This is a genomic window from Rhizobium sp. WCS2018Hpa-16, assembly GCF_031843705.1.
GTDB classification, from domain to species: Bacteria; Pseudomonadota; Alphaproteobacteria; order Rhizobiales; family Rhizobiaceae; genus Agrobacterium; species Agrobacterium tumefaciens_C.
Map to the genome: position 1 here is coordinate 56,597 of NZ_JAVTIX010000011.1, position 52,640 is coordinate 109,236.

The window sequence follows — 52,640 nt, forward strand, 5'->3', positions numbered from 1 at the left end:
TTCTTCAGCAAGGCGTCAATAGTATCAACGCCATGTTGGACGCCGCATTGAAATTCAATGCAAGGAACGGCCTATTAACCTTTGTGACGAATTTTGTAGTCCCGCAAAGACACTTGTCATCTTCAATCTACAATCAGAACACCCACCATGATGTCACGACCATCATTAGCGAACTAAACGCCTATCTCGCGCACCGGGTGCGGGACCTGAGAAACGTCTACCTGGTCGATATCGAAATGATTGCTTCATCAGTAGGAAAGCGTTTTTTCCTTGATGACAATATCGGCTTCTCTACGCACGGGTCTGTTTTCCACCCTGCCTGGGAGAAGGAAGAAAACGAAGCGTATTGGACTGCGCCTATGCCCGGTAGAATGGACGTTGTCCCATCCGTAGGAGAAACGTACCCGAGCAATGCGGGAGACTTCTACGATGCAGTTCTTAGGCAGATCGAAGCCATCTTCCGCACCGTGAACCAGATTGACCAGGTCAAGATGGTGATCTTTGATTTGGATAACACCCTATGGCGCGGTCAACTCGTAGAGCATTACCAAAACGGGCTTCAATGGCCGACATCAGATGGCTGGCCACTGGGTGTTTGGGAAGCCGTACAGCACTTGAAATCCAGAGGTATAATCCTAGCGATTTGCTCCAAGAACGATCATCAGCATGTTGTTGATGGCTGGTCGAAGGCAGTCAACACTTCGTGGATCAGTTTGGATGACTTCCCTATCCAACGGATCAATTGGGAGCCTAAGTCTGCAAATATCGAGAGCATCATGCGCGATGCGAGTCTAACCCCAAAGAGCGTTCTCTTTGTCGATGACAATCCTGTAGAGAGAGCGTCTGTACAAGCCGCGTTCCCAGGCATTCGAACGATTGGATCTGATCCTTTCGTCATCCGCAGGCTGCTTATGTGGTCACCCGAGTTGCAGGTCGCCAAACTCTCAAAAGAGTCAGAGGATCGTGCAACTGCGATACTTGGACAGATTGATCGAGAAAAATCCAAGACCAGCCTCTCCCGAGAGGACTTTCTCCAGAGCTTGGATAGCGTGCTCACATTCGATTTTATTCGGAGCCCCAGCGATACGCAGTTCGACAGAAGCTTAGAACTTCTTAATAAAACCAATCAGTTCAACACGACCGGAAAGCGTTGGACCTTTCAGGATATCTCGGAATATCTTGATGGCGGCGGGCTGATCGCAACGTTTTCAGTCAATGACAGGTTTGTTTCTTATGGACTTGTGGGCGTCATGCTAATCAAAGATGGCAACTTTGATCAGTTCGCAATGAGCTGTCGAGTGCTCGGAATGGGTATTGAAGTAGGGGCCATCCATTATGTTATGCAGAATTTAGGATGGATGTTCCACACGAAGAAGTTCACGGCAGATTTCAAGTTAACGAGCGCCAATTCCGTGTGCAAAGACTTCTACCAGAGAGCTGGATTTGCCGTTTCCGGCGACGGATTGAAAGCCACATACGGTCCAACCAACCCACGAGAAGCGTACAGCCACCTTACCTTCGACGACCGAGGTATCTATGGGAATACGCCTATCCGGGAAGAAGAATTCCTTCCCGGATAATTGCCATTAAACCCTATTCAGGCTTTTGAACTGGCGCTCATCTGCTCCGATAATATCCCCCATCATCAACCCAATCTGGCGAAGTTGTTCGCGTCCTGGGTGGTTGAGCAGGTTTATGCTGCCCAAGTTCATCCACGACAGGCCGCTGCATCCGTGGTGCCAGAGATCAAGGTTGGCGCCAGAGACAATCGCGGGATCGGTTGGGTAGTTTGTCAACAGTGGCGGGGAACCTAAACCTATGACAACCGGGTACTGACCATCAAGTCGGATCATGTCCACATAAGCAGCGCCGGTATACAACGCCGCATTGACGCACTGCTTATGTGTTCCCAGCCAGCCCTCGCCGCCGATGGATGATTGTGAGAACGCGTCTGCGCCGCCCGGATATCCGACCTGTGGAGGAGGTACGACGATGACTGCGGCTCCACCGTTTGCATAGAAGTAACCAATGATGCCCGACAAATTGGAAAACGTGTACGGCTGCCCGATTTCGTTCGTTCCAAACTCAATGACAAGCAAGGCGTTGCTCGCGAGAGCAAGCATGGCGTTCAGTCTGTCAGGGTAAAGCCCTCCCATGATGCCGCTAGTCTGAAGGTTGTCAGACCGAGAGCCTGGGACACCCATGTTGAGATAGGTGAGGTTGACGCCATACGCATCATCAAGCGCCTTCTTCAGATACCAGTTCCAGCCAAGGTGCTGATGCTTGGCGGTGCCTAGAGGGCCATCGAAGAGCGGAATAGTCGCTGCGGTATCGTTAGGCATACGCCCCGTCAGTTCGGGCTTGGTCGTAGTCTGAAAATAGCCCGCGGCGCTTTTTACGACATCACGATCCACATTTGGCAGCACTTGGTTGCTGCCCATGCCGCCGCCTTGAGCGGTGATGGAGGTTCCATAGCCGATGATCGGGCCGGCGGTGCCTTTACGGACCAGGCCAAGATATTTTGCGATGCTGGCACGATTGTATTGCGTCAGATCGGCATACTCGCCCGGACGAGAGATCATAGCCCGCTTGCGGTAGCGATAGCGGGGGATGATATCTGCACGCGGAGAGCCATCTGGGTTAACGTAGATGTAGACGCGCCAAATTTCGGAGAACCCGGCAGGCGTGACCGGCAGGTATTCCTCTGGGTCGGCGATCCGATCTGTTCCCTTGACCATTCCGTAGCCGGAAGACGGTAATGGCGTGGGGCCATAGAGAATATCGTAACGGTGCTTCCACCCGGTATAGGCAACGGTAACAGCGACATCAGCGATATTCTTAAGACCGTAGATCAAGCCGGTGTTGGGTTTGATATCCCAATCGACACCTTTCACGAGCACCACACTATCGGAGTTTCGGGTGACGGTTACTGCGGTCACGTATTGATACTGCAGCCTTTCAGCGGTGGCGAAGTTCGAATTGTTGATCGCCCCATTATAGAGGCCCGCATATTTCAGCGTTTTAGCTTCGCTCATCGCGGCGGAAGTGGGCGCATCGAATGTGATGGTTTGCGTGTCAATGAGAATATCACCGCCATAGCTGGCAGCCGTCACCTTCGGAAACACAACGGAAAAGCTTGCCTGCTTCGGCACCAGTGCACTTTGAGGCCTGAATTGTGTTTCGGTCGGACGATAGGCGCTGACAGGGGCAGTTGCCTTCTGCACTGCCAGAACAGAATCTACTATGCTAGCAAGTCTGTCGCCGACCGTTGCTGATCCTGAACGAGCCGCCAGTACTTCGAGGGCAACTGTTGTGAGCGTGTAGTTAGACAGCTTTACCCAACCTGAACCGTAGCGAAGATATGTGCCATTGTTTGCAGGCGCGGGGTCGCTGATCACCTCGGCTATCTGCTGCACAGGGTAGCTGCTGGCATTTAGATCTAGGTTTACTTTTGTGTCGAACCCTACCCGGCCACCCGACTGCAGCGCGGACAACGCTAAGAAATTATCTGCAACTGTTTTTTCCAAAGCAGCAAGGTCTTCTTGTGGAGCTTTGGTGGCGACGTTGTTTTCTAGAGAATCGGTCCAATCACGGATTTCCCTTTTGCTGGTTTTGTTTTTCCCGCTCGAGGGGATACCGTCGGACACGAAATCGCGCCAGACGTAACGGCCTGTAGGTGTCATGAAAATCTCCATGCAGGCACACCCCGGGAACGCAGGGGCGCACTGAATTGTGATGTATCGGCTAAGCCGTCAGGTGATGATGAAAGCTCCTACAGCCACCGCAGGTGCAGCGCGGCCGGAAGCATTAATGGCCAGAAGCCAGCCGTAATAGGTGCCGGCAGAAAGCCCGAGAACCATTCGGTTATCGACGGCACTTGGTGGCCCGTATTCCGTTGCGACCAGAGTTGACGCATTGATATTGTTCGTCGTGCCAACGCGGATCTGACAGGCGTAATAGTTCGCAGAATTAGGCGCGGTCCATTCGAACATCGTCTTCCCCACGCCCTCAGTCACAGTCGCACCTGTCACGGCACCTGGTGCGACCGGGTCAGCCGTCGCCGTGGCGATCTGATATCCCGTCCAAACCGAAGGCGTTCCACCGCCCCAGGCACGAAGCCTGAAACGGTATTGAGCGCCGTCTACAAGATAGACCGACTTTACCTGCGTTTCTCCGGCCTTCGAAAGAACGGATTGCGCAGGCTGGGCTAAAGACGTGAGTTCCCATTCAAACTCATAGGTCAGCACCTCGGAAACAAGCGACCAAGTTGCCTTCGCGAAAGCTGCCGTCGCTCCACCAGAAACCACTTCCGTCTGGATGGTGGCGACAAAGTCTGTTGGCACAGGAACGCCGGCGGGATTGACCTTGTCAACCGTCGCCGGCGGCGCGCCTTCTTCCACGGCGGCAACAAAACTCCAAAGTGTGGAAGGTATGATGATGCCAGAAAACTCCACCGTCAGATTTCTCAAGGAAATCTTTGGCGTGGCCGTAATCTCCACAATCGACTCTTCCATCTTCGGTGGCAGATGCACCCGCACCGAGCGATGGTAAGGAACCTCTTCCGCCGACTCATAATGCGCAAGCACCGAAACCCTTGGTGCGTTGGCGCGAATGAGCGCGATCTTTTGCAGACGCTGGCAATGATTGTGCCTTTGGATGGCAGCGTTATCGACAGTCTTGGTACGCTCGCTGTCGTCATCCGCCTGATACGGATTGCCGAATATCGCCGCATCTTGCGTGACATAATCGGCTGCGGTGTCAACGTAGCGGCCACGCACTGCCAACACTGTAGAAGAGTCACGCTCATTGGCATCGAAGTTCACGCTGATGATGTCATCGCGCGTCAGGCGGATCGTTGGCTCAACAAAATGGCCTGCATGGACCCCGACGAGGCCATCCGGCCGCTCGAACACGACGAGCTCTGCCGCCTGGTCAATAATGCGGCCAACCTCAGTCACTTCATTGTTGGCACGAAACCAGAAGCCGCCGTGATAGCGCGGTTCCGTTCCCCCGGCCCTGTTGGTCACATCCTCGTCGCAAACATTCGCGGCGTTGATCCAATCCGGCAGATACATATCGTCAATCGCCAGCTTGCCGCCCACAGGATGGGTCAGGTGCCACAGCCGCATCAGGGCAAGGTTCTCGGCATAATCCCATGTGGCAGGCTGATTTGGGATGTGCTGGTTGGCCTTGCGGGGATCAAAAAGAAAAGCGCCCTCGATAACGGCCGAGTGTTCTGGCATGCTATTCGGAAAGACGCGCATATGCTCCTTCTGATCGACAGTAAATACCTGCATCATTATGGTCGCCAACCCATCACCCCGGTGATCGTTGGTCCAAATCGCAGGGAAAGCGTCTCGGATATGGGTGTAGACGGTTTCAGCGTTGAGACCGAGCCGTGTCCTAATCCTGACAACGCCAGCCATCGAAGTGCTGGTTGCGACGCCGTCCGCATTTAGATCTGGCTTCTTGTCGTGTAGGTAGTGCTGCACAAACCGATTGATTCTGTGCGCTGCGAGTGCGGTCGAATGATAAGCAACGCCGCCCGCCTCCTCCAAAAATATGTAGTCTCCACCTTTTTTCACACGTCCAAGAACATAGGAAAGCGGCGGCACATTCTGTTTGATATTGTAACTGCCATCCTCCGGCTTCGGCACCTTTGGCTTGGGGTTCAGATAGCTCTGAAGGGCAGAATATCCGAATGCAAGACCAGCGGCGGCAAGAGCATAGGTGCCGAGGTAAAGCAGGTTCGCGCCAAGAACACTCGTCGCCAATGACGATATGATGATCGCAGTGAGCTCAAGAACACCAGGCAAATCAAATACTCCAAATCGCCAGAGGCGCGGCCGTCATGGGGCCAATGCTGTGGATGAAGCGGACATTCCAGCGCATACCGTCAAAGATAGCGCCGTACTGATGATCGATGTTGGCCTGGCTGCCGATGACGCCAATTGCGCCACATACAGGCTGCTGGAGCCGCTTGGCCCTTATCAACCCGGCACAACGCTCAACAACCGGCACCACGCCACCGGCGGCGCGGATGATGGCGCGGAAGCCATCGTCGCAATCATATGTCCCGCGCAGATGCGGAGCCGGGTCAGGATGCCCCAACCACAAGGCCCAGGATGCCAGAAACAGACAACAATCGACCTCACCCGGCTTCCAAGGCTGCTGGCCATGGGCCCGGAAAAACTCTCGCAGCGTTTCTTGCATGGTTCACCAGTTTGGCCAGGTAATTGTCTTGTCGCGGTAGAGCGGAACGCGCTCTGCGATTCTGTCAGGCGGGGCTCCCGGATTTAAAATGGCGGAAGCCGCCCTGCGGTCGACGTCAGAGAGAACCGCGCCGCTTGTCAGCGTGCGCATCGTAAAGCGGTTGACGATCTCGATTGTGATATTCGAGCGGATCTCGTCGCCGCTGACGCCATCCCCCCACACAAGATTGTCGATCTTGCCGGTAAACATGATTTTGGGATCACCAAACGGCTGTTCCCGGTCATCGCATTTCTGGATCATGATCCGGAAGCGGGATCCCTTGATCGTCTTCGCCTTGTAGTCCGCATAGATCGAGTTGGAAGTTTTCTCGTCGAGCGCGTTAAGGACCAGCGAAAGCGTGTAGGCCTCGGCATTGATCGCCATTTCGATCGAGGCCAGGGCCTCGTCGGTCAGGACGCAGGAGCGATAGACCTTTCCGGCACTGTCAAGAAGCGGCCCACCAGAGCCGTCCCACATGCGAAGCGGGCCAGATGGGAGATCCACCTGGCACAAAACGCGCAAAACTTTTAACGCCATCAGACCAACCCCAATGCCAGCTTGTTCCAGTAGTCATTCGCCTCGAGGAAGGCGACAGATCGGCGCTCGAATGGCACGGGATCGACACCTGCACCCATCTGATCGTCAGAGGCCAGATGGCAAAGACATGTCGGTCGATCGAATTCGAGATCCGCACCGTCAGGGATCGGAGCCCGCACGGTTGGCGAAATCGGGACCGTCCAGACATCGTCATCGATGTCGATCACCGGGCCGGTCTCATAAAGAGCGTGCTGGTATGAAAACCGGACACCGACGAGATTTTCTTCGGCCTGAATAATCCTCAGCCGGATCACCGTCGCGCCGATCGCCGTGACGCCGACCGATTGAACGACAATGGCTCCTTGGCTGTAGAGTGTGTCGTCCGAAAACGGCGTGTCATCGTCATGCGGCACGAAGGCAAGAGGCTCAAATTCCCCCGAGGCGTAAGGCGCAACATCTTGGCTCCAGGCCGGGACGGCAATCAATCCCGCACGTCCACCCAGCGCGTTGCGAATGGCAAGCCATGTCCGGCGCTGCGCAGGATCGTTGACGGGAATATCCGACAGCTCGATAGACCAGAAGCCGAGGTCGGTTCTGATTGATGGCTCCAATCCACCGAGAGATCGCCCGCCCGATCGGGAGAATGGCACAATGTTCGGGTAGCAGGCCAAAGGCGTCAGCACATCTTGTGGCCAGACCAGAACATCAGCCATTCCGATAATCTCCTCCGCTGCGCGTTGCGTTGTATTGTGCGACAGCAGCTGGTGCCATGCGGTTGGCCTGCCCTACCGCGCCGGACTGGATGCCCGGTGTTGCCTGCTGAATGCTGCTATCAACATAAGGCTGAATGCTGCCATTCTTTGGATCGACGCCAACAATGACGCGAGCCACGCCCCCGTTACCCGCTGCAAGCGTTTGGCCGGGTTTGGTTATATCGACACGCTCATTTGGTGACTTGCGGAACGCAACAAGTTGGCTATCAATTCCGCCGGCACCGCCGGGCAGTATCGTGCCGCCTCTCGCAAAGCCGAACAGCTTTCCGAAACCGCCAAGCAGGCTACTTAGAAAGCCGCCGCCAGAGGATCCTCCGCCAAGCATGCTGTTTGCCGAGAACAGAGCATCTACGAGCTGGGTTTGGATCTTGTCGATGATCTTATTGAGGACATTCATCGCGGCATTGCCGAACGACTTCCAGATACTCTCACCATTCTCAAGGCCCTGCCGGAAATCTGACAGAAAGCCGTTTGTGGCATCCTTGGCAAAATCCAACGCCTCTCGCATTTTCTCGGTCGCTATCTCGATCGAAGCCATGGCTTGAGCCAGACCAGAGATTTCCGTTTTTTGCGCCGCCGATATGGCGATCCCACGTTGCTGAGCCTGGTTGAGCAGGTCGGTTTCATACCGAAGTGCGGCAGCAGCCTCTTCAGACATCCCAACAGCTTGCTGCTCTGCTTTCAGCGTTGCTATGCGTCGATTAGCCTTATCGATGATGTCCGAGTACTTCTCAGCCTCTGACTTGCCTTTCTTGCTTCCACCGTCACCAGCGCCAGCCGCGAGCTCTTTGTTGACGTTGCCCATCGCGCTGCCAAAATTCACAGCGGCCGGCGTAGCGCCCTCGAATGCCTTACCAAGCTGACCGATGTAATCTTTGTTGAGCGCAGCGCTTACGGCCTCATTGCGCTTGTCGACCGCTCCTGAGAGCGCCTCAGAGAATGGGTTTGCAATCTCGTCGATTGCTCTGCCACCTGTGTTCACGGCCTCGACATCGACGCCAGGAATATAATTGATCGCAGAGATCAGATCGTTGACGGCCATCTTCGCGCCGTTCACCATCTCGTTGACGACCTTGATCACAAGGTTTGCCGCACCGATGACCGCCGACCCGATGATGCTCGGGAAATTCTGCCAAACAAATTTAATGTCTTCGAAGGCCGCTACGAACGATCCGATGACGAGATTTGCCGCATCCTTGGCTATCTGGACAACATCCACACCGATCGCCTGCTGGATCTCGTCGCGGAAATGATAGGCAGCAACCACCGCAGCGGCCATGCCTATGGCAAGTGCACCCAGCGGATTGGCGGCAATCGCCACGGTCAAGAACTGAATTGCACCGACAAGGCCGGTACCGATCGCGATGATAAGACTTCCGACAGTAGACAGGATTGCCGGCGCGAACATGAGAGCCAAGGCTCCGCCTGCGACAGCTGAGTATTCGGCAACAGTCGGCAAAAACTGGATAAGATCGCGCAGTGACTGTGAGAAGCTATTCAACCCTGCACCGATCACCACAAGAGCCGGGGCGAGCGCCGCGACACCTGCCAGTGCAACATCACTAATCGCCTGACCAACATTGCGCATGGACTGGTTGAAGAACCTGAGTTTATTGCCAGTCTCCTCAGAAATCACCGACGCGCCTTCACCAAACTTACGGAAACCTTCCCCGCCCTTCGCCAGAAGCGGGATGAGCGCGGTGGCGTCAGACGCGAGCGCCTCCATGTAAAAGGTCATCTGCTGTTGATTCGCGCCCGCCTTTTTGAGGCTGTCGTAATACAGTTGCAACGCCTGTGGACCGGAGAGGTTCTTGAACGCCTCAGCCGTCAGACCGACCTTGGGAGCAATATTCTCAAAGAAATCCTTCATCGGGCCGCCGCCCGTCTGATTGAAATCGCCGATCTTGTCGTTCACATCCTTGAAGATGTCCGCAAGCTTGTCGCCCTCAATACCTACGGAGCGAGCCGCAAAAGCCAGGCGCTGGAAATCCTCGAACGTAGTGTTCGATATCTGTGCACGCTTGGCAATGTCGTCAACAGCGCCAAGCGTGCTGGTAAGAGCAACGGCCAACCCTGAAAGTGCACCAGCGGCAGCAGCTGCCGCCGCCACGAAGGCAGTCTTGATCGCGGCCCCGAACTTGTTCGACGAAGCCTGAGCGCGTTTAACGCCGTTCTCAAACTCGGCAGTATTTAGACCGAGATTGACGCGAAGAGCGCCGATAACAGCATTTGCCATTGTGACTACCCACTTTTCTTGTGTCGAGACCCCAACCAGGCGCGTGTGACAGCTTCGATTTGGTCGGGAGACATTCGGCGACCCGTTGGCGCTTTTGGTTCGCCAATCAGATTTTCGAGTTTGGTGAACTTGCTGGATTTCTCAGGCGCGTACGCTGTCAAATAGGCTGTATGCCAAGCGAGAGAGAGATACTCGTCACGCTCCCGCTTTCGGGCGTTCGATACGCCCTCGATGATCAGGCTGACTTCGTAGAGCGTCAGATCCCAGAACAACTCGTAAGGCTGACCCGCCTCAATCCATGTCGATACAAGCGACGGCCAGTCTATCCAGCCGTCGCTTTCCTGGGGCGGCTTTCACCGCCCTTCGCCGCTTTGGGCTGCATCAGCTGAAACGCCTTACCGAGATGGATGCCGGCACCATCGTGACCGATCTCGTCGATAATATCATCACAGACTTCGATCGTGATATCGGGATGATGACGGGTCAGTGCCGCATGAAACACTTGCGTCAGAAGAGTGATAGACGCGCTATTTTCATTCGACAGCTCACGCCCGATCTGGGGAAACGTCTTGCCGGTTTTGTTCTCGACGTGGCGAACAGCGCCGTTGCCAAGCTTCAGGGTCCACTCTTTGTCGAGGGCTTTGAAGCTGACCTCACCTTTGATGTCGTTTGCCATTATGCCGCTGTGCCCCACGTTTCAGCGCCTGATACCGCTACGGTGATCGTGGCTGTCATGCGATCGTCGATCGGGATCGCCTTCGAGAAGCCGATAATGCTGGCCTCGTAAGTGACACTCACGCGGGGCGCAGCACCAGGAAAGGTGATTCTGTGATTGACGTTTTCGCCGGACTCAAAGAGCTCTCGAAGCATAACGTCCGTGTCACTACCCGGCACCCAGTTGATCTCGAACGACGCTTCGCCATTGTCGATGAGGCCGGAGATGTATTCACGCCGGCGGTTGGGGCTCTGCATATGCGTGGCGTCCACGCGGTCAGCAGTCGCTTCGCCTGGTGTGACATTGATGACTTCGGCCACCTCGACGAATGCAGGAACCTGAAGGGTCTTGTCCCAGATTTCATAGATGGTGCCGTAGCCTATGCGGGCGTCGGTCATTGGCTTTCTCCATAATGGATGATGATGTCGATCGATATGCGGAACAAAGTGCTGACCTCACCTGCGTCCGCAGCAGGCAGATCCCTTTCGCTCTCGACAAATATCCCTTGGATTTTGCCAGAGCTGTAACCGGAAAGAGTGGCGTTGATGGAGCGCGCCACCGCCGTGGCCTCGGTGTATTTATCCGCGTACACGTCAATCTGCACCCGGATCGCCGTGAGCCCGGTGGCACCCTGCATATGATAGGATGGCGCGGACGAAGCGCGTTGTAACAGTACATATGGACGGGCCGCTTTCTGAGGAGCACGCACCCAATAGCGCCGCCCGCCGGCTATAGATGCCAGCAAGCCCGTCAGAAGCTCTTCCATCCTGTCATGACCTATTTCTTGCGAGACAAGCGTCGTGCAGCTTTCTCAATGTGGAACCACAGCGAATTCGATATCCGCGTCAAGGTCGGGACTTTTTCGGCATCCCATGCCGGTCGCATGAAAGGCTGCGCACCATGCCGCTCGTTCCCGAACTCCTGTTGAACGCCAGCAGGATTGTTCGTGCCAACGAACATCTCTTGAAAGCTCGGTGACACGTCTTCCCGATGGAGAGATCTCTGACGGGAATTAAGACGTGTCGAAACATCGATGCTTTCATAAAGATGGTATTCGTCGCGGGGCGCGAGCTGACGTGCTGCACGCGCCATCGGTTCCGCAGCGTCTTTCAGAACATCCCGCGCAACCTTTTTCCCGACAGACCGTGGAAGCGACGAAAGCGCGCGATCCAGATCCTGCAAGCCGTCAATAGTCACCCTGGTTTTTGACATCAATCCGCGTCCATAATGGCGGTTATTTCCAGAAAACGGCGGCGGCCTGCATCAACTTCTTTGATGCCCTGAATATTCCAAAGTCTGCCGTCGTGCTGAATGCGATCTGTCGGTATGACATCCCGCGTGATCTCACTGGAGCGAACGACGAAGCGGCTCATCAGCGTTGATCCGACTTGCCCGGCACCAACCTTCTCACCATCGCTGGCATCACGTCTTCGAGCCCAAACTGTGACCAGATCAGTCCAAGTCTCAATCGGTTCGTTAAGTTCGTTGCTTGTCTCTGCTGCGCGCTGAAATGTGATGCGACGATCAAGGTCACCAGCCTCCATCATCAGACCCTCAGCCACCGGTAGGGATCCACCAGCATGGAGCTCGAACTCGGGAGCGCCAATGAGCCTGTACGGTTCTCATACATGGCGGCTACGTACATCAGAGCCGCAACCTTGAACACGGCTTCCTTGCCAACGGGCACAAGAGATAAATTGCAGTACTGAAGAACGGCGCTTTCAGCAGCGCTCATGTAGGCTTCGATAAGAGCGTCGTCGTCCGGGACATCAACGCGAAGATGCTGTTTCACCTCATCAAGAGTGTACAGCGGCCCTGTCGTAAGAACGACGACGTCTCCCATGATGTTTGCCTACTCTCTGGTTTTTTGGTTCTGTTCTACAGCCTCACGACCCGTCAAAGTCGGATCATTGAAGTCGATACGGTTTTGCGTTTCCGACGTGCCTTTGCGCGGATCCGCATCCACCGCGATGTGCGATGGATCGACGTCCGGTACCGACTGGATGGGCACGCCTGAAGGTGCAAATTCGGAAGCCGCTGCAATCCCAGCCGCACTGTCCTCGCCGGTTGCCACCGCAGGTTTTGCAGCCTCAGTCTTCACCATTGTGGCCTTGCCAGTCTTGACCGTGGTGGCCTTGCCCGTGGTCGTCTTTGTCATAGCCATTTCGCTATCCTCTGTTGAAGTCAGGGTGAAAGCGGCGGATCAATCCGCCGCCTCTCGTTGCGCTTATGGGTTCACTGCGATCTTGAGCGCGCGCATGGGTTCGGGGTTATAAACACCGCCACCAACACGTTTCGTGGTGTAGAAATGCACGAACGGCTTGTTCGTGAACGGGTCACGCAGCACACGGATGCCGACGCGATCGACGACCAGGTAGGTTGCTTCCATATCGCCATAGAGCGCCGCGATATTGTTGGCCGCGACATTCGGCATGTCCGGGATCTCAACAATCGACTCACCTGCAAGCGTTGCTGGCTGACCTGCCGCAAAGGAAGGTTGCCACAGGTAGTTTCCCTGTCCGTCCTTCAGCTTACGCATGGAAGCCTGCGCCAGGCGGCCGGTGTAGAGCTTGGCATTCTGACGGTAGACAGCAGGCACCGAATAGAAGAGATCGATGAAAGCGTCCGAGGCAATGCCAGCGGCAGCACCACTGTTGATGACCTCGATCGCACCCCACGGATGACGAGCCGCGTTAGCCGCGCCGGTGACGTAAGTCAGAATGCCATGCGGTTTGTTGACGCCGTCGCCAGACAGAAACGCAATACCTTCCTGTCGTGCAAACTCGGTATCGACTTCAGCCCCCAGCCATTCTTCCAGGTTGATCGCGGAGTCATCGAGGAGCTGCTGCGAGATCGCAGGATTGGCGTAGATTTCGCCAAGCGGGAAATCCAGCTGTCCGATCTGCGGTGTCGAGGTTGCAGGCCGCGACGCTGTCTCACCAACCCAGCCCGAACCGACAGCGCGATCGGTAAAGAGCTTCTTGAACCCTGCACCCGTGATCGAGATCACACGTGCATTGGCACGGATAGGCGACACCAGCTTGAGCTTGCCTGTGATGGTCCGGTCCCACTCGACAGGAGCCAGATAGCCACCATCTTCGGCGACACCCTTCGTCATGGCGGACTTGACGTCACCCTTGCGCATGTGGGCCTTGAAGGCATCGACATATTCAGGGTCGGCAGGAATGTCGCCGATCACACCGGTACCAATCTCAGCGGCCGCAAGCTTGGCATTCAGATCGTCAAGCGCCTTTTGAAAGTTCGCCTGAAGATCGCCAACAGCAGTGTTGATCCGCTCCACCTTTTCCGTGGTGACGATATCATCTGACTTAGCCTTCAGCTTCTCGTCGTTGGACTTCTTGAAGTCCTCAAAAGCCGCCTTCAGCTCCGTCAACATCGCCTTCGGATCGGATGAATCCGCGCGCGGGGTTGCATGGACGGCGCGTGGCATCGGCGCAAGCGCCGTCGAGGCCGCAAACGCAGCCTGAGAAATATGCTTCATTATAATCTCCTAAGAACGAAGCGTGGATAAGAGTCCGATCAGGTCGGACCAGTCATCGCCAGCGCCGGGCGTGGCTTCAGTGGCAGCGCCAGGCGTGCCCTTGATCTTGTTAATGCGGGCGCGCGCATCGGAGCGCGTCATTCCCGCTGACACGAGCGAAATTTCTGTCGCTCGCAATTCGTTGATGGATCTGTCGTTCGCCTTCGCATCCTCGTCGACAGTCATGCTGTCCGATGTAAGAAGGCTGTCAGCAAAACCACGGCTGATGGCTTGTGATCCGGACATGTACGTCTCCGCATCCATCCATTTCGCTATCTCTTTCGCGTCTTGCCCGGATCGGGCGGCATAGAGATCCACCATGGCCTGATCGAACGGCTCGAGCCATTCGCTCGTCTCACGCATGTCGTGCCTGTTACCGACAGCAACGACCCAGCAATTGTGGATCATGATGAACGATGCGGCACCGATCTCAATGGTATCGCCTGCCATGGCGATTATGGATGCTGCCGACGCGGCCATGCCCATGATCTTGACAGTGATCGGCTGCGAATGTTCGCGAAGAACGTTGTAAACAGCGATCCCCTCAAACATGTCGCCGCCTGGGCTGTTGATTTGCACCTCAACCGGGCGCGGTCCGATCGCTCGCAGCTGCGCTGCGATCCTCTTGGCTGTCACCCCGCCACCAGACCAGTAATCTTCACCAATGGCTTCAAACATTGTGATGACGTTGTCGCCCTGATCGACAGCGCGAACGCCAGCAGATTCAGAAGCCCATTTATCAAACACGCTTGGCTTTGTCAGAGCGGACACATCTCGGTTGGCAGGAACTGGCAATGCGCCTGGACGAGCCTTGGCAAAGACCTGTAGCGAATGCTCATGTGTCATTTTCACGGGTCTCCTTTGGGACAGCGGCACTGGCTGTGCCCTTGCTGACCGTGTTTCCGTCAGGTGTTTCAGGATAGTCCGAGAGATCGCGGACTTCGTTCTGCGAAAGCCAGCCAGGCGCGCCACCGGTGCCAAGGGCTTTTGCGAAGAAGTCAGCCTGGTCTTTCATCGATCCGCGCAGTAGTGCACCCGGATTGAATTTTGCGGAGTAGCGATCCCGCTCACTCTCCTCCAGGAGGCTTCGTTCCGCCGCCTGTTGCCAGCTCTCGAACCAAGGCCCCAGCGCATATTGGACGAAGAAGCGACCAAGCGCCTCGATGCCAGAACCCCAGCTGGTCTCATCAACCATGAGAAGCGGTCTAGGAACGCCGGTCACGCGGGCAATTTCCTCGACCTGCATCTTCCGGGCTTCAATAAGCTGCGAGTCTTTGGCGTTGGTGGCACGGGTGCTGTATTTCATGCCCTCTTCAAGAATGAGGTTCTTACCTGCATTCTCAGCGCCCTCTTTTTCCGCGAGAGACGCTTGCAGTCTGTCGAAAGCAGTGTCCGATAGTTTTCCGGGATGCTCCAGCGCACCGCCGACCATGGAACCGTTCTTGAAAATACGAGCCGCTGCAAGTTCGGCAGACAGTGCAATCCCGATCGCGTCCCTCGCCTGCTTCACCAGCGATATGCCGTTGATGCCGTCGATCGACACGCCACGCAGGTGGAAGATCTCGTCGCCAGCATAGAGTTTATGCCCGCCAGTCTTGGGTTGGTACCGATAGCTGACCGACCAGTCTGCGTTCTGGATCGGCGTCACTCTTTCCGGGTCCAGCGGTATGAGACGTGACACAGCGCGCCGGCCCGTTTTCAGGTTTGGACCTCTGATAATCAGGGCGTAGGCGTTCCCATGGGCCAAGGCCCGCAACTGCATCAACACCCGAAAATCGAATGCGGTCTGCCAGTTGTTGGGCTGTCGATGGAGCACCCTGTAAAGCGGGTGATCTGTCGCCTTCTCTTTGGTGTCGTCGTCGATAAGCTGAAACGGCAGCATTCCGATCGCATTCGAGATCAGGCTAAAAGCCCGAAACAGCGCAGTGTTGCGCATTGCCGTTTCGACGGTGACGGTCGCACCAGATCCAGATTCATGGCCGGTGCGCAGGAATTCCAAAAGGCGCGGATCATCCAGCGAATAAGTGACGTAACCGGTCCCACCAGAATCCGCTCTTGGCTGTGATGTCTGCACGTCCGATGCGGTAGAACCGAACCACTTGCTGAATAAACCCACGTCAAACCATCCTTATGCCGCGAGTTTCATAAACCGACGGACCATTTGCCTCCGGGTTTCTGCCCATCAGCTCGCCAGCGTTGAAGGCCGCGACCAAGGGATCGATCTTGGAGCTGGCCGTTTTCTTGTCGATGTAGATGTTGCTGCCGCGCTGTTCTGCGCTCGCGTTCTGGACGCACCAGGTCAGAAGGCCGGAGCCGCACTGCTTCATGGTGCCGTCAGCAAGCTTGCGTTCAATCCCGAAGATCGAACCGGACAGCTTGTATCCTTGCGAAACCGCCTTCACCATCGGATCGACGATTGCGTATCCGGCGAGTTCTTCCAGCAAAGCTGTCACGCCGTTAGGATCAAGCCCGATCGCGCCAACCTCCGGCAGCTTTCCGGCGTCACGTAGACTGGCAATGATGGCCGCTGCTTCCTCAACATCCTGAGTGACGCGCTTGCAGATGACCAGATCGCCATCGCGCTCGAAGTCATTCAGCTTCTCAACGATTTCAGGGTGCCGCTTGAGAACGGAAGGTTGAGCCCATGCCTTTGCCCACAGCAACCAGTGGCGTGTGAGTTTGTGACGCCCGATTGCTGCCAATCCCCAAAGGTCGAGAAGTCCGCCGACGTCGCCACCCACGACAATCACGTCGCACTCGTCGATCAGATACTGAAGCGTGATGCGCTTGTCGGCAGCGGCCTCCCAGTAGTCAGCGCCGATCCACCGATCGGAATGCAAGGCGAGGCCGATTTCCACGTTCAAGTGCTGGCTTGCCCAGCGCCGCTCTTCCTCTTCACCCTTCTTCTGGGCTGTTTGCCATTCCTCAATCAGACGATCCAGCGTGATGGAAAGCCCGAGGTTTGGCAGGACCATGTGCCAGTTAGCAGGATCCTTCCAAGGCTTCTTCGCGCTGGTCTGCATCTCTTCCGGAAATTCGTAGAGAACCGGAAGCGTGCTGCCGTCTACAATAGTGCCATCCCGGACACCCCGCGCATATTGCAGTTCAGACTTGAACACGCCCGAGGGCGGCTCGTCGCTTTGCGTGGTGATGATGATCAGGAACGATTCTTTGTTCGGGATCAAACCACCACTGATCTGCCCGAGAACACGCGAGGCGTAGGAGTAAGAAGACATCACGTGGAGCTCGTCGAGCAAGACGCCGGCAGGCTTCGATCCCGTCAGCACCTTCATGTCGAACGTCTTGATCCGCAGCTTCGCCTTGTTGAGGCGATCGACAATCGTCTTCTTGTGCTCGATCGCATGAAAACGCTTGGCGAGATATGGATCCGCTTCGATCATGCCGGCAGCTTGCTGATAAGCCGTGTCGGCAACGTCCTGTGTCGGCCCAATCAACAAAAACTCGGCGCGTGGCCGCTTGTTCATCAACAGCGCCGTGACCATGATGCCCGCGCCGCCTGTCGTCTTGGAATTCTTCTTCGGCACCAGGCCAAAGACGTTGCGCACATGCCGCTCGCCATTCTCGTCGATCGAGCCGAAGATTGCCCGGACGATATCGCGGAACCAGTCACCGGCAGCGTCCGCCATGTAAGGCTGGTCTGGTACGTCTGGCAGCCGAAGATTATCAAAAATGCCAACCGCTCTATTGCCCTCATCGAGATCCAGCGGAAGGTCCGGAACGATCGGGCGACCGTCCCGTAGGCGCTCCGCCCAGTCAGGGCATGAGAAATTCCAGTCGGCCTTTATTGCAGAAGCGTAGCCCATGGAGTGCCTTCATGCGCCGTATGGGCGTCTCTGTCGGCGGCCTCCTTCTTGCCGAGCTTTTCATCCGGTGTTTTCTCCGGAGATCTCGGTATCGGCACAGCAGGCGCACCCTTTTCAATGATGTCGAAGATGCGCGAAATCGCGACCGAGTTGCCGGACTTCATTTTCTTGAGCGTGACTTCCAGCGCCATGCCCTCGATCTGGTCAGCGCCGTCTTGGAGCTCTCGGGAAAAATTCTTTCGCAATGTCTTCGCATCGCATCCGAGATACCCGGCAATCCTGTCTTGCGTCCAACCAGCCGCACGGAGTAGGCACACAAGCTCTTGATTTTCCTTGTTCTTTCCGAACGAAGGCCTACCGCGTCGATCTTTGATGGGCTCAATCGGTTTGCCGAACAGATCGTGTTCGACATCCTTTCCGGAAAAATCGTCAGACACGGTAAAAAAAATCTCCGAATGAGGGGGACGCGGGTGCGGGAGGAAGTAGCCTTCCAGACTTTTGAGCCGCCCCCCTTTGGGTCATGCCTGCCCTGCCGATCGGGTAAGGATGGTTTCGATCATGTAATCCGAACAATACGGCATCACAGGATCACCATCTTGGAATTCAAGCTCACCGCGACGCTCGATCTCAGCTAGCCCTCTATCAGCCAAGTACTGACCTATCGTCATGATCTTGACGATCTCATCGGAAGGCAGATCTTCAACAACCAAACCACAAGCAAGAGACTTCGCTACCTGTTCAAGCTCATCCTTCGTCATCTCGATTGCATCCATCGCTTCACCAACGGCCTCGCGACCGCTCCTCTCGTTGCTTCAGTGTGTCGTGGCATGGCTTGCACAGCGTCTGCAGGTTCGTCTCATCGAAGAACAGTACCTCGTCACCCTTGTGAGGTTTGACGTGGTCGCAGATGAGTTTCGATGGGTGACCGAAGATCTTTCCGCATCCCGCCATCTGGCACGTGAACAGATCACGCGTGAATGTCTGGATGCGCAGACGCTTCCATCTGACCAGCTGGTACCACTTGCGCCATGGCTCTGCTGTCTGACGATGCTTGTTGCGGTCCTGCTCATCACCAGGCGCTGGACCCAAGCGAGGTGGCAACGTGCCGAGCGTCGGCTTGAGTGTCGTAAGTCTGGCCATATATCTAGAAAGCAAAAAGGCGACCGCTAGGCCGCCTCATCATTCCGTCAATCATAGCTGTAGCACTGGCCCTGAATCGGCGTCTCGCTTTGGAGACTGTCAGGGTTGGGACGTGCCGGTAAGCAGCTCTGGGTTTCCCCAATCGCTGATGATCAAGTCATCAACTCAAAAGCCCACACATGGGATCCACGTTTATCCAGTGCCGAATAGCTCTCACAATTTTTCGATCTGCGCAATATCCAATTCGACCGGCGTCGCACGTCCAAAGATACTGACTTCGACACTGATGCGAAACTTCTCAACAGCGTCGATCTTTGTCACGGTACCAGGGAACGACGCGAACGGTCCGTCTGTTACTTTCACATGCTCACCCACCATGAATGCAACGGAAGAAACGGGCCGCTGATTATAGTTGCCTTCTTCCGCCATGCTTTTGAATTTGCTAACAGACTCATCTTTAGCCCACCATGGGCCGACAGCGCCACCGATGATGCCGATGACGCCATCAACACGAAGCAAACCAGCGATCGCATGAGGGATATTGAGGCATCTAACCAGCACGTAACCACGCATCACAGCCGCCTCAGGAACTAGGCGTTGACGGCCTCGTCTGACCACTTTGTACGGTGCGCGCTTAGCTACAAGCACATCAACATCAGCGTTCACCAATATCTTTTCCACAGCCATTTCTCTGCCCGACATGACCTGAAGGCAAAACCATCTGGGTTTCATGTCTGGCTCGTCGGCGATGATTCGCTGAGTGACCCGCATTGAGGCCATGGATAGCTGACTAATCGAGAGCCGATTCGCGGCAATCACCTTGTCTTGTTTGAAGTCAGAAAATGATCGAACATCTATACGGGTGGCCGATATCAGGTCTTTAGGGTCATGCTGCATCATCGCCCGTCCCTTTTGCCTTGATATCCATTACCGCACGTCGGAATTCGTCCAAGCCTTCCGGCCCGCCCTTCGGGAACCACACCACAGGCATGCGCCCCGTGTCCGGTATCCAGAGCCAGTCCATCGCCTGGTAGTGGGCCCGCCAAGCCTCAAAGACCTCAGAGCCAACAGGAACCGGTTCGCAGAGATCGGAGAAGACTGAATACTTGCCTTCAGCGGTACCGCGCTCACGAGCCGTCGCCAGCCGATAGAGGTTTTTGACCTCTGGAAAGCCGCTCTCCATCACGCGCACGCGGTAATCCGCTTGCTCGAAATCATCGGGGAAGATCAACGATCCATCGTGGGCAAGCTCGATACCCTTCTTGGCGATGTAGGATAGCGCCCGCGCCTCGCTGGAACGGCGCATGGTTTCAAACACACCGGTCACGGTAGCCCGTAGATCTTGCGGGTATTCGATCTCGACAGGCCCATCCAGATAGGCCGAAACGCACAGTCCTGCCCAGATCGGCCCGAAAGGAGCAACCGCGATCCGCTCGCTCGCGGCATGTGCCGCACCCTTCACGACGGCCGCCACATCGAGAAACTTCCGATCCCTCAGATAGACGCCTAGCGCCACAGGCTTGATCCGACGGCGCTTGCACTCTTCGAGGTAAACATCACGGCGCTCTTCTGCCTGATTGCGCTCCTCAGCCGTCAGCTTGGCAAATTGCTTGATGGCCCAGTCGGTGGAAGATCCGATCGCATCCGGCCAAGGGTTGCTGTGCCGACCGATCTCAAGCGCCTTCACACGTTTCGGAAATTTCGAAGGGTCGTCGTTCTGATCTTCTTCCAAATCCCCGCGCGCACGCTCTCTCTCTGTTCGTTTATCAGGAGGCGTTAAAGTAGAGGCGTTAATAGGTGCCGGTCCAGAACAGGCAGGGGGTGCCTGTCTAGGATCGGCAGGGGGTGCCGGTATACCGGCAGGGGGTGCGGCTTTGTCGAAGTCTAGATTAGGATCAAATTCCTTCTGATCGTCTTCATCCCATGCATCAAACGCAGAGCTATCGACGTTGGAATCGTAAATCACACGGTACCAATGAGCGCTGTCGCGACCGTTTGGACTGGCCACCTCACGGCGCTCCACCGCACCGATCTCCACAAGCCGCGTGATGGCGGACTGGACGGTGGAGCGAGAACAAGCAAGCGCCTGGGCAAGCTTGACCTGACTGCGTCGGCACCATCCATGGCGCGTGTTCGCGTTGCGACCCAGCATGCATAGCACCTGAAGGTCTTTCCCTTTCAGGCGCGGATCCGCGATGATCCAGCCGGGAATGATGGATAGTCTGGGCTCATTCATAACGCCCCCTCCATTGTGGCGCGAGGCAAAATACCAGCGGTTAACTGTCTCCGTAAACTCGACGTCAATTGCTTACCGATACTAGCCGTGCGCATAGAAATCAGGGGGTGCAACAATTGAAAATAGAAAAATATAAGGCTTTTAGTGCCGCACTTCCACTTCTGGCTGCAGTGGTGCTTATTGTTGTTTTTCTCACCGGCTTTTATTGGCGTGTCAGCGTCCATAATGTGATGTGCAGCGGTGCAGCGGACGAGCACTGCGGGCGGGAGTGGCTCACAACTTTGGGAACACTCGCCGCTGCGTTTATAGCGGCCCCAGCACTGGCTTTGGGTCTCGGACAAATACAGAACGCGTCTCGCCATCATAACGAGCTTCTTCAATTGCAACTCCAGCCAAAGTTCGCACTTTCTCAGCGAATTGCAGAATTGGCGGACCGTATCGATACAGCGAGGCAAAATGTTTGGGCCGCGCTCAACCACGATTTCGAGGGACGATTTAGTGATGAAGCGTCGCTTGAAAGCGCTTATCGAAGTGCTTTTCGCGACTACAACCGAATAAGGGGACTTCTCCAAAACCCTGACTTCTTGGATTTTGAGAAAGAAATCGGTAGTGGGAAGCCGCATGCGCTCGACGATTTGCGCCAGAGAATGGGAACCACGTACCAGCCGTCTGGGCCGACCGCTGAGGGCATACCGCGTGATCTTTTCATGACAAGCAGGATAGAGATTTTGCACAACGCTGATGCTGTGAATAGTTATGCTAACGCATGCCTCCGACAAGCCGCCATTTACATGTCGCGGTGGAGTCGGGACTAAAAAGTTAGCTGCGGATGTACCTGACTGATCGTTTTTCTGCATAATCATCTAAACCCAAAGAGCGGGGGCATGCCGAGCGCGACACGTTCCATTCGCCCCCGCGCCACACCAACCAGCATATTGCAATTCTTGCCCCCATCCGCGTCGCGCTCGCGCCGCAGGTCCACCAGCTCGGCATCGAGATAGTCGAGCCCTTCGTTGAAACGGGCATTCAGAAGCCGGTTCCGGATTGTCATCTCGCAGGAAAGCAGCACATCGAGCGGGCAAGTGAGTAGCCATGCCGCCCGCTCTTCACGGGTCTGCGCAGCCTCCAGCTTTTCGATGCGAGGTATGGGAATAATCATCCTGCACCGCCCTCCGACAGGCCACGAGCCTCCCAGATCTCTTCTATGCAACGAAGGCCATACCGAGCATCGGCGCGGTGTCTGTCGCTGCAAACGCTGGATCTGTCGGAAAGCACGCCCTCTAGCTCCGCCCTCAGACGAAGAAGACCGCGCCGCACCGCATCGTCGAAAGAGCCGGAGTTCTTTGAGCGCGGATGCGCAGATCCGCAAAAGCCCGACATCTCAAAACGGGAGGAAATTTCGAATGATCCGTCCTGCCCGAGATAAACCTCAAAAGACGCATAGGAGCGCCCCTTGCGGAACACCTCGAATGCCTCAATAGGTTCATCCGCAACACGGGCTGCCTGCTGGTCCGGAGCAGTATCAACGACGACATCCGGAGATGCCTCAAAACCCCAAAACGACCATTTCCCGGAAAGTCTGATATCGCCTTCAGCAAGACTTTCCTTGCGCTGGAAAAGCTCAAGTTTCGGCATATCTGGATAGAGCCCGTCGAGCTGCTCCGCGAACCACACAGGCTTGCGACTGTGCTCACCTTTTTTCTCGGAATAGAGGCTGGGAGGTTGGGTGCCCATTTCAGGCGCGAGCGAGATCTTGCCACGCTTACCGATCAAGACCATCTCTGCCCTGTCTCGAACCCACCGGCCCATGCCGATATCGACCTTGTCCCAGACGATGGCGGACACATGCTCAAAGCCCCACGCCTCAAGCACATCGATGCCGTCATCAATTCGGTTGAACGGCACCCAAAGCCACAGCACCGCATCAGGCGTAAACGGACTTGCATCGCCGGCACATAGCGCCTTGATTTCGTCGAGGGGCATCGAGGGGTACATGAGCCCTTTGTCCTGCCCCGTCTCGTCAGACCACGCTTCCTGTTGCCAAGGCGGATCCACATAGCCGATCGGAAATGCAGCACGCGGCATCTTGCCAGCAACGGCGGTCCCCTTGTCGGCAATGGCCTTGACGATATCGGCCCGGATCGTTCGGCTCATCTGCATTTTTTCGGTGCGGAATTGTTTGGCCTTAGCCTCGGTCTCGCGCCGATCAGCCAGCGCCCCTTCAATCCAGGCAATCTGCTGTTCCGGCTCCAACCTTTTCAGCCGGTCAAGCGTCGCGCCGGTATTCAACGGCGTGGCGGAAATCATCCGCAAGGCCCGCTCGCTAACCTTCTCGCCGCGCTCCGCATCGCGCTGGATGGAACGTTCCGATTGTCCCGTCGCCTCGGCAGTCGCAGCCGTAAAACGCTTGACCTCGTCGCCAACTTGGCGACGAGGGTCTAATGCAGTCCGCCCACCCTCACCTTGCGACACCCCCTTCGCCGTCTCTGGATGCTTCAGAAGATAGATCTCTTTCCGCCGAAAAACGAAAAGCGCCCTGTCCGCCGGCGTCAGGTCACTGCGAATAAGGTTCTCGTCGATTTCCCAAAGCTCACGGTCCAGCGCATCCCCCTGATAGTGGACGCACGGTACGGTTTCGTACCCAAGCCGACGCATCGCCTCAAGGCGGTGTTCCCCGGCTGAAAGCTCAACCACCTCATCAGAGGTAAGACCATAAACCGATATCGGGTTTCGCAACCCATGCTCCGGAATGGAGGCCATCAGCGCCGCAACTTTCTCCTCACTCAAGGTGCGAAGGCGTTTGCCGACAGTGATGGAAGCAATGGCGCGTTCGGAATTCGCGACGACGGGCACGGCCTGACCAGTCGCTATTCCCGTGAACTCATGCGCCGCGCTGGTCGGATACCAGCGCCCACTCACCTTTGGGTCACGAGCAAGAAATCCCTTCTCGTGAAGCTTGACCGCCGATTGCCGGTCCGCTTCGGATAGCGCGTCATAGGTTCCGGTTTGGCACGCCGCGACCAGAACGGATTGCTGTTTTTCGCCAAGCGCCATCACAGCTCCTCCATACCGAGGGCAGCGAGATAGACATCGAGAACCGCCCGCTCGTTGGAGAGCGTGTCGCCGTCTGTCTTGCGGATCTTGATGATGGTGCGAATGGCTTTCGTGTCATAACCGAGGGCCTTTGCCTCAGCCATCACCGCTTTCTCATCATTCTTGATGACGTCTTTGTCTTCAGCCAGGCGCTCCATCCGCTCTATAATCGAGCGAAGCTTTTGCGCGGCAATGGGTTCGCTGCCAAGCTGGTCGCCGGGGCGTTCCCCTGCCCGCATTGGCTCGTCGGTTCCGGGTGCGTAAAGCTTGTATGGATCGAAAGCATCACTCATCAATGCGCCCTCATCAACCGGTCAAGATAGGCTTGCCCAAGGCCAGTAAGCCGCAGGTCATATCCACTCTCGCCAATATTCACGTACCCGGCCTTGCGCAGCTCGAGCGCCTTCGCCCTCGCCTCCAGCGTGGCGCTGATCGACAGTGTCCCGCCCGCGAAACGCACTGCGCGCAATTGTGCCCGCGCGGCGTCGGAAACAGGCTTCAGTTCCAGAGTGTTGGATTCATGCTTCATCGATCACTCTCCTCAAGAATGCGGCAAACCTCGCTTTCGGCGAGGCTGAGATCCGCTGCGATTTCGTGGGTGGATTTGCCGCCGCGCCAGCGCTCCAGCACCCGCGCATCGCGGGCCAAAGTGACGAGAGACGGACGCCGGGTTTCGACCATGCACAGGCTCATGGGCTCGATCCGATCTTGCCAATGCGATCGAGGGTTTCCTGACGGCTCAACTTTTCTGGTGCAGGAAGCGCCATTCGCGCGGGGAATGTCTTGTCCAGCCACTGCAAGACGCCAGCACGCCACGCTTCCGATTTAGGCGGGTACCGTTCGCCAATACGCTGTTTGGCGCGGCGCTCCTGGTGATCGCGGTCAATCATGTCCCAGATGTCGAACTGAGACAGCGCATTGCTGAAATCGGGATTCGCCAGTGCGGCGGGACGCTCTGTCAGCGCCATCAACAGCGGCACGAGAACCGCATTCTCCCAGATCTCGCGGTTGTCGTTGTAACCTTCCGTCGCCATCAGGATCTTGAGGGCAGCAATTAACGGGCCGCGTGGCCTCGTTTCGATAACAGACAGAAAGCCTTTGACCCCGAAGATTTCGCCCGGCTTCTTAGTCAGTGACGATCCGTTGCTCGTCATGAGACGGCAGCCTGATGATTTGGCGATATCCTTGGCGTTGACCGCCCATTCTTCGCCGGCCGCGAGCGCCGCTTTCAGCAGTTGGTGATAAGTCACCGCCGTAACCACGCCATTCACCGCCGCAAATGCCGCCGCCTGTTCGGCCTGCGTCATATGCACAATCTGGCAAGGCACCTGTTTGAACCCGCAGATCGCGGCGGCATGGGTGCGGTGCTGTCCATCGATGATCGCATATGCCCCACCCTCAACCGGTGCGACGAAGACTGGCGAGAACATCGACCATTTGAAATTGGCTGCAATCTTGCGAATGGCTTTCCAGTTCTGGACTTTCAAGTCACGCTGATAGGTTTCATCCACGACCAGGTCGCCGATATCCAGCCACTGGAGAATGGGCGCACCGCCAGCACTGACGGTTTCAGGCTTCTCGATCTTGGAAAACTCGATTTTGCGCATGGGCATGCCAGTCAACCTTTCTTCAGGTTCACGAGCATTTCCTTCAGCTCGCGAATGGCTTCGTGGATTTCTTTCGAAACGGCCTTCTTCGCCGCAGCAGTGCTCAGCGTTCCCGTTGCCTGGGCAGATTGCAGGGCGCGCACCACGTCCATGGTCTCGGACATGAGATCGATGGCGTCGGTTTCGGTAATGCTCCGCGCCTCGACCGCCGCGTCTTCATCGACGACGAGCTTGTACCCAAGCTTCCGAGCCATGGCGGAGACGATGACAGGGCTTTTGGCGCGGCGGTCCGCCTCCACGGCAACATCGATGGGAATGAGATCTTCCGCATTCTCGTCATTGAAGCTCGCATAGCGCGAGAGCGAAGCCACCTTGACGCGGGTCAACAGCGGAAAGTCCGTCACGCCGCCGCCCAGCTTGTAGCTGGCCTCGGTCGCGCTCTTAAGACCACGGATCTCTTCTTCGGAAATAGTGCGCACGAAAACACCCCTGAAAACTGGTCAAGGAAACAAAATCGAAAATGGATTCGGTGAAGTCCGCGCGAGCGCGGTTTAAACGTCTGTCACCAACTCAACCCGAGCCGCGCCAGCGCGCCACACAGGAGAACAGCCACGATGGCAAAAGCCACTGAGCGCCAGATGAATGAGAAAGTCCGCCGGAGCCGGGAGGTGAAGCATCACGGCGGGTGCGCGACATCGGGTCGAAATGACCCCGCGCAGCACTCGAAAGGGTTTGGACGGAAAAGGCTCCACGGGCGAAAAGCCCTTTCCGTCCGGTATCCCGTACGCGTTCTGCCAGGAGAGCGCCGGGATTGGTTGAGGCCACTCTCATTCGGCGGCCTCCTGAATCGTCGATGCATCGTCGAAAGCGCGGACTAGGTCACTTGCGGAAACCTCACCGCTGGTCGCGTCTTCGATTCGAACAATGAACTGAGCACGCGGCAAAATCCGACAGGCTTCCCATTTGGAAACCATTCCTTTCGTCGCCAACACAAGTCCCCCGAACGCATCCTGCGTCAGGTTGTACTTATGGCGATATGTCGTCAGCGGGTGCTCCATGCCGCAATAAGTTTCATAAGATGACACTTTTGGCAACATGCTTTGTGTCACCAAACGCTAACGCGCTGTAAGTGCACAAGGATTAAAGTTGCATGATGAGCAACATCACTCGAATCCACTCCGACAAAACACCGCAGCGTATTCACTTCATTCCTGAGTGGGCCGAGAAACGTCACCTTAAGCAGGTAGACGTTGTGCGGGAAATCGGAGCTGACAAGAGCTTGGTCTCGAAGTGGTTCAAAGGAACACTCCCTAAACCTGAATACCTCGAGCAACTCGCGGGCCTGTTTGGGACAAATATCCAAGGCCTTTTTCGCCATCCAGATGATGACTGGCTTGCAAAGTTCTTCTACGACAAGACGGAAGAGCAAAAAGAAAAAGCAATCTCGATGCTCAAACTAATGTTTGACGAGATAGCGGAGAAGAGCGGCACGTCGGACAAGTAGCCCAACGCTTCGGCGTTGGAGCAAATGGCTACGCCTTCCCGGCCCTGCGCAAGCAGCTCCTAGCACTCCGAACCAACTAGTATCCATCAAGAAATTTCGGCCGATTCCGCTCGCGCCGTCCCATGTTTCATTGCGCACCTCAAAAAGTTTCCATTAATGAAACTTTTGCATGTTGCCAAATGTGTCAACTTATGAAACTTATAGGCCATCCCGAGCCGCTAAGCCCCGCAGCGACGAGGGTGATAAGGCCGGGCGGCCGTACCCTCGAAACGTTTCGTGCCGCCCGGTCCAACCTCAACGGATGGAGACCGACATGCGCAGCAACACCCAAGACGAACAGACCGTTCAGAACATGGCCGACGCTATGCGCCGCCATGGCGAAGGCTGCACCCGCGAAGATCTGAACCTGCATTTCACGATGGAAGAGATCACCTGCTTTGAAGCCAAAGCCCGCGCCCGCGCCAACGACCAGGCCGTGCGTGAATTGCAGGAAGCCGCCTGAAACGTCCGATTTTGGTTTCCGCCTCGCGTGAGGCGGTTTCCAAAACGGATGGAGGCGAACTTGACGCAGATACTCCCCATGTACCCCACAAATTACGAGGATCTCGGCACCTTCAAGAAGGAAGCGCCGGTCCCCTATTTGCGGACAATCGTAACAGCAGCAGCGGCCGCAGGTTTTCTGGGGCTATTCGCAGCGTCGGCGTTGTGCGTCGATCGACTGGCAGAGATCGAGCGCCAGCACGAACTGGCGGCCCGCATATGACTGGTCTCACCATTCACATAGACGACGAGACAGAGGCAAGACTTCGCCGGATCGCCGATGAGCTTCACCGCGACGTTCACGATCTCGCATCGGGAGCCAGTCATCTGCCGAAATCATCAAATCACGCGACGACCTAACGCAATGTCAGTGGGTCTCGTCGGCGTCTTCATCGATAAACTCATCCTCCATAGCGATGGCTGCGGAAGCAAGGTGAACATGAGCAGTCAATCGAGAAACCTTTCTGACGCCTGCGAGCTCATACTGTATTTCGATAGGCGTCTCTCGCCAGTCGTCTCGGATTTTGGCGTTCTTCTCCCAATACCCCCGAAGCGAGAGTTTCAACAACGGCGGCTCTTCTTCTCGTCTCACCCAACCTTCAAGCATAATTGCCGGCACAAATTTTTTCGTTCCGCCTTTAGCAAAGGTCCACTCTCTAGGGTCTGGAATATCTCTGTAAGCATTGAAAACGTCTTTTGGTTTCTGCTTGGTTGGAAAGCCTATGTACAAAGAGGTTACCTCACGCGCTGTCACAAGACGAATCCGCCGAATGATCATCGATCGACGATTCCAGTTCCTTATTCTAAGCACGACCGACGTCCTTTGCTCGCCGTGTTGAACTGCATCGAAAGTCGGGTCTGCGTCACCAAGTTGAAAGTCAGCCTGTTTCTGTGCCGCGGTCGCCTGCCGTACCAAGCTGCCAATTGTTGTGGCGGCCGCGAGTGCCGCTGCCCAGCCGCTGAGCGCCCCGACCCATGTGACGAGACAGTTTTGTGTTTCGCTGCAGAATGTCTCCTGACCAATAGGATTTCCAACAATTATGACGAGACCAACGACAGATATGATCGTCGGACCCAACCATCCTGCTATGTGATCTGGAATCTTAAAACGCATGATGTCCCCTGCCTGCCCCACCTCGTTTTAAATATCACGGAGCATGGAAGGGTCAATGATGACTAATTTCATGTGGAAGGGAGTTTCGCTGAGGCGACTTGAAGAAATGCTGGTCTTCATCGCAAAGGTTGTTGATGTGAAGGGACCTATTGCCCAGCCCTTGCTTGATCGTATCGAGTGCGAGTATCTTCAGGCCATCGCCGCGCAAAAAGAACAAACGCAAAGCGACCGGATACGCAGCTTGATAGGAGCCAAGAATGCTACAAATCAGATACAATCCTGACTACACGCAACGAAGCTTCTCCTAGGAAATTCTATTAACCCATTGAAAATTAAGTACCAGCGCAATCAGGATCGGTTCGAAACCACACCGGCCCGGGGAGCCATTTCTTCCAAGAGTGAAGAAATGGATTGGAACAGAGGTACTGTTTCGTTCGCTGCACTTTATTCTCATTGAACTGAATAGCACTTTCATCACGACAGGATTGTGTCATCGAAATCGATTGGGGCACCATTCAGCGCGATTGGGATTGGGCTGGCCATATTCTGGAAGCCATCGTCATGGCCGGTATTGTGGCGGGTCTGGCGCGCATTGTAATGAAATGGCGAGATGCGGTGATTGTTGGCCTCGCATTCGCTGTAGGCCACTTCCACGGGCGTGAAAAGCGTGACCACGAAACGTCGGTGCAGATGCAGCCGCCTCACCTCGAAGGCTACTACCTCTGGAACTGGTCGTGGGATCAGGCAACAGATTTCTGGCCCGTTGCACTTTCGTGCCTCACCCTCCTCATCTTCTGGATCAGAAAAAAATAAAACGCGGTGCATTCGGCACCGCGCCTTAAAATATCGAATAGAAATTTGCTCGAATCAGCGAGACTGGGCTGAGCTTTTTTTCTCAGACGCTCCACCGGTCACTGTCGAGGATGTAGCGGAAACTGGGTCGCTCGCAGGGAAGCTATCTTCCAGCCCTTCCTGAAGCTCGCTGTCGCTGCCCTTGCGCTTTGTCTCGGTGCGCTCTCGGCTGAGAGAGGCAACAGCTGGCGAACGTGTCGCCTCGCTGGGGTCAACGCCGTCAGCGGTATCAGTATCTAGCTCGTGCTCCGCTTCGGCCCAGTGGCGCTCATGCTCGCCTTCTTTACGGCCTTCGCTTTCCCACTTCTCATGGGCTCGTGCACGGATTTTGTCTTCGCGTTCTGTCGTCATGTCATGTCTCCGATTTTAACCTGTCGGAGCTCAAACAATCCGGCGTGGGATTTGGTTCCTGCTGCTGATGCACACCAGCAGGGAACCTCAAGGCATGGCACCTCGTTAACAGGTTAACAAAGGAGTAACCAAATGGACGAGAAACACACAAAACCAATGGATCAGGAAAAGCACACTGATTCCCTGGATATTGACGACAAGGACGTCGCCAACTTTCGTACAGAACGTGAGCTGAAGGGCGAGTCTGAGGAAATTGATCCCGATGAGTCGATCAATCTGCGCGCACGCAAGCAGGCGGCACGACAACACGAAGACGCATTTATCGTCGCCACAGACCTCGAAGACGATGACCAGAGAGACGGTATGCGAGAACAGCCGTAACTATCGGCGCACCGAGACTATCGACTTACGGCTGAAGTTTGAGACCTGAACCCGGCCAGACTGATTGCCGCCCAGTATCTGGGCGGTATTCTTGTCCAGGCTTTTCAGAATACCAGCATGGTAACTAGCACCGCTTCGGACAACAACGACGTCGCCGGGCTTCGCGTTGCTCTTTGGAACCGCATAACCAAAAGACGTCCACGACTTGGCGATAGCAGATGATTTCGGGGGCTGCCTGCCGGACTTTTCAGCCACGACGCTAAGGAAATGCCCGCACCAAGGCGTTTTTCTTGGATTAACGCCGAGAATGGCCTTGAGCGTCTTGTTGTTTTTTCCCTCATGAAGCCCGGAGTAACGCTCGGCTTGATTGAGCATGCCAGCAGACGCAGGTGCAGTGAGCGCCGCGCAGACAGCGACGGCTAGAATGTACGCAGATACTTTCAAATTCTTGCCCTTTAGAAGCATGTGACACGTTCCGGCCCCGTGGGAGGTCACACACATGCATATTCAGAGTGTGTCAGCGCTGAAGGGCGAGCGCCCTCTGGCTGACGGTATTTGACCTATTCCTGCAATTTAGCGAGAATTTGACGGGAAATAGGCGAAAATTAGAATGAAATTTCTAGGCCTTTATTAATGGCCCAGCATGCACAGGCGCTCCCGGGCATGCCCCGAAATAATCGCCCATATGCAAAAAGCCACCCGTCGGTTCGCGCGGGTGGCTTTTATCGATAGGTCAGACATCAGGATGCGAGTTTGCGACCTTCAACCAGGCAATGGGCGTCGCGGCTCGCTTCTATGAATGCAATGCGCGCTATCTCTCCTCCCACGCTGCCCATGAGGGAAGCCCTGCACAGTCGCAAGGCTTGCTCATAGACCTTGCCATGGCGGCTCGGCCACTCATGCTGCAAGAAATCGAAAGCTTCATAGGCGCCGGTGAAAGTTCTAGGTGCGCCATTTTCCAGGGAGATAATCACCGGGCTCTCCCATTTGACGTCATTCAGCATCATTGATTGGACTTCCATACTCAATTAACCCGCCTCTAACGTTGGACCCGGGATATGGTTCCGCGCTAATTGGTTTCAAGAGGCAGCGATTCACCTATTGCAAACCATATCAATGTGGGCGCGATATGCACGGCAATTGGGAACAAGGCCGATCAACAAACGTTCAGTCCAAAGTGAACCGGGTGACATATGACAGAAAAAAACGCTCCCGTTATTGTGTGGTTTCGCAAAGACTTAAGGCTTGCTGACAACCGTGCCTTACTTGCTGCCATTGACCATAAGGGTCCGGTTATCCCGGTCTATATCCATGATGATGACATGGCCCTTCAGGGGGCTCTGGGCAGTGCGCAGCAGTGGTGGCTACATCACTCCTTGCGGGCACTTTCGAGTGCTCTTGAGGCACTGGGAAGCAGGCTCGTTTTGCGCAGCGGGAACTCGCAGACGGTGCTCAAAACACTGATTGAAGAGACCGGGGCTAGGACTGTTTTCTGGAACAGGCGATATGATCCTGATGGAAAGAAGCTCGATAGCCAAATCAAGGCAGACTTTCGTGACGAGGGTTTGGAGGTCGAAAGCTTTGCCGGTTATCTCATCCACGAGCCATCGCGACTGAAGACAAAGACCGGCGGCCCTTACCGAGTCTACACACCCTTCTGGCGCGCCATCGAAGGTGGCGATGAACCTGCCGATCCCGTGGCAGCACCGAAAAAACTGCTGTCCCCTTCCAGTTGGCCGAAGAGCGAAACGGTGGAACGCTGGAACCTGTTGCCCTCCAAGCCTGACTGGGCAAAAGAGTTTTCTGACGTGTGGACGCCGGGTGAAACCGGTGGGCAGGAGAAGCTGAACGATTTTATCGAAAACGCCCTGAAAGGCTACGAGGAAGGCCGTGACTTCCCGGCAAAGCCTGCCACCTCCATGCTCTCGCCACATTTGACCATGGGGGAAATCTCTCCGGCACAGGTCTGGGATGCGACAAGAAGCCTACCGAGCAACATTGCGTCCAATGACACCAGCCGCTTCCGCAAGGAAATTGTCTGGCGCGAGTTTTGTTACCATCTGCTTTTCCATTTTCCAGAGCTGGATGAGAAAAACTGGAATAGCAGCTTCGATGCGTTTGAGTGGCGCGCTGACGACAGCAAGTTCGACGCCTGGACGAAAGGCATGACCGGTTATCCGATTGTGGACGCAGGCATGCGGCAGCTGTGGCGCCATGGCGTGATGCACAACCGGGTACGGATGATCACCGCTTCTTTCCTGATCAAGCACCTGCTGGTGGATTGGCGAAAGGGTGAGAAGTGGTTTCGGGATACGCTTGTGGACGCCGACCCGGCGTCCAACCCGGGCAACTGGCAGTGGGTGGCAGGATCGGGTGCCGACGCCTCGCCGTTCTTCCGAATATTCAACCCTATCCTCCAGGGCGAAAAATTTGACCCGGAGGGAGACTATGTCAAAACCTTCGTGCCGGAGCTTGCCCGGCTTGAGAAGAAGTTTATTCACAAGCCCTTCGATGCACCCAAGGACGTGTTGAAGAAGGCTGGCATTGAACTGGGCAAGACATATCCTGCGCCGCTCGTTAATCACAATGAAGCCAGACAGCGTGCGTTGAGCGCGTATTCCGACATCAAGAAAAATGAATAAAGCGTGCGCCGGGCAGGATTTTGCGCCTTGCCCGCTTTCGCCAGAAGATATTTCCTTGTCATAGAACGCGATGACAAGGAGAAACGAAGCTCAATTGCTGACCGAACCAAAAGGCCCGACCATGACCATTCACAGTTCTGTGCTGACCGCCATCGGTAACACGCCCCTCATCCGTCTCAACGCTGCATCCGAGGCAACGGGCTGCGAGATATTGGGCAAGGCAGAGTTTATGAACCCGGGTCAGTCGGTCAAGGATCGCGCGGCTCTCTACATCATCCGCGATGCCGAACGCCGCGGCCACCTTCGCCCAGGCGGCACCATTGTGGAGGGCACGGCGGGCAACACCGGCATCGGCCTTTCGCTGGTGGCCAATGCGCTAGGCTACAAGACGGTCATCGTCATTCCTGAGACACAGAGCCAGGAAAAGAAGGACGCGCTCAAGCTTCTGGGTGCGACATTGGTCGAGGTGCCTGCAGCGCCCTACTCCAACCCGAACAATTACGTGAAGGTTTCCGGCAGGCTGGCCCAGCAACTGGCCGCGACAGATCCGAATGGCGCGATCTGGGCCAACCAGTTCGACAATATTGCCAATCGACAGGCACATATCGAAACGACCGCTCCAGAAATCTGGGACCAGACCGATGGCAAGGTGGATGGCTTTATCTGCGCGGTTGGCTCTGGTGGCACATTGGCGGGCGTGGCAGATGGTCTTCGCGACTTCAATCCCGATATCAAAATCGGCCTTGCCGATCCGGATGGTGCCGCCCTTTATGAGTATTATCAGAACGGGGCGCTGAAGTCCGAGGGTTCCTCCATTACCGAGGGCATTGGGCAGGGTCGCATCACGGCGAACCTGGAAGGTTTCAAGCCTGATTTCTCATTCAAGATTGCAGATGCAGAGGCGATCCCGCTGGTGTTCGATCTCATCGAGAAGGAAGGTCTGTGCCTCGGCGGCTCGAGCGGAATCAACATTGCCGGTGCAATTCGGCTTGCCCGTGAGCTCGGTCCGGGCCATACAATTGTGACAATACTTTGCGACTACGGCAGCCGCTATCAGTCGAAGCTCTTCAACCCTGATTTCCTGCGGTCAAAGGGTCTTCCCGTTCCTGCATGGCTGACGGAAAAAACGCAGATTTCGGTGCCTTACGAAACTGCATAGAGGTCAATGCCCCATGCCTGTGAATGCCCTGTTTCGTGACGATTTCTATCTTTCCACATGCGACGCGTTTGTCACAGCTGTTCATGAAGATGGTGGCGTAGAGCTGGATCAGACCTGCTTCTATGCCACTTCGGGCGGCCAACCCGGCGACACGGGCTTTCTGCAGAGAGCGGATGGCTCCAAGATCGAGCTGGGCTTGACCCGGCATGGCGCGGATAAAAGCGTCATCATCCATTCGCCTCTTGAAGGTCAGGCATTGCCTGACATTGGCGAAAAGCTGACACTGCATGTTGACTGGCCGCGTCGCCTCAAGCTCATGCGCATGCACACGGCCTGCCATTTGCTGTCCGTCGTCTGCCCTTGTCCGATTACGGGCGCTGCCGTTGGTGAAGATGAGTCCCGCGTCGATTTCGACATGTCAGAGACAATCGACAAGGACGAGGTCACGGCAAAGCTGATGGCGCTTGTCGAAGCCAATCATCCGGTCTTTCTCAAATGGATCACCGACGAAGAGCTTGCCGCAAATCCCGATATCGTCAAATCCAAGAATGTCCGCCCGCCTGTTGGATTAGGGCGCGTTAGCCTTGTTTGCATCGGAGAAAACTCTGCGGTTGACAGCCAGCCCTGCGGTGGCACTCATGTAGCCAGCACGCAAGAAGTTGGCGAAATTCATATCGCCAAGATTGAAAAGAAGGGCAAGGAGAACCGCCGCTTCCGAATTCGTTTTGGCAAGCCCGGTGAAACCGCCTGACATCTGGGAGACACACAGTGAGCACGGACAAAAGCCGTTTCGTCGTTTCGGCGGATTGGGTCGAGCAGCAGCTTGGAACCCCGCATTTTCGTTTGGTGGATGCCTCGTGGTATTTGCCCGCGCACAAGCGCAATGGCAAAGAGGAATATGCAGCCGGACACATTCCCGGCGCCGTGTTTTTCGATCAGGACAAGATTGCCGATCACGATACTGGCCTTCCCCACTCTCTCCCCTCACCGCAGTTCTTTGCTGATCAGGTGGGTGCGCTGGGCATTGGCGAGAGCGACACGATCGTCGTTTATGATGGCCCCGGCTTCTTTTCCGCGCCTCGCGTGTGGTGGATGTTGCGGATCATGGGCGCTGACAAGGTCTATGTTCTGGATGGCGGCCTGGACGGCTGGAAATCTGCGGGCAAGCCACTCGAAGCAGGCGTGAGCGAAGTCGAGCCTGTGATTTTCGACGCACACTTCAAACCCAAGCGCGTCACATCCTTCGCAGCCATGCGCTCTATTGTTGATGCCGGCGAAGAGCAGATTGCCGACGCCCGTGGGACCGGACGCTTCACCGGCGAAGAGGCAGAGCCCCGCGCCGGCATGCGCTCTGGACATATGCCGGGTGCGCGCAACCTGCCCGCGACGGCCTTGTCAGAAAACGGCCACTTCAAGGACCTGCCGACCATTCGCAAGATGATTACGGATGCGGGCATCGATCTATCCCAACCCGTCATCACAAGCTGTGGCTCCGGCGTAACAGCAGCCGTCATCACACTCGCGCTGGAATCCCTCGGACATACAGACAATTCGCTCTATGACGGCTCGTGGTCCGAGTGGGGCAGCAAGCCGGATACGGCAATCGTGACCGGGCCCGCCGAGCCCCTGGAAACTGCGCCCTATGGCCCGATCAAGGCGCATGTTACGCAACTGGAAATGACCTCGGCGCCGAAGATGAGCCTGCCGGTGCCGGTCAACATCCAGACCGCCATTATGCGCACCACGGAAATTCCGCTGCATTTCTATCGCTATCTGTTCTGGCGGGTTGGAAAACGCTGGCATTGGCAGAAGCGGATGCGCATGAGCGACGCCGAACTGACGGCAACATTGCGCGACCCCGCCAACTCCGTCACTGTTCTTTACATGAACGGCGCACCCGCTGGCTTCTTCGAGCTGCACAAGGTCGATTCGGACGTGACCGAACTGTCCTATTTTGGTTTGATGGAAGAGGCCATCGGCGCTGGTGTGGGCAAGTGGTTTCTGCTGCAGGCGCTTTATTCGGCATGGCAGGACAGCCCCAAGAAGGTTACGGTTTCCACCAACACGCTCGATCACCCGCGCGCACTCCAGCTCTACCAGATGATGGGTTTCTCTCCCGTGAGCACCTATGAGACATGGGTAGAGCCGCTGACGGACAGCGAATATCTGGAAATTTCAGGTCGGGGATAATCTGAATTTCTCCGCCATCCTCGGCTCAACCCGAGGATGGCGACTTCCAAAGCATCAGAGCTCCAGCCCAAGGTTTACCGCTGTCGGTATTTCCTGCGCCGGGGCGCTTTCTTTCTCGCCGCCTCCGGCAGATAGATGCGCCGCGATCAATTCACCGTGGAATTTGCCTGTCTCGTAGCAATAGGTGATCTCACGCTTTTCGGCTGACCAGTAAACGTCGGGCCGTCCGCATGTGCGCGCCGTCAACTTCACCTCACCCTTGAGATCGTATCCATCGAAACTGCGGGCGATCAGATCGAGAACTTTCGATTCCTTCAGGATGGTAGCGTAGATATCCAGAAAGGGATCACGCGCAGGCTCATATCGAGCCACGAACTTCGTGGCGCCAGGCTTGGCCACGTGAGGCTGCAAAACCTCGTTCCAATGCGCGACGGTTTGCGGATAGGCTATTTCGCAGGCTTTCCATTCCGTCTTCGCAAGGCCCATCATATCGGCAAGATCGCCATAGCCACCCGCATCCTTGCCCACCATCAGGCAAGCCATCTGCTTGTCGCGAGATGTGTTGGGCACCAGCGAGGAGAAGAGTGGAGCACTGTGATCAGGCAGAACCTGCACTGAGCGGGCGAGATACCAGCTGTCTGTGGCATTGACGATGGCCGTATCCAGCCACTCTTCATTTGCCTCCAGCATGATGGTTGCCGCCAGTTGATCAGCGCTATCTTTCCCGCCGCCCAGTTCCGGCAAGGCAAGGTCGGAAATCAGCATGCGCGAGGCTTCATGGTACAGGCTGAAAATCGCGTTTCCGATGACGAAGTTGACCGTCTGCTGCAGTTGCTCCTCGGAAAGATCATCCAGCGCGGGCGCTGTTTGCGCGTGGGCTGCAGGTGAAAGAAGAGAAAAAACGGTGACCAGAGATGTGGCCATCAACCTGCGCAGCATGGATATGAACTTTCCAAAAAGAGGATGTTCGATTGATTGCCACACTCAACAGCACAAGCAATGGGGTTGTCGCATTCTGACGCTAGAAACGGGTGGATACACGCATGTTTGAAGAGCATAGCGGCAAACCAGCAACGCAAGGAGCCGCTATGACCACGATCAATTTTACCGCAATGGCTGCCGATGAGGCAGACGCTTTCCGAAACGGCAAACCGGATGCAAACGGCCAATTGCCGGAACGCCTTCGCGCGACGGGAACCCTTCCCTGCCGGGTCTGCCTTGGGCACATAAAGGATGGCGAAAGCGCGCTTTTACTGGCCTATCGCCCCTTTCCGGCGCTGCAACCTTTTGCAGAAACCGGCCCGATCTTCATTCACGCCGAATCATGCAGCCCTGACGAATCGCATGGAAGTCTGCCCGCCATGTTGGACAGCCCGGATTACATCATACGCGGCTATAGCCATGACAATCGCATCGTCTACGGGACCGGTGCCGTTACCCAGACAGAGCTGATCACCCAGCGAGCGGAACAACTTCTTGCAAGGGATGACATCGCCTATGTGCATGTCCGCTCAGCCCGCAACAATTGCTATCAATGCCGAATAGACCGCACCTGAAACGACACTGCGTGTAATTTTATCCAATATTCTAAAGGGGTCTCAAACCTTCCATGCGAGTTTTGTACAAAAGCAAATGTGGACCCCATGGAATGACCACCAGTTTAAACATGCAAAATCGCAATGCCGGACGCAGCAAGACACGCATTTACGGAACCGTCCATTATCTAAACCAGACGGCAAGCGGCCGCGTGGTCGATCTTTCGGCCACCGGCATGGCGCTTGAGCTTGAGGGGCCGTTTGCTGCGGCGAAGGGAAGCCGCGTGAAGGTGGAGAGCGAGGATCTCGGTTATATAGAGGGAATCGTGCAGTGGCAGCGCGGAAGCCGCCTTGGGCTCAAACTGGAGCTTTCCACCAACACACTCGCGCAGCTTTCCTCCTACTTCCGCTTCTTCCACGATGAGGTGAAGCCGACGCTGGCCGGATAAGCCAGTTTTACCGGGTGGTTTAAAATCCGGGACAAGTCATAAGCCTGTCATTTTGATGATGGACTCCTCTTGAATTCATCTTACGCTGCCCTCATCCCACGCAGCCAGGATTTCATCGAGGAGTTTCCATGTCTTCGTTTACAGGCCTTCACCCCATCACGCGACGTTCCCTGCTGGGAGGCATTGCTGCCTCATCAGCCCTTGTGATGCTGCATCCTTTCGCGGCACGCGCACAGGGCAACCAGGCGCATCTGCGCATTATGGAAACGACCGACATCCATGTGCACGTCTTCCCTTACGATTATTACGCCGACAAGCCCAACGATACGCTGGGGCTGGCGCGCACGGCCTCCATCATTGATTCCATTCGTGCCGAAGCTGGCAATTCCATGCTGGTGGATAATGGTGACTTCCTTCAGGGCAATCCGCTCGGCGATTACATCGCCTATGAGCGGGGCATGAAGGCGGGCGACAAGCATCCCGTCATCAACGCCATGAACGTGCTGGGCTATGATTGCGGAACGCTTGGCAATCACGAGTTCAATTATGGGCTCGACTTCATGTTCAACACGCTGGGCGGAGCGGGTTTTCCTTATGTCTGCGCCAATCTCACCAAGGGCCAGCTTGCATCCGATCCCAAGCAGGACGACCTTTTCTTCAAGCCATATGTCATCCTCGAAAAGCAGATCAAGGACGGCTCTGGCGCTACCAGCCCAGTCAAGGTCGGCATCATCGGCTTCGTGCCGCCACAAATCATGATGTGGGATGCCAAGAACCTTGAGGGCAAGGCGCAGACCCGCGATATCGTCGATGCTGCCAAGGCCTGGGTGCCTGTCATGAAAGAACAGGGTGCCGATATCATCATCGCGCTGTCGCATTCCGGCATCGATGGCAAGCGTCAGAGCGAGCGCATGGAAAACGCTTCGCTTTATCTCGCGGGGGTCAAAGACATCGATGCCGTCTTCACCGGCCACCAGCATCTCGTCTTTCCCGGCCCCAAGACCTGGGATGGCATTGAAGGTGTTGATCCGGTCAAAGGCACGCTGATGGGCAAGCCTGCCGTCATGGGCGGTTTCTGGGGCTCGCATATGGGCCTCATCGACCTGCTGCTGGAAAAAGACGGCAAGAGCTGGAAGATCGTGGATTTCACCACCGAAGCACGCCCGATCTATCACCGCGATGACAACCGCAAGATCGTGGCAGACGTGAAGGACAAGGCGGAGGTTATCGCTGCCGTGAAGGCCGATCACGAAGCGACGCTGGCCTATGTCCGCCGCGCCGTGGGCAAGAGCACCGCTCCGCTCTATTCCTATTTCGCGCTGGTGGCGGATGATCCATCCGTGCAGATCGTTTCCAATGCGCAGACCTGGTACATCAAGGACATGCTGAAAGACGGGCAGTACAAGGACCTGCCGGTTCTCTCGGCCGCCGCCCCTTTCAAGTCTGGTGGCCGTGGTGGAGCCGACTACTATACAGATGTCCCCGCCGGTGACATCGCCATCAAGAACGTCGCTGATCTCTATCTTTACCCCAACACGGTTCAGGCCGTTCTCATCACCGGCGCGCAGGTCAAGGAATGGCTTGAAATGTCTGCCGGCATGTTCCAGACGGTGGAAGCCGGCGCCAAGGATGCGCCGCTGCTCAACAATGATTTCCCCTCCTATAACTTCGATATCATCGATGGGGTGACGTATCAGATCGACGTCTCCAAGCCACCGAAGTTCGATAAGGATGGCAAGGCGATCAATCCGGGTAGCAACCGCATCATCGGCTTGCAATTTGCTGGAAAGCCTATCGACCCCGAGCAGAAATTCGTTGTTGCGACAAACAACTACCGCGCCAGCGGAGGCGGCAAGTTCCCCAATATCGGCTCAGACAAGATCATCTTCGTCGCACCGGATACCAACCGCGATGTCATCGTGCGTTACATCATCGCGCAGGGCACCATCAATCCTTCTGCGGACGATAACTGGTCGTTTGCGCCTGTTGCCAATACCACGGCGATCTTCGAGACCGGCCCTAAGGCCCGCCAATATGTTGGGGATGTAAAAGGCGCAAAGATTGAGGAAGCAGGCGATGGCGCAGAAGGCTTCGCCAAGTTCCGCCTGACGCTTTAAAAGCGGGCCCGCGAGGCACATTTTCTGGTGCGCCTCGCGGGCGTCGATATTTCAACGGGACCGGATCTCGATTTTTCTCCTGATCTCGTAAAATTGTTTTCTCCCCCTGCTCCAATTCCTTTTTTTCCTCGTAATATGAAACATATCTAACGAGGCCAACTCCTGGGTATTGGATAGCAATACCGTTGATTGGCTTTTTCAGGAGGTTTTCATGCCCGCCTACCGCCCGCCCCGCATTTCATCTTCAGAAATCACGCCGCGCGATATCTATCTTTCCAGACGAAACTTCCTCGGAACGGCGGCAGGTTTGGCGACAGTTGGGCTGACGGCACAGGGCGCAATGGCTGCGCCACTTTCTGCCAAGCCCGGCCCCTACAAGCTGGATGATAAACTGACACCGCTCGATGCCGTTACCAGCTATAACAACTTTTACGAATTCGGGACGGGCAAGGCGGACCCGAAAGAAAATGCCGGCAGCTTCAAGCCCACGCCATGGACCGTGAAGGTTGATGGTCTTGTTGGCAAGCCGCAGGAGTTCGGCATTGAGGAGCTGCTAAAAAACCCGCTTGAGGAGCGCACCTACCGCATGCGCTGCGTCGAGGGATGGTCGATGGTCATTCCGTGGATCGGTTTTCCGCTCTCCACCATTCTCGACAAGGTCGAGCCGTTGGGCAGCGCCAAATTCGTAAAATTTGAAACCGTGTTACGCCCGGAAGAAATGCCGGGTCAGAGCGGTCTGTTCCAGCCGCTGGATTGGCCATACGTCGAAGGTCTGCGTCTGGATGAGGCCCGTCACCCGCTGACAATTCTGGCTGTTGGTCTCTATGGAGAAACCTTGCCCAACCAGAATGGCGCGCCGATTCGCCTCGTCGTTCCATGGAAATATGGCTTCAAGGGAATCAAGTCCATCGTCCGTATTTCGCTGGTAGAAAAGCAGCCTGAGACGACGTGGAAGAACTCCAATGCCCGGGAATACGGCTTCTATTCCAACGTCAATCCACAAGTGGACCATCCGCGCTGGAGTCAGGCAACAGAGCAGCGCATCGGCGAAGGCGGCTTCTTCAGCACCCAACGCCGCCCAACTTTGATGTTCAACGGCTATGACGAGGTTGCCAGCCTCTACAGCGATCTTGATCTCAAGGCGAATTACTGATCATGGCATTGGCGCTTTCGCTTCCATCTTTGCCCAAGCGGTACCAAACAGCGGCCATTTGGGCGCTGTATGGCTTGGGTCTCTGTCCCGGCATCTGGTACTTTTACCTCGCAGCAACCGGCGGGCTGGGCTTCAACCCCGTCAAGGAATTCGAGCACCTTCTTGGAACTTGGGCACTACGTTTCCTCTGCATCGGCCTTGTCATCACGCCGTTGCGCGATCTCTTCAACATCAATCTAATCGCCTACCGGCGTGCACTGGGCCTCATCGCATTTTACTACGTGCTCGCCCATTTCGCGGTCTACATCGTTCTCGACCGCGGACTGGTCTTCAGTTCCATCCTGTCGGATGTACTCAAGCGGCCCTACATTATGTTCGGCATGGCAGCGCTGGTCATGCTCATTCCGCTGGCGCTGACGTCCAACCGTTGGTCGATCCGCAAACTCGGCTCGCGATGGAACACGCTCCACAAGCTCTCATACCTCGTCTTGATCGGTGCAGTGCTCCACTTCGTGTTGGCACGCAAATCGCTGACGCTGGAGCCCGTATTCTATCTGTCGGTGATGTTCATCCTGCTGGGGTACCGTTCCATCCGACCCGCGATCATGGCGCGAAAACGAGCCCGTAAAGCGGCTATGTCTCCGAGAGCCGCGACGCGATAAATACGGCCGAGCCGATACCAGCCAGATAGCAGGCAATATTCCACAACGAGAAAACCCGCCCGAGCAGCAACGCACCCGCCGTTGTTGCCCGAAACTCATCCAGCGCAGGAAAATGTATGAGGCGTATAAGCTCCACCACAACGGCAACACTGCACGCTACGAAAATCGCAGTGCGCCGGTTCCGACAAGGCAGCAAGCTGGCGACCAGCAGGAAGACCATCGATCCCCACAGGATCGAGCCACCGTACTTCACGACAACAAACGGCAGGCCAACGTCGTAGCCAAAATGCCGCAATACCAGCCCTGCAAGAATCACTCCGCATGTCGCGGCCAGAAGGCACGCGCGACGGTTAAATAGGCGGTGTCGATATTCTATCATGATGTTGCTTTAATCTGGATTGCTATAGATATGCAATCTAGCCGCGCAAGAGGACATCGGATTGAGTACTGAAAACACATACCCACCAAGCCGTCTTTCCTCACTCGATGCGCTTCTCTGCGATGCCAAACCCTGGGGTGAATTGACGGGAATAAAGCGATTCATCGTCGAATTTCTGTACTTCGGAGTGAAGGAAGCGCGTGCCTGCATGTTCGCAGGTCTGTTCTTCATTTCAATTTTCCTCGTGCCGCGCGAAGGTGTTTTAGGGCTACCCCGTTACGACGTCCTACTCGTTATCGCACTCGCCATACAGTTCTTCATGATCTGGAGCAAACTGGAAACGATGGATGAAGCCAAGGCGATCCTCATGTTCCACGCCGTCGGCTTCGCTCTTGAGGTCTTCAAAACCTCTGGCAGCATCCAATCATGGTCCTATCCAGATTTCGCATATACCAAAGTGCTGGGCGTACCGCTGTTTTCCGGATTCATGTATGCCGCTGTCGGCAGCTACGTCATACAGGCGTGGCGCTTGCTGGACGTCCGCATCCGGCACCATCCACCCTACTGGATGGCTACCCTGATTGGCATAGCTATCTACCTCAACTTTTTCACTCACCACTATATTGGCGATTACCGCTGGTACATCGCGGCTTGCGCCATAGGCCTTTACGCCCGCGCGACGGTCATATACCGCCCCTATGACCGGGATCGCAAAATGCCGCTGTTGCTATCCTTCATTCTCATTGGCTTTTTCGTATGGCTGGCCGAAAACATCTCCACCTTCTTCGGCATATGGAAATATCCAAATCAGTTGGGAGCATGGTCCGTGGTCCACATCGGCAAATGGAGCTCCTGGTCTCTCCTTGTGATAATGACCTTCTCTATCGTGTCTCACCTCAAGCACATCAAGAGCCGGATCTCGGTGCCTGACTGATGGGGCAACTCAAGTGAAAATTGCCGCTGCGCAGAACGTCGTGAGCAAGGATATCGCCGAAAACCGACGGACTATTAGAGATTCGACATTTCACTGAGCAAGGCTCGTTCATGGCGAAGGCAAGCGAGGTGTGGCGAGATTCCCAGGAGAACGCAAAGCTAGAACTGATAGGGCTGATGTGGAATTTTCAAATACAGTGCTCGAACGGAAAAATACAAAAAGCCGGATGATCGCTCACCCGGCTTTTTGTTGTCTGCGCTTAAAAGCGCCGAACCTTATGCAGCTTCTGCAGCAGCGTTCTCAGCAGCAACGCGAGCCTTGTCGGCTGCGCCCTTGGCATCAACGTCACGCTCTACGAACTCGACAACAGCCATGGCAGCGTTGTCGCCCTGACGATAGCCAGCCTTCATGATGCGCAGGTAGCCGCCGTTACGGGTTGCGTAACGCTCAGCGATGGCATCGAACAGCTTGCGAACTGCGTCCTGATCCTTGATCTGGGATACGGCCTGACGACGAGCGTGCAAATCGCCGCGCTTGCCGAGAGTTACGAGCTTTTCTACGATTGGGCGAATTTCCTTCGCCTTTGGCAGAGTTGTGACGATCTGCTCATGCGTGATGAGCGAAGCAGCCATGTTGGCAAACATTGCCTTGCGGTGGCTGGCGGTTCTATTGAGCTTGCGGCCTGAATTTCCGTGGCGCATTGCTATTCTCCTTTAATGCAGGTTCCCTATCCGGGCCTGCCGTTTCCTGGCACATGCAGGCGACGGGCCTGCTGTTTGACGGGGAAAGGCAGTCTGTAACGGGTCTGCCTTCTTATCTGGTTTATTGTTGATCAGCCTGCGAGGGGAAGTCGCTAGCGCGACACCCCAAGCCGCTTAGTACTGGTCTTCGTAACGCTTAGCGAGATCTTCGATGTTCTCTGGTGGCCATGCTGGCACTTCCATGCCGAGATGCAGACCCATGGAAGCAAGAACTTCCTTGATTTCGTTCAGCGACTTGCGGCCAAAGTTCGGAGTGCGAAGCATTTCGGCTTCGGTCTTCTGAATGAGGTCGCCGATATAAACAATGTTGTCGTTCTTCAGGCAGTTCGCAGAACGAACAGACAGTTCCAACTCGTCGACCTTCTTGAGAAGCGCAGGGTTGAATGCCAGTTCAGTCACCGACTCTTCTTCAGCTTCCTTCTGCGGCTCGTCGAAGTTGACGAAGACGCCGAGCTGGTCCTGAAGGATGCGAGCGGCAAAGGCAACGGCGTCTTCGCCGGTTACTGAGCCGTTGGTCTCGATCGTCATGATCAACTTGTCATAGTCCAGAACCTGACCTTCACGGGTGTTTTCCACCTTGTAGGACACTTTCTTGACCGGAGAATAAAGGCTGTCGACCGGAATAAGACCGATTGGAGCATCTTCCGCACGGTTACGTTCAGCCGGTACATAGCCCTTGCCGTTGTTGACAGTGAATTCCATGCGGATTTCAGCGCCATCATCGAGCGTGCAGATCACGTGGTCCGGATTGAGGATCTCGATATCGCCAACGGTCTGGATATCACCAGCTGTTACCGAACCTGGACCCTGCTTACGCACGACCATACGCTTGGAATCATCACCATCCATCTTGATGGCGATTTCCTTGATGTTGAGAACGATATCGGTCACATCTTCCCGAACGCCGGGAATTGACGAGAATTCGTGCAGAACACCATCAATCTGCACCGCAGTCACAGCAGCACCACGCAGAGACGACAAGAGCACGCGACGAAGCGCGTTACCGAGCGTCAAACCAAAACCGCGCTCAAGCGGCTCTGCAACCAGCGTCACTTTCGTGCGGCTGGAAGACGTGAACTCGACCTTGTTCGGCTTGATCAGTTCCTGCCAATTCTTTTGAATCATCTTTAAACCTTCCGTTCGCCGCCACCATTCAATCGTGGCGGACCGAGCATGATCACCGAGAGGAACCAAAGGTTCATCGGAGGGTTCTTAAAGCGTAAGGAAGGCCGGGTTACCGGCAGGCCACACGCCACATACGCGAAAATTCCGCCAGCCCGAAGGCAAGGCGGAATTCTCAGGATACGGTCGCGTCAAACGCGGCGCTTCTTGCGCGGACGGCAACCGTTATGCGGGATTGGCGTAACATCACGAATAGAAGTGATCATGAAACCAGCAGCCTGCAAAGCGCGAAGCGCAGATTCGCGACCGGAACCCGGACCGCAAACTTCAACTTCCAGCGTCTTCATGCCGTGTTCCTGTGCCTTCTTGGCAGCATCTTCAGCAGCGATCTGAGCAGCAAACGGCGTCGACTTACGCGAACCCTTGAAGCCCTTTGCACCAGCAGACGACCAGGCAATTGCGTTGCCCTGTGCGTCGGTGATGGTGATCATCGTGTTGTTGAAGGTCGAGTTGACGTGCGCTACGCCCGTCGTGATGTTCTTACGTTCGCGACGTTTAACGCGAGTGGCTTCCTTGGCCATGGTCTACCTTTCTTGGATCTCTGCACCGCCGTAACACCAGCGGCTACACCGGCGAAAACCTCTTACGAAGCTCCCGCCAAACTCAGAAAGGCTGGTGCGGCTTGCACCAGCCCTCCACTCCGAACAATCGGAAATTACTTCTTCTTACCTGCAATCGCCTTCGCTGGACCCTTGCGAGTACGAGCGTTGGTGTGCGTGCGCTGACCGCGGACCGGAAGGCCGCGACGGTGACGCAGACCACGGTAGCAACCGAGGTCCATAAGGCGCTTGATGTTCATCGATGTTTCACGACGAAGATCGCCCTCAACGCGATAATCGCGGTCGATTGCTTCACGGATCTGCAGAACTTCTGCGTCCGTCAGCTGATGAACGCGCTTCTCAGCCGGAATACCGACTTTTTCAACGATTTCCTGCGCGAATTTCGTGCCAATCCCGTGAATATAGGTCAAGGCGATAACAACGCGCTTAGCCGTCGGGATGTTGACGCCAGCGATACGTGCCACGTCTATTCTCCTTGCGTTCCAGTTGCCGTCCGGCAAGTGGTGCTTTCATTTGAGCGGCTCTCGTAGCCGCCAGTTCAAAATTCGTGTTCGTCACAAGTCAAAACGACCGAACCCGGACTTTCCTTCCCTTAAGGAAAATCCGCGCCAGTCGCTTGGGATGTCGCGAGTTGGCGCGGTGTTTAACGGAATCAGTTCAAAAAAGCAACCGGCCCCGCCAAGATTCTTTACAGATGAGCAACAGTAGCCTGTGTAGACCCATCTTTTTGCAGCACAGCTTCGATAGCAGCCGAAACAGAGTCGAGATCAGCCATGCCATCGAGCACCACCAGCTCGCCCTGCTCCTCATAGTAATGAGAGAGCGGCGCTGTCTTTTCGCGGTACTCGGAAAGACGCTTGCGGAACGACTCGGGATTGTCATCCGAGCGAACTACGCCGCCAGCCGCGATAGTCTCGGCAACACGGTTTTCGATCCGGCGAACAAGCGCGTCCTCGTCTACCCTCAGCTCGATAACAGCATCGAGCTGAATGTTCTTCTGGCGCATATTATCCGCGAGTGTCTTCGCCTGCGGAACAGTGCGAGGGTAACCGTCGAGAATGAAACCCTTGGCACAGTCGGGCTGCTCTATCCGTTCAGACACGATCTGATTGACGATATCGTCCGATACAAGACCACCGGCATCCATCACTTCCTTCGCGCGCCGCCCGATCTCCGAGCCGTCATTGACGGCTGCACGGAGCATGTCGCCTGTCGATAGCTGCGGTATGGCATATTTGTCGGTCAGGCGCTTAGCCTGTGTCCCTTTGCCAGCTCCCGGCGGTCCCAAAAATATCAGTCTCATCGTCCCCTCTTTCCTCCACGCAGTTTCGATTTCTTGATCAGCCCCTCATATTGCTGGGCGATCAGGTGACCCTGAATCTGTGCCACGGTATCAAGAGTTACACTGACTACGATCAAAAGCGAAGTGCCACCAAGGGCTAATGGTATGCCCGTACGCGCAATCAGCGTTTCTGGCAGGATACACACGAAGACGAGGTAGATAGCGCCCAGCACGGTGATGCGCGTCAAAACGTAATCGATGTATTCCGCCGTGCGATCGCCCGGACGAATGCCTGGAATGAACCCGCCATGCTTCTTCAGATTATCCGCGGTATCCTTCGGATTGAAAACGATTGCCGTATAGAAGAAGGCAAAGAACGCGATCAGAAGACCATAGAAGAGCATGAACAAAGGCTGGCCATGCTGAAGCGAGGCAATGATCGTCGTCGCCCATGGTGGCAGATTCGTGCTGTTGGTGAAGCCTGCGGCTGTTGCAGGCAAGAGCAATAGCGAAGAAGCAAAAATTGCAGGAATAACGCCGGCCGTGTTGAGCTTCAACGGCAGGTGCGATGTGTCGCCCTGGAACATCCGGTTGCCGACCTGCCGCTTCGGATACTGGATCAGAAGACGACGCTGTGCGCGTTCTACGAAAACGATCAGCGCGATAACGCCAATTGCGACCAGAACAACGGCCAGAATCAAAGGCGTCGAAAGAGCGCCGGTACGACCAAGTTCCAATGTGCCAGCGAGAGCCTTAGGAAGGCCAGCTGCGATGCCTGCGAAAATGATCAACGAAATGCCGTTGCCAATACCACGCGACGTGATCTGCTCACCGAGCCACATCAGGAACATCGTGCCACCGAGCAGCGTGATAACGGTTGAGATACGGAAGAACACGCCTGGATCGACAACCAGCCCTGCCCCGCTCTCAAGACCAACGGCAATGCCATAGGCCTGAAGCGTACCAAGCAGCACCGTGCCGTAACGCGTGTACTGATTGATGATCTTGCGGCCAGCCTCGCCTTCCTTTTTCAAGGCTTCGAGCGAAGGCACGACAGACGTCATCAATTGCACGATAATCGATGCGGAAATGTAAGGCATGATGCCGAGCGCGAAGATCGCCATGCGCTCTACAGCGCCGCCCGCAAACATGTTGAAGAGACCGAGAATACCGTTCGCCTGGCCCTGAAACGCCTGCGCGTAGGCTTCCGGGTTCAAACCAGGAAGCGGGATATGAGTCCCGAGACGATAAACGAGAAGTGCGGCAAGGGTGAACCAGAGTCGTTTTTTCAGATCTTCAGCTTTCGCGAAGGTCGAAAAATTCAGGTTCGAGGCCAGTTGTTCCGCTGCTGAAGCCATAAATTTCTCCGCATGACCCTTGTCCAGCGGCACGGAAACCGGCAATTCCGGAAAAGGTCTTAAAAGATACTGGTGCAAAAACCGGGCTCTGGACGGATAACAGCTCTCAAGCCGAAATCATGCCTCACCCTTGTTTTCGTTAGTTCGTCCGAAGCTCCTGCGAGCAACCTGGAACTGTGAGGCTCTCCCCGCGTCGCATAGGCGCCGCCTGAGAGTTTCCGCGCAAACTTTAAATCGATTAAGAATCAAAGCAGTGTGCGACTATGGGTGCGAACGCCCGGAGTGAAACACACCGGGCGTTCAAAGTCTTATATTACTCTGCAGCTTCCGCTGCAACAACCAGAAGCTTGATAGAGCTGCCGGCCTTTTCGATCTTTTCAACAGCAGACTTGGACGCGCCTGCGACTTCGATGGAAACCTTCGAGGTCAATTCGCCGTCAGCAAGAATGCGAACGCCATCCTTCAGACGACGGATCACGCCAGCAGCCTTGAGAGCTGCAGCATCAATCGTTGCGTTGGCATCGAGCTTGCCTGCGTCGATAGCAGTCTGGATCCGGCCAACGGAAACTTCAGCATATTCGGAAGCGAAGATGTTGTTGAAACCGCGCTTAGGCAAACGACGGTAGATTGGCATCTGACCGCCTTCGAAACCGTTGACTGCAACGCCCGAACGAGCCTTCTGACCCTTAACGCCGCGACCACCGGTCTTGCCCTTGCCAGAACCGATACCGCGACCTACGCGGATGCGATCCTTGGTGGAACCTTCGTTGTCTTTAATTTCATTGAGTTTCATGATGACTTCCTCCGTCTCACTTCTCGTCTACGACGCGAACGAGATGCTGGACAGCACGGATCATGCCGCGAACAGATGGGGTATCTTCCAGTGTGCGCTGACGGTGCATCTTGTTGAGACCCAGACCGATCAGCGTCTGACGCTGAACTGCAGGGCGGCGATTTGGGCTTGCGATCTGTTCAACAGTAACAGTCGTCTTGGCTTCAGTAGTAGTCTTGGCCATGATACTGCTCCTTATTCTTCAGACGCGTTGCCGGAAGCGGCGCGGCGAGACTGAAGGGTCGCATACTTAAGACCGCGCTGTGCAGCAACGTCCTTAGGATGAACCTGGTGCTTCAAAGCGTCGAAAGTTGCGCGAACCATGTTGTATGGGTTCGAAGAACCAGTCGACTTGGCGACAACGTCGTGCACGCCGAGCGTTTCGAAAACAGCGCGCATTGGACCACCGGCGATGATACCAGTACCAGCCTTTGCAGAGCGAAGGAGAACCTTGCCAGCGCCGTGACGACCGTTAACATCGTGGTGCAACGTGCGGCCATCGCGCAGAGGAACGAAAATCAGATCGCGCTTTGCGCTTTCTGTTGCCTTGCGGATTGCTTCTGGAACTTCACGAGCCTTGCCGTGACCAAAACCAACACGGCCCTTCTGGTCACCAACAACGACGAGCGCGGCAAAACCGAAACGACGGCCGCCCTTAACAACTTTGGCAACGCGGTTGATAGCAACCAGCTTGTCAACAAATTCGCTATCGCGCTCTTCGCGGTTCTGGCGGTCGTCGCGAGAACCTCTTTTTTCTTGTGCCATTGTCCTTTTCCTTTTTCTTTTGCGGGTGGAACGGCAAACAATAATGGACCACCGGCTTCATTGCTGAAGTCCATGTGATCCGGTGAAATCCGCCCGGACATGCCGGGCGGAAAAGTCTTAGAAGTTCAGACCGCCTTCGCGGGCAGCTTCAGCCAAAGCCTTGATGCGGCCGTGGTAGATGAAGGCGCCGCGGTCGAATACGACATCCTTGATACCAGCCTTGCTGGCACGTTCAGCAACGAGCTTGCCAATTGCGGCGGCCGCTGCAACATCCGCACCCGTCTTCAAAGACGAGCGCAGATCAGCCTCGAGTGTGGAGGCAGACGCAAGCGTCTTACCAGCAACATCATCGATGACCTGAACGTAGATGTTCTTCGACGAGCGATGAACCGACAGGCGCGGGCGACCGTTGGCAACCGCCTTGATCTGGCGGCGCACACGGCTCGCGCGACGTGCAAGTGCTTCTTTCCTGCTAGCCATTTCGCGTGATCCTTACTTCTTCTTGCCTTCTTTGCGGATGATCCGTTCTTCAGCGTACTTGACGCCTTTGCCCTTGTAGGGCTCGGGACCACGGTATTCGCGGATTTCCGCGGCAACCTGACCGACCTGCTGCTTGTTAATGCCGGAAACGATGATTTCCGTAGGCTTCGGAACGGCAATCGTAATGCCGACCGGAGGCTCGTAAACTACATCGTGAGAGAAACCGAGAGCCAGCTGCAGGTTCTTGCCCTGCAGAGACGCACGATAACCGACGCCGTTGATTTCGAGCTTGCGCTCGTAGCCATCCTTGACACCCTTGAAGATGTTCTCGACCATCGTGCGGGACATGCCCCACTTCGAACGAGCTTCCTTGGAGTTGTTGGCTGGCTGTACCGAAACAGCGTTATCTTCCAGCTTGAGCTGAATTTCGTCATTTGCGACGAAGAACAGTTCGCCCTTAGGACCCTTGGCAGTAATCTTCTGGCCGTCGACATTGGCCGTCACACCTGCAGGAACCTGAACGGGCTTTTTACCGATACGAGACATATTTCTATCCTGTCTGTCCGTTAAGGAGATCCTTGCCCAGTCTTAGAAGACGGAGCAAAGAACCTCACCACCAACGTTCTGTTCGCGAGCCTGGTGATCAGCCATCACACCCTTCGGAGTCGAAAGGATAGTGATGCCGAGGCCATTCGCAACCTGCGGGATGGACTTGACCGAGACATAAACCCGGCGGCCCGGCTTGGACACGCGGCCGATCTCACGGATCACCGACGCGCCTTCGTAGTACTTCAGTTCGATCGTGAGCTCGGACTTGCCGTTCTCAAAATCAACCTTGGAATAACCGCGAATGTAGCCTTCAGCCTGAAGCACGTCGAGAACGCGCGCACGCAGGCTGGATGCTGGTGTGTTGACCGAAGACTTGCGACGGGCTGCACCATTGCGGATTCGGGTAAGCATATCACCCAAAGGATCAGTCATTGTCATGTGCCCGTCTCCTTACCAGCTCGACTTGACAATACCCGGCACCTTGCCGGAATTGCCCAACTCGCGAAGCGCAATACGCGACATCCCAAGTTTACGATAGAACGCGCGCGGACGGCCCGTTACTTCGCAGCGGTTGCGGATACGCGTCTTCGAGCCATCACGTGGCAGCGAAGCGAGCTTGAGAGTTGCCTGGAACCGCTCTTCAATCGGAAGGGACTGGTTCATGACAATTGCCTTCAGAGCGGCACGCTTGCCAGCCTGAGAGGCGACCGTCTTGCGGCGGCGCTTGTTCTTTTCAACTGCGCTTGTTTTCGCCATATCGGAGTTCCTTTTCTACGCTCGTCGTTACGGTTACTGACGGAACGGGAAGTTGAACTCTGTCAAAAGAGCCCGTGCTTCGTCGTCCGAAGTCGCCGTCGTGCAAACGATGATGTCCATGCCCCACATCTGATCAACCTTATCGTAGTTGATCTCTGGGAACACAATGTGCTCCTTGATGCCCATGGCGAAGTTGCCA

The 52,640-nt window shown here is 55.7% G+C and carries 70 protein-coding genes (2 of these 70 running past the window's edge); 19 read left to right on the forward strand and 51 right to left on the reverse strand.

What is annotated here, in order from left to right:
- Positions 1–1,580, forward strand: the 3' portion of a protein-coding gene (locus RQI55_RS22260; protein ID WP_311273547.1) for an HAD-IIIC family phosphatase. Its footprint begins 295 nt before the window's first position; only the last 1,580 of its 1,875 coding nucleotides appear in the window; its start codon lies off the left edge, out of view; it ends in the stop codon at positions 1,578–1,580.
- A 6-nt stretch (positions 1,581–1,586) separates the two neighbouring features.
- Here the strand turns inward: RQI55_RS22260 and RQI55_RS22265 are convergent, their stop codons facing one another.
- The 22 genes from RQI55_RS22265 to RQI55_RS22370 form a co-directional block, all read right to left on the reverse strand.
- Entirely contained in the window at positions 1,587–3,695 is a 2,109-nt protein-coding gene (locus tag RQI55_RS22265; protein ID WP_311273546.1) for an SGNH/GDSL hydrolase family protein, read from the reverse strand.
- Positions 3,696–3,752: 57 nt separating this feature from the next.
- Complete coding sequence (locus RQI55_RS22270) at positions 3,753–5,816, reverse strand: hypothetical protein (RefSeq protein WP_311273545.1); 2,064 nt, start codon at positions 5,814–5,816, stop codon at positions 3,753–3,755.
- A gap of 1 nt (position 5,817) precedes the next feature.
- Complete coding sequence (locus tag RQI55_RS22275; RefSeq protein WP_311273544.1) at positions 5,818–6,213, reverse strand: DUF6950 family protein; 396 nt, start codon at positions 6,211–6,213, stop codon at positions 5,818–5,820.
- Positions 6,214–6,216: 3 nt separating this feature from the next.
- Entirely contained in the window at positions 6,217–6,789 is a 573-nt protein-coding gene (locus RQI55_RS22280) for a hypothetical protein (RefSeq protein WP_311273543.1), read from the reverse strand.
- Positions 6,789–7,502 carry a hypothetical protein gene (locus RQI55_RS22285; RefSeq protein ID WP_311273542.1) on the reverse strand — a complete coding sequence of 238 codons (714 nt, stop codon included), beginning with the start codon at positions 7,500–7,502 and terminating at the stop codon, positions 6,789–6,791. Before RQI55_RS22285 ends, RQI55_RS22280 begins: the two co-directional genes overlap by 1 nt.
- A complete protein-coding gene (locus RQI55_RS22290) occupies positions 7,495–9,798 on the reverse strand; it encodes a hypothetical protein (protein WP_311273541.1) in 2,304 nt (767 codons plus the stop codon). Before RQI55_RS22290 ends, RQI55_RS22285 begins: the two co-directional genes overlap by 8 nt.
- A gap of 322 nt (positions 9,799–10,120) precedes the next feature.
- Positions 10,121–10,474 carry a hypothetical protein gene (locus RQI55_RS22295; protein ID WP_311273540.1) on the reverse strand — a complete coding sequence of 118 codons (354 nt, stop codon included), beginning with the start codon at positions 10,472–10,474 and terminating at the stop codon, positions 10,121–10,123.
- Positions 10,474–10,911, reverse strand: coding sequence for a phage tail tube protein (locus tag RQI55_RS22300; RefSeq protein ID WP_311273539.1), 438 nt, complete (start codon positions 10,909–10,911; stop codon positions 10,474–10,476). The genes RQI55_RS22295 and RQI55_RS22300 overlap by 1 nt, the downstream gene beginning before the upstream one ends.
- Positions 10,908–11,279: a DUF3168 domain-containing protein gene (locus RQI55_RS22305; RefSeq protein WP_311273538.1), complete on the reverse strand. Its 372-nt coding sequence runs from the start codon at positions 11,277–11,279 to the stop codon at positions 10,908–10,910. The genes RQI55_RS22300 and RQI55_RS22305 overlap by 4 nt, the downstream gene beginning before the upstream one ends.
- Before the next feature lie 11 nt (positions 11,280–11,290).
- On the reverse strand, positions 11,291–11,725 hold the full coding sequence (locus tag RQI55_RS22310) for an HK97-gp10 family putative phage morphogenesis protein (RefSeq protein ID WP_311273537.1): 435 nt from the start codon (positions 11,723–11,725) through the stop codon (positions 11,291–11,293).
- Positions 11,725–12,075: a phage head closure protein gene (locus RQI55_RS22315; protein WP_311273536.1), complete on the reverse strand. Its 351-nt coding sequence runs from the start codon at positions 12,073–12,075 to the stop codon at positions 11,725–11,727. Before RQI55_RS22315 ends, RQI55_RS22310 begins: the two co-directional genes overlap by 1 nt.
- Positions 12,060–12,356 (reverse strand): head-tail connector protein, encoded by a 297-nt coding sequence (locus RQI55_RS22320; protein WP_311273535.1) that lies wholly within the window; start codon positions 12,354–12,356, stop codon positions 12,060–12,062. The genes RQI55_RS22315 and RQI55_RS22320 overlap by 16 nt, the downstream gene beginning before the upstream one ends.
- 9 nt (positions 12,357–12,365) lie before the next feature.
- Entirely contained in the window at positions 12,366–12,677 is a 312-nt protein-coding gene (locus tag RQI55_RS22325; protein WP_311273534.1) for a hypothetical protein, read from the reverse strand.
- Between the two features lie 63 nt (positions 12,678–12,740).
- Entirely contained in the window at positions 12,741–14,015 is a 1,275-nt protein-coding gene (locus RQI55_RS22330; RefSeq protein ID WP_311273533.1) for a phage major capsid protein, read from the reverse strand.
- A gap of 9 nt (positions 14,016–14,024) precedes the next feature.
- Positions 14,025–14,900: a head maturation protease, ClpP-related gene (locus RQI55_RS22335; RefSeq protein ID WP_311273532.1), complete on the reverse strand. Its 876-nt coding sequence runs from the start codon at positions 14,898–14,900 to the stop codon at positions 14,025–14,027.
- Positions 14,890–16,170: a phage portal protein gene (locus RQI55_RS22340; RefSeq protein WP_311273531.1), complete on the reverse strand. Its 1,281-nt coding sequence runs from the start codon at positions 16,168–16,170 to the stop codon at positions 14,890–14,892. The genes RQI55_RS22335 and RQI55_RS22340 overlap by 11 nt, the downstream gene beginning before the upstream one ends.
- 1 nt (position 16,171) lies before the next feature.
- Positions 16,172–17,878, reverse strand: a complete 1,707-nt coding sequence (locus RQI55_RS22345; RefSeq protein ID WP_311273530.1) for a terminase TerL endonuclease subunit — start codon at positions 17,876–17,878, stop codon at positions 16,172–16,174.
- The gene (locus RQI55_RS22350) at positions 17,857–18,315 is read right to left on the reverse strand and encodes a hypothetical protein (RefSeq protein WP_311273529.1); all 459 of its coding nucleotides are present in this window, start codon (positions 18,313–18,315) and stop codon (positions 17,857–17,859) included. Before RQI55_RS22350 ends, RQI55_RS22345 begins: the two co-directional genes overlap by 22 nt.
- An 81-nt stretch (positions 18,316–18,396) precedes the next feature.
- A complete protein-coding gene (locus RQI55_RS22355) occupies positions 18,397–18,651 on the reverse strand; it encodes a hypothetical protein (RefSeq protein WP_311273528.1) in 255 nt (84 codons plus the stop codon).
- 4 nt (positions 18,652–18,655) lie between these two features.
- The gene (locus RQI55_RS22360) at positions 18,656–19,018 is read right to left on the reverse strand and encodes an HNH endonuclease signature motif containing protein (protein WP_311273527.1); all 363 of its coding nucleotides are present in this window, start codon (positions 19,016–19,018) and stop codon (positions 18,656–18,658) included.
- Between the two features lie 213 nt (positions 19,019–19,231).
- Positions 19,232–19,918, reverse strand: coding sequence for a transcription termination/antitermination NusG family protein (locus RQI55_RS22365; protein ID WP_311273526.1), 687 nt, complete (start codon positions 19,916–19,918; stop codon positions 19,232–19,234).
- On the reverse strand, positions 19,905–21,254 hold the full coding sequence (locus RQI55_RS22370; protein ID WP_311273525.1) for a helix-turn-helix domain-containing protein: 1,350 nt from the start codon (positions 21,252–21,254) through the stop codon (positions 19,905–19,907). Before RQI55_RS22370 ends, RQI55_RS22365 begins: the two co-directional genes overlap by 14 nt.
- Before the next feature lie 116 nt (positions 21,255–21,370).
- Here RQI55_RS22370 and RQI55_RS22375 point away from each other — a divergent pair, with 116 nt between their 5' ends.
- On the forward strand, positions 21,371–22,069 hold the full coding sequence (locus tag RQI55_RS22375) for a hypothetical protein (RefSeq protein WP_311273524.1): 699 nt from the start codon (positions 21,371–21,373) through the stop codon (positions 22,067–22,069).
- A 44-nt stretch (positions 22,070–22,113) separates the two neighbouring features.
- On the opposite strand, the gene RQI55_RS22380 is transcribed toward RQI55_RS22375, so the two are convergent.
- From RQI55_RS22380 to RQI55_RS22420, 9 genes are all read right to left on the reverse strand, one after another.
- A complete protein-coding gene (locus RQI55_RS22380) occupies positions 22,114–22,413 on the reverse strand; it encodes a hypothetical protein (protein ID WP_311273523.1) in 300 nt (99 codons plus the stop codon).
- Positions 22,410–24,308, reverse strand: a complete 1,899-nt coding sequence (locus RQI55_RS22385; protein WP_311273522.1) for an MT-A70 family methyltransferase — start codon at positions 24,306–24,308, stop codon at positions 22,410–22,412. Before RQI55_RS22385 ends, RQI55_RS22380 begins: the two co-directional genes overlap by 4 nt.
- Positions 24,308–24,586 carry a DUF2312 domain-containing protein gene (locus RQI55_RS22390; RefSeq protein WP_243256974.1) on the reverse strand — a complete coding sequence of 93 codons (279 nt, stop codon included), beginning with the start codon at positions 24,584–24,586 and terminating at the stop codon, positions 24,308–24,310. Before RQI55_RS22390 ends, RQI55_RS22385 begins: the two co-directional genes overlap by 1 nt.
- Positions 24,587–24,639: 53 nt before the next feature.
- Entirely contained in the window at positions 24,640–24,876 is a 237-nt protein-coding gene (locus RQI55_RS22395; protein WP_311273521.1) for a hypothetical protein, read from the reverse strand.
- Positions 24,873–25,040 carry a hypothetical protein gene (locus RQI55_RS22400; RefSeq protein WP_311273520.1) on the reverse strand — a complete coding sequence of 56 codons (168 nt, stop codon included), beginning with the start codon at positions 25,038–25,040 and terminating at the stop codon, positions 24,873–24,875. Before RQI55_RS22400 ends, RQI55_RS22395 begins: the two co-directional genes overlap by 4 nt.
- Positions 25,037–25,960, reverse strand: a complete 924-nt coding sequence (locus tag RQI55_RS22405) for a ParB N-terminal domain-containing protein (RefSeq protein WP_311273519.1) — start codon at positions 25,958–25,960, stop codon at positions 25,037–25,039. The genes RQI55_RS22400 and RQI55_RS22405 overlap by 4 nt, the downstream gene beginning before the upstream one ends.
- A 5-nt stretch (positions 25,961–25,965) precedes the next feature.
- Positions 25,966–26,433: a phage regulatory CII family protein gene (locus RQI55_RS22410; protein ID WP_311273518.1), complete on the reverse strand. Its 468-nt coding sequence runs from the start codon at positions 26,431–26,433 to the stop codon at positions 25,966–25,968.
- Positions 26,434–26,524: 91 nt separating this feature from the next.
- Positions 26,525–26,785: a hypothetical protein gene (locus RQI55_RS22415; RefSeq protein ID WP_311273517.1), complete on the reverse strand. Its 261-nt coding sequence runs from the start codon at positions 26,783–26,785 to the stop codon at positions 26,525–26,527.
- The gene (locus tag RQI55_RS22420) at positions 26,782–27,051 is read right to left on the reverse strand and encodes a hypothetical protein (RefSeq protein WP_311273516.1); all 270 of its coding nucleotides are present in this window, start codon (positions 27,049–27,051) and stop codon (positions 26,782–26,784) included. Before RQI55_RS22420 ends, RQI55_RS22415 begins: the two co-directional genes overlap by 4 nt.
- 53 nt (positions 27,052–27,104) lie before the next feature.
- On the opposite strand from RQI55_RS22420, the gene RQI55_RS22425 reads away from it, so the two are divergent.
- The 4 genes from RQI55_RS22425 (at position 27,105) to RQI55_RS22440 (ending at position 28,358) form a co-directional block, all read left to right on the forward strand.
- Positions 27,105–27,458 (forward strand): helix-turn-helix transcriptional regulator, encoded by a 354-nt coding sequence (locus tag RQI55_RS22425; protein ID WP_243256250.1) that lies wholly within the window; start codon positions 27,105–27,107, stop codon positions 27,456–27,458.
- A 313-nt stretch (positions 27,459–27,771) separates the two neighbouring features.
- On the forward strand, positions 27,772–27,960 hold the full coding sequence (locus RQI55_RS22430; protein ID WP_311273515.1) for a hypothetical protein: 189 nt from the start codon (positions 27,772–27,774) through the stop codon (positions 27,958–27,960).
- 60 nt (positions 27,961–28,020) lie between these two features.
- On the forward strand, positions 28,021–28,221 hold the full coding sequence (locus RQI55_RS22435; protein ID WP_311273514.1) for a hypothetical protein: 201 nt from the start codon (positions 28,021–28,023) through the stop codon (positions 28,219–28,221).
- The gene (locus tag RQI55_RS22440) at positions 28,218–28,358 is read left to right on the forward strand and encodes a hypothetical protein (RefSeq protein WP_311273513.1); all 141 of its coding nucleotides are present in this window, start codon (positions 28,218–28,220) and stop codon (positions 28,356–28,358) included. Before RQI55_RS22435 ends, RQI55_RS22440 begins: the two co-directional genes overlap by 4 nt.
- A 7-nt stretch (positions 28,359–28,365) precedes the next feature.
- Here the strand turns inward: RQI55_RS22440 and RQI55_RS22445 are convergent, their stop codons facing one another.
- Complete coding sequence (locus RQI55_RS22445) at positions 28,366–29,112, reverse strand: hypothetical protein (RefSeq protein WP_311273512.1); 747 nt, start codon at positions 29,110–29,112, stop codon at positions 28,366–28,368.
- A gap of 55 nt (positions 29,113–29,167) precedes the next feature.
- On the opposite strand from RQI55_RS22445, the gene RQI55_RS22450 reads away from it, so the two are divergent.
- Complete coding sequence (locus tag RQI55_RS22450; RefSeq protein WP_311273511.1) at positions 29,168–29,395, forward strand: hypothetical protein; 228 nt, start codon at positions 29,168–29,170, stop codon at positions 29,393–29,395.
- Positions 29,396–29,673: 278 nt separating this feature from the next.
- Positions 29,674–29,925: a hypothetical protein gene (locus RQI55_RS22455; RefSeq protein WP_243256258.1), complete on the forward strand. Its 252-nt coding sequence runs from the start codon at positions 29,674–29,676 to the stop codon at positions 29,923–29,925.
- Between the two features lie 54 nt (positions 29,926–29,979).
- Here the strand turns inward: RQI55_RS22455 and RQI55_RS22460 are convergent, their stop codons facing one another.
- Positions 29,980–30,315: a DUF2934 domain-containing protein gene (locus RQI55_RS22460; protein ID WP_243256259.1), complete on the reverse strand. Its 336-nt coding sequence runs from the start codon at positions 30,313–30,315 to the stop codon at positions 29,980–29,982.
- Positions 30,316–30,447: 132 nt separating this feature from the next.
- Here RQI55_RS22460 and RQI55_RS22465 point away from each other — a divergent pair, with 132 nt between their 5' ends.
- Positions 30,448–30,696 carry a hypothetical protein gene (locus RQI55_RS22465; RefSeq protein ID WP_236727962.1) on the forward strand — a complete coding sequence of 83 codons (249 nt, stop codon included), beginning with the start codon at positions 30,448–30,450 and terminating at the stop codon, positions 30,694–30,696.
- Here RQI55_RS22465 and RQI55_RS22470 read toward each other — a convergent pair whose 3' ends face one another.
- Together RQI55_RS22470 and RQI55_RS22475 are read right to left on the reverse strand one after the other, a co-directional pair.
- The gene (locus RQI55_RS22470) at positions 30,697–31,140 is read right to left on the reverse strand and encodes a TIGR02594 family protein (protein ID WP_052496862.1); all 444 of its coding nucleotides are present in this window, start codon (positions 31,138–31,140) and stop codon (positions 30,697–30,699) included. It abuts the gene before it with no gap.
- Between the two features lie 296 nt (positions 31,141–31,436).
- Positions 31,437–31,703 (reverse strand): DUF982 domain-containing protein, encoded by a 267-nt coding sequence (locus RQI55_RS22475; protein WP_042618502.1) that lies wholly within the window; start codon positions 31,701–31,703, stop codon positions 31,437–31,439.
- 186 nt (positions 31,704–31,889) lie between these two features.
- On the opposite strand from RQI55_RS22475, the gene RQI55_RS22480 reads away from it, so the two are divergent.
- The 4 genes from RQI55_RS22480 to sseA all read left to right on the forward strand — a co-directional run bounded on the left by RQI55_RS22480 (position 31,890) and on the right by sseA (position 36,687).
- Positions 31,890–33,338 (forward strand): deoxyribodipyrimidine photo-lyase, encoded by a 1,449-nt coding sequence (locus RQI55_RS22480; protein WP_243256260.1) that lies wholly within the window; start codon positions 31,890–31,892, stop codon positions 33,336–33,338.
- Between the two features lie 121 nt (positions 33,339–33,459).
- Complete coding sequence (locus RQI55_RS22485; protein WP_192066617.1) at positions 33,460–34,497, forward strand: cysteine synthase A; 1,038 nt, start codon at positions 33,460–33,462, stop codon at positions 34,495–34,497.
- Between the two features lie 13 nt (positions 34,498–34,510).
- Positions 34,511–35,248 (forward strand): alanyl-tRNA editing protein, encoded by a 738-nt coding sequence (locus RQI55_RS22490; protein WP_243256261.1) that lies wholly within the window; start codon positions 34,511–34,513, stop codon positions 35,246–35,248.
- Positions 35,249–35,265: 17 nt separating this feature from the next.
- The gene (sseA, locus tag RQI55_RS22495) at positions 35,266–36,687 is read left to right on the forward strand and encodes a 3-mercaptopyruvate sulfurtransferase (protein WP_311273510.1); all 1,422 of its coding nucleotides are present in this window, start codon (positions 35,266–35,268) and stop codon (positions 36,685–36,687) included.
- 54 nt (positions 36,688–36,741) lie between these two features.
- Here sseA and RQI55_RS22500 read toward each other — a convergent pair whose 3' ends face one another.
- Positions 36,742–37,626, reverse strand: coding sequence for a DUF4344 domain-containing metallopeptidase (locus tag RQI55_RS22500; protein WP_042618506.1), 885 nt, complete (start codon positions 37,624–37,626; stop codon positions 36,742–36,744).
- 149 nt (positions 37,627–37,775) lie between these two features.
- Here RQI55_RS22500 and RQI55_RS22505 point away from each other — a divergent pair, with 149 nt between their 5' ends.
- The 5 genes from RQI55_RS22505 (at position 37,776) to msrQ (ending at position 42,603) form a co-directional block, all read left to right on the forward strand.
- Positions 37,776–38,243, forward strand: coding sequence for a DUF1203 domain-containing protein (locus RQI55_RS22505; RefSeq protein ID WP_243256262.1), 468 nt, complete (start codon positions 37,776–37,778; stop codon positions 38,241–38,243).
- A 92-nt stretch (positions 38,244–38,335) separates the two neighbouring features.
- On the forward strand, positions 38,336–38,671 hold the full coding sequence (locus tag RQI55_RS22510) for a PilZ domain-containing protein (protein ID WP_243256263.1): 336 nt from the start codon (positions 38,336–38,338) through the stop codon (positions 38,669–38,671).
- 128 nt (positions 38,672–38,799) lie between these two features.
- Complete coding sequence (locus RQI55_RS22515; protein WP_243256264.1) at positions 38,800–40,788, forward strand: bifunctional 2',3'-cyclic-nucleotide 2'-phosphodiesterase/3'-nucleotidase; 1,989 nt, start codon at positions 38,800–38,802, stop codon at positions 40,786–40,788.
- Positions 40,789–40,999: 211 nt separating this feature from the next.
- Positions 41,000–41,941, forward strand: coding sequence for a protein-methionine-sulfoxide reductase catalytic subunit MsrP (gene msrP, locus RQI55_RS22520; protein ID WP_192066629.1), 942 nt, complete (start codon positions 41,000–41,002; stop codon positions 41,939–41,941).
- 2 nt (positions 41,942–41,943) lie between these two features.
- Positions 41,944–42,603: a protein-methionine-sulfoxide reductase heme-binding subunit MsrQ gene (msrQ, locus tag RQI55_RS22525; RefSeq protein ID WP_243256265.1), complete on the forward strand. Its 660-nt coding sequence runs from the start codon at positions 41,944–41,946 to the stop codon at positions 42,601–42,603.
- Here the strand turns inward: msrQ and RQI55_RS22530 are convergent.
- A complete protein-coding gene (locus RQI55_RS22530; RefSeq protein WP_243256266.1) occupies positions 42,575–42,982 on the reverse strand; it encodes a DUF2809 domain-containing protein in 408 nt (135 codons plus the stop codon). The two genes, msrQ and RQI55_RS22530, sit on opposite strands and share 29 nt — an antisense overlap.
- A gap of 61 nt (positions 42,983–43,043) precedes the next feature.
- Between RQI55_RS22530 and RQI55_RS22535 the strand changes: the two genes are divergently transcribed.
- Positions 43,044–43,916, forward strand: a complete 873-nt coding sequence (locus tag RQI55_RS22535) for a DUF817 domain-containing protein (RefSeq protein ID WP_311273509.1) — start codon at positions 43,044–43,046, stop codon at positions 43,914–43,916.
- Between the two features lie 275 nt (positions 43,917–44,191).
- Here RQI55_RS22535 and rplQ read toward each other — a convergent pair whose 3' ends face one another.
- The 14 genes from rplQ to rplE form a co-directional block, all read right to left on the reverse strand.
- Positions 44,192–44,617 (reverse strand): 50S ribosomal protein L17, encoded by a 426-nt coding sequence (gene rplQ / locus RQI55_RS22540; protein WP_042618511.1) that lies wholly within the window; start codon positions 44,615–44,617, stop codon positions 44,192–44,194.
- Between the two features lie 174 nt (positions 44,618–44,791).
- A complete protein-coding gene (locus RQI55_RS22545) occupies positions 44,792–45,802 on the reverse strand; it encodes a DNA-directed RNA polymerase subunit alpha (RefSeq protein WP_042618512.1) in 1,011 nt (336 codons plus the stop codon).
- 188 nt (positions 45,803–45,990) lie between these two features.
- Complete coding sequence (gene rpsK / locus RQI55_RS22550) at positions 45,991–46,380, reverse strand: 30S ribosomal protein S11 (RefSeq protein WP_042618513.1); 390 nt, start codon at positions 46,378–46,380, stop codon at positions 45,991–45,993.
- A 134-nt stretch (positions 46,381–46,514) separates the two neighbouring features.
- On the reverse strand, positions 46,515–46,883 hold the full coding sequence (rpsM, locus tag RQI55_RS22555) for a 30S ribosomal protein S13 (protein WP_042618514.1): 369 nt from the start codon (positions 46,881–46,883) through the stop codon (positions 46,515–46,517).
- Positions 46,884–47,107: 224 nt separating this feature from the next.
- Complete coding sequence (locus RQI55_RS22560) at positions 47,108–47,722, reverse strand: adenylate kinase (RefSeq protein ID WP_042618515.1); 615 nt, start codon at positions 47,720–47,722, stop codon at positions 47,108–47,110.
- Entirely contained in the window at positions 47,719–49,059 is a 1,341-nt protein-coding gene (secY, locus tag RQI55_RS22565) for a preprotein translocase subunit SecY (RefSeq protein WP_042618516.1), read from the reverse strand. Before secY ends, RQI55_RS22560 begins: the two co-directional genes overlap by 4 nt.
- A gap of 313 nt (positions 49,060–49,372) precedes the next feature.
- Entirely contained in the window at positions 49,373–49,852 is a 480-nt protein-coding gene (gene rplO / locus RQI55_RS22570) for a 50S ribosomal protein L15 (protein WP_042618517.1), read from the reverse strand.
- Positions 49,853–49,868: 16 nt separating this feature from the next.
- The gene (rpmD, locus tag RQI55_RS22575; protein ID WP_042618518.1) at positions 49,869–50,075 is read right to left on the reverse strand and encodes a 50S ribosomal protein L30; all 207 of its coding nucleotides are present in this window, start codon (positions 50,073–50,075) and stop codon (positions 49,869–49,871) included.
- 11 nt (positions 50,076–50,086) lie between these two features.
- On the reverse strand, positions 50,087–50,656 hold the full coding sequence (gene rpsE / locus RQI55_RS22580) for a 30S ribosomal protein S5 (protein ID WP_192066639.1): 570 nt from the start codon (positions 50,654–50,656) through the stop codon (positions 50,087–50,089).
- Between the two features lie 117 nt (positions 50,657–50,773).
- Positions 50,774–51,136 carry a 50S ribosomal protein L18 gene (gene rplR / locus RQI55_RS22585; RefSeq protein ID WP_042618520.1) on the reverse strand — a complete coding sequence of 121 codons (363 nt, stop codon included), beginning with the start codon at positions 51,134–51,136 and terminating at the stop codon, positions 50,774–50,776.
- Between the two features lie 12 nt (positions 51,137–51,148).
- Positions 51,149–51,682 (reverse strand): 50S ribosomal protein L6, encoded by a 534-nt coding sequence (gene rplF, locus RQI55_RS22590; RefSeq protein ID WP_042618521.1) that lies wholly within the window; start codon positions 51,680–51,682, stop codon positions 51,149–51,151.
- 42 nt (positions 51,683–51,724) lie between these two features.
- Positions 51,725–52,123 (reverse strand): 30S ribosomal protein S8, encoded by a 399-nt coding sequence (rpsH, locus tag RQI55_RS22595; protein ID WP_042618522.1) that lies wholly within the window; start codon positions 52,121–52,123, stop codon positions 51,725–51,727.
- Positions 52,124–52,135: 12 nt separating this feature from the next.
- A complete protein-coding gene (gene rpsN / locus RQI55_RS22600; protein ID WP_042618523.1) occupies positions 52,136–52,441 on the reverse strand; it encodes a 30S ribosomal protein S14 in 306 nt (101 codons plus the stop codon).
- 33 nt (positions 52,442–52,474) lie between these two features.
- Positions 52,475–52,640, reverse strand: partial view of a 50S ribosomal protein L5 gene (gene rplE / locus RQI55_RS22605; protein WP_192066641.1) — the 3' end only. Its footprint extends 392 nt past the window's final position; only the last 166 of its 558 coding nucleotides appear in the window; its start codon lies off the right edge, out of view — the gene reads right to left on this strand; its stop codon occupies positions 52,475–52,477.

Bases quoted from the DNA above. Each gene is read 5' to 3' on its own strand.
- RQI55_RS22345 (WP_311273530.1), bottom strand. From the start codon at position 17,878: ATGGGCTACGCTTCTGCAATAAAGGCCGACTGGAATTTCTCATGCCCT.
- RQI55_RS22370 (WP_311273525.1), bottom strand. From the start codon at position 21,254: ATGAATGAGCCCAGACTATCCATCATTCCCGGCTGGATCATCGCGGAT.
- RQI55_RS22355 (WP_311273528.1), bottom strand. From the start codon at position 18,651: ATGGATGCAATCGAGATGACGAAGGATGAGCTTGAACAGGTAGCGAAG.
- RQI55_RS22460 (WP_243256259.1), bottom strand. From the start codon at position 30,315: ATGACGACAGAACGCGAAGACAAAATCCGTGCACGAGCCCATGAGAAG.
- RQI55_RS22405 (WP_311273519.1), bottom strand. From the start codon at position 25,960: ATGCCCATGCGCAAAATCGAGTTTTCCAAGATCGAGAAGCCTGAAACC.
- RQI55_RS22430 (WP_311273515.1), top strand. From the start codon at position 27,772: ATGCGCAGCAACACCCAAGACGAACAGACCGTTCAGAACATGGCCGAC.
- RQI55_RS22380 (WP_311273523.1), bottom strand. From the start codon at position 22,413: ATGATTATTCCCATACCTCGCATCGAAAAGCTGGAGGCTGCGCAGACC.
- RQI55_RS22445 (WP_311273512.1), bottom strand. From the start codon at position 29,112: ATGCGTTTTAAGATTCCAGATCACATAGCAGGATGGTTGGGTCCGACG.
- RQI55_RS22450 (WP_311273511.1), top strand. From the start codon at position 29,168: ATGATGACTAATTTCATGTGGAAGGGAGTTTCGCTGAGGCGACTTGAA.
- rpsN (WP_042618523.1), bottom strand. From the start codon at position 52,441: ATGGCGAAAACAAGCGCAGTTGAAAAGAACAAGCGCCGCCGCAAGACG.
- RQI55_RS22505 (WP_243256262.1), top strand. From the start codon at position 37,776: ATGACCACGATCAATTTTACCGCAATGGCTGCCGATGAGGCAGACGCT.
- RQI55_RS22325 (WP_311273534.1), bottom strand. From the start codon at position 12,677: ATGGCTATGACAAAGACGACCACGGGCAAGGCCACCACGGTCAAGACT.
- RQI55_RS22440 (WP_311273513.1), top strand. From the start codon at position 28,218: ATGACTGGTCTCACCATTCACATAGACGACGAGACAGAGGCAAGACTT.
- RQI55_RS22530 (WP_243256266.1), bottom strand. From the start codon at position 42,982: ATGATAGAATATCGACACCGCCTATTTAACCGTCGCGCGTGCCTTCTG.
- RQI55_RS22390 (WP_243256974.1), bottom strand. From the start codon at position 24,586: ATGCGGGCAGGGGAACGCCCCGGCGACCAGCTTGGCAGCGAACCCATT.
- RQI55_RS22490 (WP_243256261.1), top strand. From the start codon at position 34,511: ATGCCTGTGAATGCCCTGTTTCGTGACGATTTCTATCTTTCCACATGC.
- rplO (WP_042618517.1), bottom strand. From the start codon at position 49,852: ATGAAACTCAATGAAATTAAAGACAACGAAGGTTCCACCAAGGATCGC.
- RQI55_RS22545 (WP_042618512.1), bottom strand. From the start codon at position 45,802: ATGATTCAAAAGAATTGGCAGGAACTGATCAAGCCGAACAAGGTCGAG.
- rpsH (WP_042618522.1), bottom strand. From the start codon at position 52,123: ATGACAATGACTGATCCTTTGGGTGATATGCTTACCCGAATCCGCAAT.
- RQI55_RS22335 (WP_311273532.1), bottom strand. From the start codon at position 14,900: ATGACACATGAGCATTCGCTACAGGTCTTTGCCAAGGCTCGTCCAGGC.
- RQI55_RS22385 (WP_311273522.1), bottom strand. From the start codon at position 24,308: ATGGCGCTTGGCGAAAAACAGCAATCCGTTCTGGTCGCGGCGTGCCAA.
- RQI55_RS22415 (WP_311273517.1), bottom strand. From the start codon at position 26,785: ATGAGAGTGGCCTCAACCAATCCCGGCGCTCTCCTGGCAGAACGCGTA.
- RQI55_RS22295 (WP_311273540.1), bottom strand. From the start codon at position 10,474: ATGGCAAACGACATCAAAGGTGAGGTCAGCTTCAAAGCCCTCGACAAA.
- RQI55_RS22275 (WP_311273544.1), bottom strand. From the start codon at position 6,213: ATGCAAGAAACGCTGCGAGAGTTTTTCCGGGCCCATGGCCAGCAGCCT.
- RQI55_RS22480 (WP_243256260.1), top strand. From the start codon at position 31,890: ATGACAGAAAAAAACGCTCCCGTTATTGTGTGGTTTCGCAAAGACTTA.
- RQI55_RS22265 (WP_311273546.1), bottom strand. From the start codon at position 3,695: ATGGAGATTTTCATGACACCTACAGGCCGTTACGTCTGGCGCGATTTC.
- RQI55_RS22500 (WP_042618506.1), bottom strand. From the start codon at position 37,626: ATGCTGCGCAGGTTGATGGCCACATCTCTGGTCACCGTTTTTTCTCTT.
- RQI55_RS22400 (WP_311273520.1), bottom strand. From the start codon at position 25,040: ATGAGCCTGTGCATGGTCGAAACCCGGCGTCCGTCTCTCGTCACTTTG.
- RQI55_RS22465 (WP_236727962.1), top strand. From the start codon at position 30,448: ATGGACGAGAAACACACAAAACCAATGGATCAGGAAAAGCACACTGAT.
- RQI55_RS22280 (WP_311273543.1), bottom strand. From the start codon at position 6,789: ATGGCGTTAAAAGTTTTGCGCGTTTTGTGCCAGGTGGATCTCCCATCT.
- RQI55_RS22300 (WP_311273539.1), bottom strand. From the start codon at position 10,911: ATGACCGACGCCCGCATAGGCTACGGCACCATCTATGAAATCTGGGAC.
- RQI55_RS22305 (WP_311273538.1), bottom strand. From the start codon at position 11,279: ATGGAAGAGCTTCTGACGGGCTTGCTGGCATCTATAGCCGGCGGGCGG.
- RQI55_RS22360 (WP_311273527.1), bottom strand. From the start codon at position 19,018: ATGGCCAGACTTACGACACTCAAGCCGACGCTCGGCACGTTGCCACCT.
- secY (WP_042618516.1), bottom strand. From the start codon at position 49,059: ATGGCTTCAGCAGCGGAACAACTGGCCTCGAACCTGAATTTTTCGACC.
- RQI55_RS22290 (WP_311273541.1), bottom strand. From the start codon at position 9,798: ATGGCAAATGCTGTTATCGGCGCTCTTCGCGTCAATCTCGGTCTAAAT.
- rpmD (WP_042618518.1), bottom strand. From the start codon at position 50,075: ATGGCCAAGACTACTACTGAAGCCAAGACGACTGTTACTGTTGAACAG.
- RQI55_RS22320 (WP_311273535.1), bottom strand. From the start codon at position 12,356: ATGGGAGACGTCGTCGTTCTTACGACAGGGCCGCTGTACACTCTTGAT.
- RQI55_RS22455 (WP_243256258.1), top strand. From the start codon at position 29,674: ATGGCCGGTATTGTGGCGGGTCTGGCGCGCATTGTAATGAAATGGCGA.
- RQI55_RS22515 (WP_243256264.1), top strand. From the start codon at position 38,800: ATGTCTTCGTTTACAGGCCTTCACCCCATCACGCGACGTTCCCTGCTG.
- rplR (WP_042618520.1), bottom strand. From the start codon at position 51,136: ATGGCTAGCAGGAAAGAAGCACTTGCACGTCGCGCGAGCCGTGTGCGC.
- RQI55_RS22365 (WP_311273526.1), bottom strand. From the start codon at position 19,918: ATGATGCAGCATGACCCTAAAGACCTGATATCGGCCACCCGTATAGAT.
- RQI55_RS22285 (WP_311273542.1), bottom strand. From the start codon at position 7,502: ATGGCTGATGTTCTGGTCTGGCCACAAGATGTGCTGACGCCTTTGGCC.
- RQI55_RS22395 (WP_311273521.1), bottom strand. From the start codon at position 24,876: ATGAAGCATGAATCCAACACTCTGGAACTGAAGCCTGTTTCCGACGCC.
- RQI55_RS22560 (WP_042618515.1), bottom strand. From the start codon at position 47,722: ATGAGACTGATATTTTTGGGACCGCCGGGAGCTGGCAAAGGGACACAG.
- msrQ (WP_243256265.1), top strand. From the start codon at position 41,944: ATGGCATTGGCGCTTTCGCTTCCATCTTTGCCCAAGCGGTACCAAACA.
- RQI55_RS22510 (WP_243256263.1), top strand. From the start codon at position 38,336: ATGACCACCAGTTTAAACATGCAAAATCGCAATGCCGGACGCAGCAAG.
- RQI55_RS22475 (WP_042618502.1), bottom strand. From the start codon at position 31,703: ATGATGCTGAATGACGTCAAATGGGAGAGCCCGGTGATTATCTCCCTG.
- msrP (WP_192066629.1), top strand. From the start codon at position 41,000: ATGCCCGCCTACCGCCCGCCCCGCATTTCATCTTCAGAAATCACGCCG.
- RQI55_RS22425 (WP_243256250.1), top strand. From the start codon at position 27,105: ATGATGAGCAACATCACTCGAATCCACTCCGACAAAACACCGCAGCGT.
- rplQ (WP_042618511.1), bottom strand. From the start codon at position 44,617: ATGCGCCACGGAAATTCAGGCCGCAAGCTCAATAGAACCGCCAGCCAC.
- rplF (WP_042618521.1), bottom strand. From the start codon at position 51,682: ATGTCTCGTATCGGTAAAAAGCCCGTTCAGGTTCCTGCAGGTGTGACG.
- RQI55_RS22420 (WP_311273516.1), bottom strand. From the start codon at position 27,051: ATGTTGCCAAAAGTGTCATCTTATGAAACTTATTGCGGCATGGAGCAC.
- RQI55_RS22330 (WP_311273533.1), bottom strand. From the start codon at position 14,015: ATGAAGCATATTTCTCAGGCTGCGTTTGCGGCCTCGACGGCGCTTGCG.
- RQI55_RS22310 (WP_311273537.1), bottom strand. From the start codon at position 11,725: ATGTCAAAAACCAGGGTGACTATTGACGGCTTGCAGGATCTGGATCGC.
- rpsK (WP_042618513.1), bottom strand. From the start codon at position 46,380: ATGGCCAAGGAAGCCACTCGCGTTAAACGTCGCGAACGTAAGAACATC.
- RQI55_RS22485 (WP_192066617.1), top strand. From the start codon at position 33,460: ATGACCATTCACAGTTCTGTGCTGACCGCCATCGGTAACACGCCCCTC.
- rpsE (WP_192066639.1), bottom strand. From the start codon at position 50,656: ATGGCACAAGAAAAAAGAGGTTCTCGCGACGACCGCCAGAACCGCGAA.